The 57,671-nt window shown below is 41.5% G+C and carries 47 protein-coding genes and 1 tRNA gene (2 of these 48 only partly in view); 38 read left to right on the top strand and 10 right to left on the bottom strand.

Annotation, left to right across the window (positions count from 1 at the left end; translation table 11 throughout):
* A protein-coding gene (locus tag BDD43_RS01360; RefSeq protein ID WP_246001400.1) for a metallophosphoesterase crosses the window boundary here: on the top strand, positions 1-227 show its 3' end. It extends 868 nt beyond the left edge of the window; only the last 227 of its 1,095 coding nucleotides appear in the window; its start codon lies off the left edge, out of view; the stop codon is at positions 225-227.
* An 8-nt stretch (positions 228-235) separates the two neighbouring features.
* Here the strand turns inward: BDD43_RS01360 and BDD43_RS01355 are convergent, their stop codons facing one another.
* On the bottom strand, positions 236-2,695 hold the full coding sequence (locus tag BDD43_RS01355) for an outer membrane beta-barrel family protein (RefSeq protein ID WP_121195874.1): 2,460 nt from the start codon (positions 2,693-2,695) through the stop codon (positions 236-238).
* Positions 2,696-2,897: 202 nt separating this feature from the next.
* Here BDD43_RS01355 and BDD43_RS01350 point away from each other — a divergent pair, with 202 nt between their 5' ends.
* Entirely contained in the window at positions 2,898-4,118 is a 1,221-nt protein-coding gene (locus tag BDD43_RS01350) for a peroxiredoxin family protein (protein ID WP_121195873.1), read from the top strand.
* Here the strand turns inward: BDD43_RS01350 and BDD43_RS01345 are convergent, their stop codons facing one another.
* Positions 4,119-4,463, bottom strand: coding sequence for a phage holin family protein (locus tag BDD43_RS01345; RefSeq protein ID WP_394339620.1), 345 nt, complete (start codon positions 4,461-4,463; stop codon positions 4,119-4,121).
* A 41-nt stretch (positions 4,464-4,504) separates the two neighbouring features.
* On the opposite strand from BDD43_RS01345, the gene BDD43_RS01340 reads away from it, so the two are divergent.
* Positions 4,505-4,936 carry a hypothetical protein gene (locus BDD43_RS01340; RefSeq protein ID WP_121195870.1) on the top strand — a complete coding sequence of 144 codons (432 nt, stop codon included), beginning with the start codon at positions 4,505-4,507 and terminating at the stop codon, positions 4,934-4,936.
* Positions 4,937-4,965: 29 nt separating this feature from the next.
* On the opposite strand, the gene rsmA is transcribed toward BDD43_RS01340, so the two are convergent.
* Positions 4,966-5,745, bottom strand: coding sequence for a 16S rRNA (adenine(1518)-N(6)/adenine(1519)-N(6))-dimethyltransferase RsmA (gene rsmA / locus BDD43_RS01335; RefSeq protein ID WP_121201841.1), 780 nt, complete (start codon positions 5,743-5,745; stop codon positions 4,966-4,968).
* A gap of 173 nt (positions 5,746-5,918) precedes the next feature.
* On the opposite strand from rsmA, the gene pdxA reads away from it, so the two are divergent.
* The 13 genes from pdxA (at position 5,919) to BDD43_RS01270 (ending at position 20,246) form a co-directional block, all read left to right on the top strand.
* Positions 5,919-6,974 (top strand): 4-hydroxythreonine-4-phosphate dehydrogenase PdxA, encoded by a 1,056-nt coding sequence (gene pdxA, locus BDD43_RS01330; RefSeq protein ID WP_121195869.1) that lies wholly within the window; start codon positions 5,919-5,921, stop codon positions 6,972-6,974.
* Positions 6,975-7,244: 270 nt separating this feature from the next.
* Positions 7,245-8,438, top strand: a complete 1,194-nt coding sequence (locus BDD43_RS01325) for a DUF5009 domain-containing protein (protein ID WP_121195867.1) — start codon at positions 7,245-7,247, stop codon at positions 8,436-8,438.
* 459 nt (positions 8,439-8,897) lie between these two features.
* Entirely contained in the window at positions 8,898-9,425 is a 528-nt protein-coding gene (locus tag BDD43_RS01320; protein WP_121195866.1) for a YceD family protein, read from the top strand.
* 20 nt (positions 9,426-9,445) lie between these two features.
* Positions 9,446-9,637, top strand: coding sequence for a 50S ribosomal protein L32 (rpmF, locus tag BDD43_RS01315; protein WP_121195864.1), 192 nt, complete (start codon positions 9,446-9,448; stop codon positions 9,635-9,637).
* 14 nt (positions 9,638-9,651) lie between these two features.
* The gene (plsX, locus tag BDD43_RS01310; RefSeq protein ID WP_121195863.1) at positions 9,652-10,590 is read left to right on the top strand and encodes a phosphate acyltransferase PlsX; all 939 of its coding nucleotides are present in this window, start codon (positions 9,652-9,654) and stop codon (positions 10,588-10,590) included.
* An 11-nt stretch (positions 10,591-10,601) separates the two neighbouring features.
* The gene (locus tag BDD43_RS01305) at positions 10,602-11,591 is read left to right on the top strand and encodes a beta-ketoacyl-ACP synthase III (RefSeq protein WP_121195861.1); all 990 of its coding nucleotides are present in this window, start codon (positions 10,602-10,604) and stop codon (positions 11,589-11,591) included.
* A gap of 207 nt (positions 11,592-11,798) precedes the next feature.
* A complete protein-coding gene (accB, locus tag BDD43_RS01300; protein ID WP_121195860.1) occupies positions 11,799-12,263 on the top strand; it encodes an acetyl-CoA carboxylase biotin carboxyl carrier protein in 465 nt (154 codons plus the stop codon).
* Positions 12,264-12,394: 131 nt separating this feature from the next.
* Entirely contained in the window at positions 12,395-13,738 is a 1,344-nt protein-coding gene (accC, locus tag BDD43_RS01295; protein ID WP_121201840.1) for an acetyl-CoA carboxylase biotin carboxylase subunit, read from the top strand.
* 88 nt (positions 13,739-13,826) lie between these two features.
* Complete coding sequence (gene tatC / locus BDD43_RS01290; RefSeq protein WP_121195858.1) at positions 13,827-14,690, top strand: twin-arginine translocase subunit TatC; 864 nt, start codon at positions 13,827-13,829, stop codon at positions 14,688-14,690.
* Complete coding sequence (rpiB, locus tag BDD43_RS01285) at positions 14,690-15,121, top strand: ribose 5-phosphate isomerase B (RefSeq protein WP_121195857.1); 432 nt, start codon at positions 14,690-14,692, stop codon at positions 15,119-15,121. The genes tatC and rpiB overlap by 1 nt, the downstream gene beginning before the upstream one ends.
* Before the next feature lie 103 nt (positions 15,122-15,224).
* On the top strand, positions 15,225-16,751 hold the full coding sequence (locus BDD43_RS01280) for a M28 family peptidase (protein WP_121195855.1): 1,527 nt from the start codon (positions 15,225-15,227) through the stop codon (positions 16,749-16,751).
* Between the two features lie 129 nt (positions 16,752-16,880).
* Positions 16,881-18,266, top strand: a complete 1,386-nt coding sequence (locus tag BDD43_RS01275; protein ID WP_121201839.1) for a LutB/LldF family L-lactate oxidation iron-sulfur protein — start codon at positions 16,881-16,883, stop codon at positions 18,264-18,266.
* Positions 18,267-18,347: 81 nt separating this feature from the next.
* Positions 18,348-20,246 carry a PAS domain-containing sensor histidine kinase gene (locus BDD43_RS01270; protein ID WP_121195854.1) on the top strand — a complete coding sequence of 633 codons (1,899 nt, stop codon included), beginning with the start codon at positions 18,348-18,350 and terminating at the stop codon, positions 20,244-20,246.
* Positions 20,247-20,287: 41 nt separating this feature from the next.
* Here the strand turns inward: BDD43_RS01270 and uxuA are convergent, their stop codons facing one another.
* The 6 genes from uxuA to BDD43_RS01240 form a co-directional block, all read right to left on the bottom strand.
* Positions 20,288-21,484, bottom strand: a complete 1,197-nt coding sequence (gene uxuA, locus BDD43_RS01265; protein ID WP_246001399.1) for a mannonate dehydratase — start codon at positions 21,482-21,484, stop codon at positions 20,288-20,290.
* 232 nt (positions 21,485-21,716) lie between these two features.
* Entirely contained in the window at positions 21,717-22,721 is a 1,005-nt protein-coding gene (locus BDD43_RS01260; RefSeq protein ID WP_121195852.1) for an L-histidine N(alpha)-methyltransferase, read from the bottom strand.
* 19 nt (positions 22,722-22,740) lie between these two features.
* The gene (egtB, locus tag BDD43_RS01255) at positions 22,741-23,892 is read right to left on the bottom strand and encodes an ergothioneine biosynthesis protein EgtB (protein WP_121195851.1); all 1,152 of its coding nucleotides are present in this window, start codon (positions 23,890-23,892) and stop codon (positions 22,741-22,743) included.
* Between the two features lie 3 nt (positions 23,893-23,895).
* On the bottom strand, positions 23,896-25,467 hold the full coding sequence (locus tag BDD43_RS01250) for an ABC transporter permease/substrate-binding protein (protein WP_121195849.1): 1,572 nt from the start codon (positions 25,465-25,467) through the stop codon (positions 23,896-23,898).
* Entirely contained in the window at positions 25,467-26,423 is a 957-nt protein-coding gene (locus BDD43_RS01245; protein WP_121195848.1) for an ABC transporter ATP-binding protein, read from the bottom strand. The genes BDD43_RS01250 and BDD43_RS01245 overlap by 1 nt, the downstream gene beginning before the upstream one ends.
* 11 nt (positions 26,424-26,434) lie before the next feature.
* Positions 26,435-27,820, bottom strand: coding sequence for a mercuric reductase (locus tag BDD43_RS01240; protein ID WP_121195846.1), 1,386 nt, complete (start codon positions 27,818-27,820; stop codon positions 26,435-26,437).
* Between the two features lie 494 nt (positions 27,821-28,314).
* On the opposite strand from BDD43_RS01240, the gene BDD43_RS01225 reads away from it, so the two are divergent.
* The 12 genes from BDD43_RS01225 (at position 28,315) to BDD43_RS01175 (ending at position 36,556) form a co-directional block, all read left to right on the top strand.
* Positions 28,315-28,386: transfer RNA gene (locus BDD43_RS01225), tRNA-Glu, on the top strand.
* A 251-nt stretch (positions 28,387-28,637) separates the two neighbouring features.
* Positions 28,638-29,855: a site-specific integrase gene (locus tag BDD43_RS01220; protein WP_121195842.1), complete on the top strand. Its 1,218-nt coding sequence runs from the start codon at positions 28,638-28,640 to the stop codon at positions 29,853-29,855.
* Between the two features lie 108 nt (positions 29,856-29,963).
* Complete coding sequence (locus BDD43_RS01215; protein ID WP_121195840.1) at positions 29,964-30,215, top strand: hypothetical protein; 252 nt, start codon at positions 29,964-29,966, stop codon at positions 30,213-30,215.
* A 4-nt stretch (positions 30,216-30,219) separates the two neighbouring features.
* A complete protein-coding gene (locus tag BDD43_RS01210) occupies positions 30,220-30,873 on the top strand; it encodes a zeta toxin family protein (protein ID WP_121195839.1) in 654 nt (217 codons plus the stop codon).
* Positions 30,874-31,087: 214 nt separating this feature from the next.
* A complete protein-coding gene (locus BDD43_RS01205; RefSeq protein ID WP_121195838.1) occupies positions 31,088-32,560 on the top strand; it encodes a transposase in 1,473 nt (490 codons plus the stop codon).
* 29 nt (positions 32,561-32,589) lie between these two features.
* A complete protein-coding gene (locus tag BDD43_RS01200; RefSeq protein WP_121195836.1) occupies positions 32,590-32,766 on the top strand; it encodes a histone H1 in 177 nt (58 codons plus the stop codon).
* 119 nt (positions 32,767-32,885) lie between these two features.
* Positions 32,886-33,659: a hypothetical protein gene (locus tag BDD43_RS01195; RefSeq protein WP_121195834.1), complete on the top strand. Its 774-nt coding sequence runs from the start codon at positions 32,886-32,888 to the stop codon at positions 33,657-33,659.
* Between the two features lie 129 nt (positions 33,660-33,788).
* A complete protein-coding gene (locus tag BDD43_RS01190) occupies positions 33,789-34,058 on the top strand; it encodes a helix-turn-helix domain-containing protein (protein ID WP_121195832.1) in 270 nt (89 codons plus the stop codon).
* Positions 34,055-34,342, top strand: a complete 288-nt coding sequence (locus BDD43_RS29650; protein ID WP_147425540.1) for a hypothetical protein — start codon at positions 34,055-34,057, stop codon at positions 34,340-34,342. Before BDD43_RS01190 ends, BDD43_RS29650 begins: the two co-directional genes overlap by 4 nt.
* A gap of 255 nt (positions 34,343-34,597) precedes the next feature.
* Positions 34,598-35,014 (top strand): plasmid mobilization protein, encoded by a 417-nt coding sequence (locus BDD43_RS01185; RefSeq protein WP_121195831.1) that lies wholly within the window; start codon positions 34,598-34,600, stop codon positions 35,012-35,014.
* Between the two features lie 22 nt (positions 35,015-35,036).
* Positions 35,037-35,930, top strand: a complete 894-nt coding sequence (locus BDD43_RS01180) for a relaxase/mobilization nuclease domain-containing protein (RefSeq protein ID WP_246001398.1) — start codon at positions 35,037-35,039, stop codon at positions 35,928-35,930.
* Positions 35,931-35,947: 17 nt separating this feature from the next.
* Positions 35,948-36,556: a hypothetical protein gene (locus BDD43_RS01175; RefSeq protein WP_121195827.1), complete on the top strand. Its 609-nt coding sequence runs from the start codon at positions 35,948-35,950 to the stop codon at positions 36,554-36,556.
* 214 nt (positions 36,557-36,770) lie between these two features.
* On the opposite strand, the gene BDD43_RS01170 is transcribed toward BDD43_RS01175, so the two are convergent.
* Positions 36,771-39,548, bottom strand: a complete 2,778-nt coding sequence (locus BDD43_RS01170; protein WP_121195826.1) for a hybrid sensor histidine kinase/response regulator transcription factor — start codon at positions 39,546-39,548, stop codon at positions 36,771-36,773.
* Positions 39,549-39,887: 339 nt separating this feature from the next.
* Between BDD43_RS01170 and BDD43_RS01165 the strand changes: the two genes are divergently transcribed.
* The 10 genes from BDD43_RS01165 to BDD43_RS01125 form a co-directional block, all read left to right on the top strand.
* Positions 39,888-41,222 carry a sugar porter family MFS transporter gene (locus tag BDD43_RS01165; protein WP_121195824.1) on the top strand — a complete coding sequence of 445 codons (1,335 nt, stop codon included), beginning with the start codon at positions 39,888-39,890 and terminating at the stop codon, positions 41,220-41,222.
* A gap of 10 nt (positions 41,223-41,232) precedes the next feature.
* Entirely contained in the window at positions 41,233-42,138 is a 906-nt protein-coding gene (locus tag BDD43_RS01160; protein WP_121195822.1) for a PfkB family carbohydrate kinase, read from the top strand.
* 17 nt (positions 42,139-42,155) lie between these two features.
* Complete coding sequence (locus BDD43_RS01155) at positions 42,156-45,245, top strand: SusC/RagA family TonB-linked outer membrane protein (protein ID WP_121195821.1); 3,090 nt, start codon at positions 42,156-42,158, stop codon at positions 45,243-45,245.
* Between the two features lie 28 nt (positions 45,246-45,273).
* The gene (locus tag BDD43_RS01150; protein WP_121195819.1) at positions 45,274-46,977 is read left to right on the top strand and encodes a RagB/SusD family nutrient uptake outer membrane protein; all 1,704 of its coding nucleotides are present in this window, start codon (positions 45,274-45,276) and stop codon (positions 46,975-46,977) included.
* Between the two features lie 26 nt (positions 46,978-47,003).
* The gene (locus BDD43_RS01145) at positions 47,004-48,419 is read left to right on the top strand and encodes a DUF4945 domain-containing protein (RefSeq protein ID WP_121195817.1); all 1,416 of its coding nucleotides are present in this window, start codon (positions 47,004-47,006) and stop codon (positions 48,417-48,419) included.
* A gap of 55 nt (positions 48,420-48,474) precedes the next feature.
* Entirely contained in the window at positions 48,475-50,046 is a 1,572-nt protein-coding gene (locus BDD43_RS01140) for a glycoside hydrolase family 32 protein (RefSeq protein ID WP_121195816.1), read from the top strand.
* 3 nt (positions 50,047-50,049) lie between these two features.
* Entirely contained in the window at positions 50,050-51,561 is a 1,512-nt protein-coding gene (locus tag BDD43_RS01135; RefSeq protein ID WP_121195814.1) for a glycoside hydrolase family 32 protein, read from the top strand.
* A gap of 319 nt (positions 51,562-51,880) precedes the next feature.
* Positions 51,881-54,472: a glycoside hydrolase family 2 protein gene (locus BDD43_RS01130; protein WP_121195813.1), complete on the top strand. Its 2,592-nt coding sequence runs from the start codon at positions 51,881-51,883 to the stop codon at positions 54,470-54,472.
* A gap of 721 nt (positions 54,473-55,193) precedes the next feature.
* The gene (locus BDD43_RS29855) at positions 55,194-55,343 is read left to right on the top strand and encodes a hypothetical protein (protein ID WP_162846953.1); all 150 of its coding nucleotides are present in this window, start codon (positions 55,194-55,196) and stop codon (positions 55,341-55,343) included.
* 152 nt (positions 55,344-55,495) lie between these two features.
* A protein-coding gene (locus tag BDD43_RS01125; protein WP_162846952.1) for a polysaccharide lyase family 8 super-sandwich domain-containing protein crosses the window boundary here: on the top strand, positions 55,496-57,671 show its 5' portion. The gene runs 2,135 nt beyond the window's last position; only the first 2,176 of its 4,311 coding nucleotides appear in the window; it begins with the start codon at positions 55,496-55,498; its stop codon lies off the right edge, out of view.

Here is a 57,671-nt window from a genome sequence, read left to right as displayed (position 1 = left end):
AGCAAATTGATAAACACGTAGTTAAAGGCAGTGCCCTGCCAAGTTTTAAAGGCTACAAGCCCACCTACTTTAACAGCGGCTGCTGCTGTTTTAACGACGGCGATATTACCGGGATAGAAATAGAGCAAGGTTTTATACGGCTTGTTAAATGGAAGTATGATAGCCAACAATCGGTAAGGGTTGTATTGGAAGAAATAGCTTTGCGCGAATTGGTTGCTGCCATTTAAATTGCAAATTAATTTTCTTTAGTGCTTGTTCGTTGCTTTTCATCAACTGCACCGTTGCTGCTTGTTGTCTTTTTTATTTTGCCGCCAAACGAGTAACTTAAACTTAGCCTTACAGCGGTGGTTTCGTTAGCATTTGCCCAGTATTGATTTACAGATACCGAGTTTTGTACATAGGCTATTTTATAAGTATGCAGTATATCGGTAACGTTAAGGGCCAGCCATCCGCGGCTACCAAATAGGGCTTGCCGCAAGCCGGTTGTTGCTACAAAATATGGATCGTTAACAACGTTGCGATCTTGCGCCTTACCCCTGTATTTCAGCAGTAATAAAAACGAAAGCTTTTTGTTGAGTGCAAAGCTGTTATACGTATCAAAATTAGCGGTTAATAATTGCTTATTGTAAACGCCGACATCGTTATCTGTTGTTTTAAACCATTGTTCGTTTAAATTTACATTTGTGCTTGTAAACCACCAAGGTGTAATTTGCCTGTTGTAAGCCAGTATAAAACTGGCATATTGGGTGTAGCGGTTATTATCGGGCCGGGTGGTGGTAATGGTTTTATCGCCGTTGTAAGGAGAGGTGAAAAAGGTAAAGTCGTGCAGGCTGATGCTGTAATTAATTGTAGCAAAAAAGGCATTTTTAAATGCGTTTGTTACCGATGCATTGTATAAAATTGCGGGTTGTAATTGTGGGTTGCCTTGTAAATAGGTGGTGGAGTTTATAATTCGCAGTAGTGGGTTCAGGTTTTCGTAAGTAGGGCGGTCTATCCGTTTATTGAGGGTTAGGTTCAGGCTTTCGTTAGCGTTTAGTTTAAAGTCGAAGTATGCCGATGGGAATAACTGGATATATTTTTTATCGAAAGTTTGCCCGGTTTGTTGCTGTTGCCCGGTGCCCAAAGTACCTTCGCCGCGAAGGCCCAATTGGTACGAAAATCTCTTGTGTTCTTTATTGTAAGTGAAATATAGCGCATTGATGTTTTCGGAGTATTTAAAATAATCGTTTTGTGCTAAATTGGGGGTGTTTACATCGGCAACAATATTATAGAGCATGTTGCTGTTGTTTGAAACCACATAGCTCGATTTAAAACCGAACTCTAAGTGTGCATTATTTTTTAATGGGTACTGATAATCTGCCTTGGCAGAATATACATCAAATCTCCTATCCTGGTTGAAAAGTGTTTTTTGGGCATCGGTAAAAGTACCCAATGTATCGTAATTTGTGTTTTGGTTGTGTTGGTTGGAGTTATTGGTGTAAATAAAATAGTCCATATCAATAGTATACTCTTTACCCAGAGTATCTAACTGGTGCAGCAAATGCATGCCCGATGAAAAATTATTGGTATTGGTTTTTACCAGGTTTGAAAACGAATTACTGCCGTTGATGGCTTGGTTAGCAGTATATAAATTAGTACTCGAAAGCGCATTTCTATCGAACACTTGCAAGCCATTAGTTGCCGAAAATGACAATGTTGTTTTTTTAGACAGGTATAAATCTAAGCCTAATGTAGGAGTATAGGTTGCATTGCTGCGAATGCTGTTAATGGCCGACACATTTTGGTTGGTGAAAACGTGGTTACCATCAAAAAAATCAGACACTAAGTTGTTGTCAACATAGTATTTGTTGTGCGAGTAATCGGCATTGAAAAATAAATTGTAACCCGTGTTTTTATAGTTAAGGTTTAAACCTCCGTTTTGCTTTCCAAAGCGCCCCTGCCCGGCACCGCCGTAAACGTTTCCGTTTAAACCTTCCTTATGGTTTCGCTTTCGCACAATGTTAATAATGCCACCCGCCCCGGCAGCATCATACCTGGCCGAAGGATGGGCTATCAATTCTATTTTCTGAATATTTGTGGATGACATGCCCTTTAGTAAACTGGATAACGCACTTGAAGATAGGGGAGTGGCCTTACCATCAATATATATCTGCACGCCCTGGCCGTTCAGGCTAATTTGGTCGTCGGGGTTAACGGTAACACCCGGCAGTTTATCCATTACTTCCATTATTGATTGGCCTGCTGTTAAGCCATTGTCAAGGTTTACTACTATTTTGTCTGCACGCCTTTCAATAAACTGGGTTTGCGCCTTAATGGTAACGGCGTTTAACATTTTGGTGGCGGGTAGTAATTTTATCACACCCAAATCAATTTTCGTGTTGTTTTCAAAGGCAATGGCTGGTGTAGCATAGCTTTTAAAACCAAGCATTTTTATTTGCAGCACATAGCAGCCTTTGTTTATTGTACCAAAACTAAAAGTGCCATCATTGCCGCTAATTCCGGTTTTATAAAAAGTTGAATCCGAACAGTTTTTCAAAAACAGGGATACAAATGGTAATGGAAGGTTAGTTTCGTCAACCACTTTACCCGTTAGTGTACCTTTATTTAAGCTTTGGGCATTGCCGCTTAATACCAGTAGCAGCATACACACTGCCATTAAAATAAACTTGAGCGAAAACCTTTTTGGGATGAGCATAAAGTAAGTTTTAAATATGTTAAACTAAAAACATAGTTACAAAACTAATTAAATAGTTTATAAACTAAAAGTATAGTTTAAAATAATTATTGTCATGCCGCTGCTAACTTTTATCAATGGCTTTACACAAAGCCCATTTCGTTGTATCTTCATATTTATAAATTAATTACACGTTATTGTGTGATACCTTAATTTTACCGCAATGAGAAAACTGATGGCAGTAATTGCCTTTTTAATATTGAGTTCTAATATAGTTTTGGCTCAGGCTAAATTGGTTAATGGCATTTGGCATGCATCGGTTAAAACGGCATCCGGAAAACTAATTCCTTTTACTTTTGAGGTAAAGGGCGATGCCGGCAAAAAACAACTGGCCATTATAAACGGGAGTGAGCATTTTTTGGTGCCTGATGTTAAAGCCGAAGGCGATTCGGTGTTTATCCACATGCCTTTGTTTGATTCGGAATTTAGGGCCGCTTTTGTTGGTGATGATTTAAAGGGCCGTTGGATAAGACATTTACCAAAGCAAGATTTGCTGTTTGATTTTGCCGCCGAGCCTAATCAAAATTATCGCTTTTTTAAAACTACTGCTAAACCGGCCTTTAATGTTAACGGGCGGTGGGCTGCCATATTTGCCAGTGGCGATACCACAGTAGCCGAATTTAAACAGCAGGGTGCGCACCTAACCGGCACCTTTTTAACCACAACCGGCGATTACCGTTACCTTGAAGGCGTAGTTGCAGGCGATAGCCTTTATTTAAGTTGTTTTGATGGCGGCCATGCGTTTTTATTCACCGCTAAAATTAGGGATGCGCAAACGCTTACCGATGGTAAGTTTTTTGCAGGTTATACCAGTAAAGACCAATGGACAGCTATAAAAAACGCCAATGCCAAATTACCGGATGCCTACTCGTTAACGGCCCTAAAGCCTGGTTATAAAAAGGTGGCATTTACTTTTACCGATCTGGATGGCAAAAAGGTATCATTAACCGACGATCGCTTTAAAAACAAGGTCGTTATTTTGCAGATGATGGGCTCGTGGTGCCCAAATTGTATGGACGAAACGGCCTATATGGTTAACTTTTACAAAAAATATCATGCTAAAGGCGTTGAAGTTGTTGGCCTGGCTTACGAACGAAGCACAGATTTTAACCGATCGAAAAAAAGTATTGAACAGCTAAAAAATCGCTTTAACGTACCTTATCCGTTACTGATAACGGGCTATACTAACGACAAGGCCGAAACCGGTAAAAGCTTACCCATGATGGCTAATTTTTTAGCTTTCCCTACAACTATTATTATTGATAAAAAAGGAGATGTGCGTAAAATACACACAGGTTTTAGCGGCCCCGGAACCGGAGACCACTATGCCGAGTTTATTAACGAGTTTGAAAAACTTAACGACGATTTGTTAGCCGAAAAATAATTATCTGCTTTTTTCCAAACTATGGAAAAGCATTTTAATTAAAGCCAGCGCAATGGCAAAAAGTGCCGCCGAAAAAAAGCCGTGTACATAAAAGCCGTTTAATATATGGCTCACCAGTAAAACCATAAACACGCTTATAATAAACGATATCAGGCCCAGCGTTAAAATATTAAGCGGAAAGGTAAGTATGCGTAAAATTAAGCCGATAGTTGCATTTACCACGCCAAGCAAAATGCCTGCTATTAAAGCTGTTAAATAACCATTAACTACAACGCCCGGTATAATTTGGGCTACAATAAGGATAGCCAGTCCGGTTAAAAATATTTCGAGTATAAATTTCATCATTTTATATTTGAAGATACAATTGTACTAAAAAGCTTTATGATATGCCACGCCTGATACTTTGTTTTTTTTTGCTTGTATTTGTGGCCTGCCACGCGCCATCGGTTAAGCAAAACCAGGGTGTCAATATACGCCTCGCGGCCGATTCGCAATCGGTTTGTATTACGGGGCTCGATTATTCTGTTTTGCAGGAGATGAAAAAGGACTCGCTTACAACCGAAAACTGGCAGGGAATATTCCCGGTTTACCACATGCCTGCCGATACCGATATGAAGGACCTGCAAAACGAGCAACCTGGAAGTTACCGTGTAGCCGATAGCACCATCACCTTTACGCCCGATACCGCCTTTAAAAAACATCAGCAATATTTTGCGCGTTTTTACGGCAACACAACAAACTTTAGCACGTCAAATTTAATTCGTTCTAAAACCAATTTAAAGGGGCAAAACTATACCGAGGTAGTGTTTAAGTTTTAAGTTATGCTTTGGCGGCTGTAACCGGTAGTCTATCGCTCGGCAGTAACCTTATTGGTTAGCGTTACAAAATCGGCAACGCTTAAACGTTCGGCGCGCAAGTCAAGCAGTGGGTGGTCGGTTATTTTTTCCTTTGGTATTAGGGATGATATGGCATTGCGCAAAGTTTTACGGCGCTGGTTAAAGCCCGCTTTCACCAATTGCCAAAACAATTTTTCGTCGCAATCTAATTGCGGGGTTTCATTCCGCGATAAGCGTATCACTGCCGATAGCACTTTGGGTGGCGGGTTAAACACACCGGCCTTTACGGTAAATAAATAATCAACCTTATAATAAGCCTGCAAAAAAACGCTTAAAATGCCATACTCTTTACTGCCGGGTTTGGCTGCGCAACGCTCGGCAACCTCTTTTTGAAACATGCCTACAACTTCAACCACTTGCTGCCGGTTGTCTAATACCTTAAATAATATTTGCGATGATATGTTGTACGGAAAGTTGCCGATGATAGCAAACGGGCCGGTAAAAGTTTGGCTAAAATCCATCTCCAAAAAATCGGCATTAATAAGGCGGCTGCCTAAAGCCGGGTATTTTTTTTGCAGAAACTGAAAGCTTTCGGTGTCAATATCAATCAGGTACGTTTCATATTCGGTTTTTTTGAGCAAAAAATCCGACAGGATACCCATGCCGGGACCAACTTCAAGCACCTGTTTATAGCTATCGGTTAGTTTAAGGCTGTTCACTATCTTTTCGGCAATATTTTTATCCGTTAAAAAGTGTTGCCCCAGATGTTTTTTTGCCCGTACTATACTCATTATATTATACTTTACCGCAAATAACGTCATATTTGTGCTTTGTTAAGGTAATGAGGTTTAAAATCTTTTACTTTGCGTGTTAAGAAAGGCGATTGTAGTAGCCGGTAGGCTGACGACGAAATCGAAGAATAGAATCGGTGTAGTTAAAACTACATCGGTGAAATCATAAACATATGAGCGACAAATTAAAAATAGGAATAAGCATAGGCGACGTTAACGGTATTGGGCTTGAGGTAATTATTAAAACCCTTGCCGATACTAAAATACTGGATTACTGTACCCCCATAGTTTATGGGCACACCAAGGTGGCATCTTTCCACCGTAAAGCTTTAAAACTTAACGATTTTAGTTTCAATGTAATTAACACTCCGGCGGAGGCCAACCCAAAGCGCGCCAATATTATTAATTGCTGGGAAGAAGATGTTAAAATTGAACTTGGCCAATCAACACCAACAGGCGGTAAATACGCATTTTTGTCGTTAGAAAAAGCCACAACCGATTTAGTTGCCGGTGATATAGATGCCCTAGTTACGGCGCCCATTAACAAACACAATATACAAAACGAAAATTTTAAGTTTGCAGGCCATACCGAATACTTGCAGGAGCGTGCCGGCGGCCATGATTCGTTAATGTTTTTGGTTAGCGACGACCTTAAAGTTGGTGTAGTTACCGGCCACATCCCGGTTGGCGATATTGCAAAAAATATAACCATCGAGGGCATCGTATCAAAGCTTAAGATGATGAACGAAAGCCTGAAAAAAGATTTTTGGATACGCAAACCCAAAATTGCAATATTGGGCCTAAACCCCCATTCGGGCGACGACGGTTTGATAGGTAACGATGAGCAAACAACCATTAACCCGGCTATTAGCGAAGCTAAGGCACTCGGTATTTTAGCTATGGGCCCGTATGCGGCCGATGGCTTTTTTGCCAATGGTGCGTACCTTAAATTTGATGCCGTGCTTGCTATGTACCACGACCAGGGCTTGATACCCTTTAAACAAATAGCTTTTGAAAATGGCGTAAACTTTACCGCCGGTTTAAATATTGTACGTACCTCGCCCGATCATGGTACAGCTTATGATATTGCAGGTAAAAGTGTTGCTTCCGAAATCTCTTTCCGCGAAGCTTTGTTTTCGGCCATACACATTGTTAAACATCGCCGCGAGTCTGCCGAATTACTCGAAAATACATTAACCTTTACCAAACTCAGCAGGGATAGGGATTAAGTAAAAGTATAGCTGTATTGGTAGCAATTGCTCATGCACCTGTACTTTGCTATACTCCTGTTTTATTGTTTTTGGTATGCTTGGTAGCCCCCAAGGCTGTGCAAAAGCGTTTAATGTGGTTTAGATTTTAAACTAACTACTCCTTTATTGGCTTAAAAAAATGCTTTAAATTAACTGTAATTGCATAAAAAATACCTGTACGTCAAGGTATAACATGTTTTTTACACTATAGTTAAAACAATTAACCCCATAGTGTTTTTATGTTTGTTGATGAGTAGTAAGTTTAAAAGCCGAATCCAATCGATAGACATATTCAGGGCTGTAACCATGTTCCTGATGATTTTTGTGAACGACATTGACGGCGTACCTGGTGTGCCCGAATGGATAAAACACGCCGGCGAACGAACGGATGGCCTGGGTTTGGCCGATATTGTTTTCCCTGCGTTTTTATTTATAGTTGGCTTATCAATACCGCATGCCATACAAGGCAGGCTCAAAGCCGGAGAGAGCAAGCGTAACATAACGGGTTACATTATTAGCCGTTCGGCCATACTCATCTTTATCGGGTTTATGCACGCCAATATGGAAACCTACAGTGCCGATGCCGTAATACCCGAAACGTGGTGGGAAATACAAATTACACTAAGCTTTTTTTTAATTTGGATGGATTATCCTCCCAATACCTCAAAGGCGTTGCGCTATGGGCTACGCGGGGCGGGCATAGCGCTGTTAATTGTAATGTGCGCGCTTTATAAGGGTGGTACAGCAGCGGCACCCACGTGGCTGCATTTTAGCTGGTGGGGTATATTGGGCTTAATAGGCTGGGCCTATTTATTATGCGCACTCATTTACCTGTATTCCGAAGGTAATTTGCTGGTGCTGGTTACCGCCTGGGTGTTTTTCCTGCTCTTTAACCTCGATTTTCATTTTGGCTGGCTTGGCTTTTTAAATGGTACGCAAAATTACCTGGGCCTTGCCGGCAATGGGGCAATGCAAGCGTTTACGGCGTCGGGGCTGGTTATATCGTGCCTGTATGCCTGGTTTATGCGTAATAAACAGCCCCGGTTAATTTGGGTAGCATTGTTACTCATGTCGCTCATTTTATTTAACATGGGTTTTATGGTGCGCTTTTTTAGCGGCGGGATATCAAAGGCCGGCGATACCCCGGCATGGGTAATGATATGTACCGCAATTAATATTTTAGCCTACGGTGCTTTTATGTTTTTTATGGATATGCGGGGTAAACAAAACTGGTTTAGCATTATTAAACCTGCCGGTACAAGTACGCTAACCTGCTACCTATTGCCCTTTTTATTTTACCCCCTTTACCAAATGACCAACATAGGCTACCCCGATTTTGCCACCCACGGCATTGGCGGTTTAATAAAATGCCTGCTGTTTGCCTTTTTAATGGTTTGGCTGGCTGGCAGATTAGAAAAATGGCATATCAGGTTGAGGATATAGTGATTTGGGATTTTGGATGGCCGATTTCGGATTTGCCAGATTATGGTATATCAAAGATAAGAATGAGCATTATGCCGCGTTAGCGATCGTAGTGGAAAGCCCGGAGTGAGCTTCTATCGGCGAACGAGGACTTGGAACGAAGAGCGCGGGCCGTAAGGCAACGCCCTAACATATCACGTAATGCAATTGCTTGTAAACTTGTTTAGTTGGTGCCCCTATCTATTAAAATAATTCAGGTTTTTTACATCTAACCCTAGCACTGCGGCGCTCTGTGCGCTTTGTGGTTTAAAAACCAACTTTAAATCGGGATTGAAAATTAAAAAGAAAACAATCAAAAACCGTTCATACAGTGCTATTTACGCATTATTATAATAGCACTCGTCGCTATCTTCTCCATTTTTTAAAAAACTCTTTCCACTTGTGTTATTTTTCCTAAATTTGCGGGCTAATTATCGCTCGTTGAAATCGCTCAAACCATATTCGATTCCCTACACTGGGCTCAAACTCGGAAAGCATTCTTTCGATTTTGAGATAACTAAGGCCTTTTTTGATGAATTTGAATATTCATTAGTAAAAAGTGGCAAATTAAATTGCCGTGTTGAACTGGATAAGCAGGAAACAATGATTATCCTTGATTTTAAAATCAGCGGTACCATTGATATGGGGTGCGACCGTTGCCTTGCCGAATACCCGCAGGTAATTGAAACCGGCGAGCGGGCGATAGCCAAGTTTGGCGAAGTGGAGATAGGGGATGATGAAGTAGACATTATTACACTCAGCAAAAACGATCACGAGATCAACGTAGCTGGTTTAATATACGAATATATAAATGTAGCGGTGCCGTTTGTGGCGGTATGCGGCTATGAAGGTAAAACGCAGTATTGTGATATAGAAATGCTTGACCAGTTAGATAAGCTGGCAAGCGGTGAAGAACCACCAAGTGAAGATGCGGACCCACGGTGGGACGCGCTTAAAAAAATTAAATAAAATAGTAATACCAACAAGTTATGGCACACCCGAAACGGAAAATATCCAAATCAAGAAGAGACAAGCGTAGAACACACTACAAAGCCGAAGCTCCTACTTTAACTACCTGCAAAACTACAGGTGCTGTACATTTACCGCACAGAGCTTATACTGTTGATGGTAATGTTTACTTCAACGGAAAAATACTGATTGAGAATACTGCTGCAGTTTAAGTTAATTTTCTGAAATGAAGATTGGCTTAGATATAATGGGCGGCGATTACGCACCCCAGGCGACTGTTTTAGGTGCAATTGCGGCTCACGGGGCCTTATCGGCTAACGAACATCTTGTTCTGATAGGCGATAAGGAGGTGGCTGTAAATATTCTTCAGGAAAATAATTTTAATCCCGATCATTTCGAGTTTGTGCATACAACCGAGGTGATTGGTATGGGTGAGCATCCTACAAAAGCCGTAGTGCAAAAGCCAAACTCCAGCATAAGTGTTGGTTTTAGGTTATTGAAGGAAGGTAGCATTCAAACTTTTGCATCGGCGGGTAACACCGGTGCCATGCTGGTGGGCTCTATGTTTAGCGTAAAAGCTATACCAGGCGTTTTGCGCCCGGCCATGACGGCTATTGCCCCTAAATTAAAGGGCGGCCTAAACATATTGCTTGATGTAGGTGCTAATGCCGATTGCAAACCCGAAAATTTATTGCAGTTTGGCATATTAGGCAGCCTTTTTGCCGAATCTATTTACAATATACCAAACCCACGCGTGGCTTTGATGAATATTGGTGAGGAAGAGGAAAAAGGTAATTTGCTTTTACAGGCCACTTATCCGTTATTTAAGGAAACCAAACTTTTTAACTTTGCAGGTAATGTTGAAGGACGTGATTTATTTGGCGACCATAGCGATGTTATTGTTTGCGACGGTTTTACAGGTAACGTGGTACTTAAAATGGCCGAATCGTTTTACGTAGTTGCGCTTAAAAAGCAATTTAAGGATGACTTTTTTGATCGCCTCAATTACGAAGAGTATGGCGGTAGCCCAATATTAGGGGTTAACGCCGCGGTTGTGGTTGGTCATGGCATCTCAACTCCAAAGGCCATAAAAAACATGGTTCTTCTGTCACGAGACATGGTCGAGAGCGGCCTTGTTGATAAAATCAAAAAGGCTTTTCAATAAAAAGGAATTAGATGAATAAAATTCATGCTGCTATAACGGCAGTTGGTGGTTACGTACCAGATTACGTTTTAACAAACCATGAGCTGGAAACTATGGTTGATACCAACGACGAATGGATAACATCCCGTACCGGTATTAAAGAGCGCAGGATACTAAAAGGCGAAGGCCTGGCCACATCAGACATGGCTGTACCGGCCGTTGAAGAATTGCTTAAAAAAAGAGGCATCAGCGCCAGCGAAATAGAACTTATTATTTTTTGTACCTCAACGCCCGATATGCCTTTCCCGGCAACGGCAAATATATTGGCCGATAGGATAGGTGCTAAAAACTCCTGGGGATATGATTTAAATGCAGCCTGCTCGGGTTTTATATTTGGGCTTGCTACAGGTGCCGGTTTTATTGAGAGCGGTAAATATACTAAGGTTTTGGTTGTAGGTGGCGATAAAATGTCGTCGATAATTAATTATGAAGACAGGGCAACCTGTATTATTTTTGGTGATGGCGCAGGGGCTGCCCTGCTTGAGCCCAATACCGATGGTTACGGAATAATAGATTCTATTTGCAAAACCGACGGATCTGGCCGTGCCTACTTAAATCAAAAAGCTGGCGGGTCATTACACCCAGCCACGCGCCAAACTGTTGATAACAAAGAACACTTTGCATTTCAGGAAGGCCGCACTGTATTTAAGTTTGCGGTAACCAACATGGCCGAAGTTGCCGCCGATGTAATGGAACGCAACGGTCTAACCGCTGATGATGTTAACTGGTTGGTACCCCACCAGGCCAATAAACGTATTATTGATGCTACAGCCATACGTACCGGTGTACCTACCGAAAGGGTAATGATAAACATTGAAAAATATGGCAATACCACCAACGGTACCATCCCCCTTTGTTTGTGGGAATGGGAAAGCAAACTAAAAAAGGGCGATACCCTTATTTTAGCTGCTTTTGGCGGAGGCTTTACCTGGGGCTCCATTTATTTAAAATGGGCCTATTAATAAATGTACAAATGCGCTAACGTGTACACGTGCAAATGATATGAAACAATGTTGTACATTTAAACATTATAAACAGAGGTCTGTCAAAATAAATATCAGTAAATAAAAAGCATTTACGCATGGGCACATTTGCATTTTCGCACATCAAAATACGCATATTTGCACATTAAAATATAACTTTATCCAAAACACCCACATACCTAATCAATGGATATTAAACAAATTCAGGAACTTATCCGCTTCGTTGCCAAATCGGGCGTAAACGAAGTTGCAATTGAGCAAGAGGATTTCAAGATCACAATTAAAACCAACCAGGCACCAACAGTAGTACACGCAACTGTGCCACTTGCAGCAGCACCGGTTGCCGCTCCTGTAGCCTCTGCACCTGCCGAAACCGCACCCGTTGCCCCGGTTGGTCCCGATACTTCAAAATATATTACAGTAAGGTCGCCCATGATAGGTACATTTTACCGTTCGGCCGGCCCTGATAAACCGCTGTTTGTAAACGTTGGCGACGAGATAGCTGTAGGCAACGTGACCTGCATTATCGAAGCAATGAAACTGTTTAACGAAATCGAGTCGGAAGTTGCCGGCCGTATAGTTAAAATACTGGTTGATAATGCATCGCCGGTTGAATACGACCAACCTTTGTTTTTGGTTGAGCCGGTTTAGTATTTAGTTACTAAGTTATTGGTTATTAGGTTATTATTTTTTATGACCTGATAATCCTTTTAACTATTAACTCAATAACCCAATAACTCAATAACTAAATCATGACAACAAACACATTAGCTAATAATAATATGTTTAAAAAAATATTGATAGCTAACCGCGGTGAAATTGCCCTGCGAATTATTCGTACTTGTAAAGAGATGGGCATTAAAACTGTTGCTGTATACTCAACAGCAGATCGTGATAGCCTTCATGTTCGTTTTGCCGATGAGGCCGTGTGTATCGGTCCGCCGCCAAGCCGCGATTCGTATTTAAACATTCCCAATATCATTTCTGCCGCCGAGTTAACCAATGCCGATGCTATACATCCCGGTTATGGTTTCCTTTCGGAGAATGCAAAGTTTTCGGCTATTTGCGCCGAATACAATATCAAATTTATTGGTGCTACCGCCGATCAGATAAACGCCATGGGCGATAAAGCTTCGGCTAAAGCCACTATGGAAAAAGCCGGTGTGCCAACCATTCCCGGTTCAAAGGGCTTGGTTAACGATATTAAAGAAGGCATTGCAATAGCAAACAAAATTGGCTACCCTGTAATACTCAAAGCAACTGCCGGTGGCGGTGGCCGCGGTATGCGCGTAGTTTGGAAAGACAGCGAATTTGAACCAGCCTGGGATTCGGCCAAAGCCGAATCGGGAGCGGCCTTTGGCAACGATGGTTTGTACCTGGAAAAATATGTTGTTGATCCGCGCCACATTGAGATACAAATTGTAGGCGACCAGTATGGCAAAGTGTGCCATTTATCTGAGCGTGATTGCTCAATACAACGCCGCCATCAAAAGCTGGTAGAAGAAGCACCTTCGCCATTTATGACAGAAAAACTCCGTAAAAAAATGGGTGAGGCTGCTATAAAAGGTGCTAAAGCCGTAAAATACGAGGGTGCTGGCACGGTTGAATTTTTAGTTGATAAGGATAGGAATTTCTATTTTATGGAAATGAATACCCGTATACAGGTTGAACACCCTGTTACCGAAGAGGTAATTAACTTTGATTTGATAAAAGAGCAAATTAAAGTAGCATCGGGCGTGCCCATATCTGGCAGAAACTATGAGCCAACTATGCACGCCATTGAGTGCCGTATTAATGCCGAAGACCCGTTTAATAACTTTAGGCCTTCGCCGGGTAAAATAACCAATTTCCATTCGCCGGGCGGCCATGGTGTGCGTATTGACACCCATGTTTACACCGGTTATGTAATACCACCCAATTACGATTCGATGATAGCTAAGGTTATCTGCATGGCTCAAACCCGCGAAGAAGCGTTAAGCACAATGGAGCGCGCCCTTGGCGAATTTGTGATAGAAGGTGTTAAAACTACCATACCTTTTCACTTAAAACTTTTAAAAGATCCAAATTTTAGGGCCGGTAACTTTACCACCAAGTTTATGGAAACTTTTGAATTTTCGGAAGACTAATAAAACCATAACGATAACTTAAACCGTAAGTACCATTCTACGTTATAGAACTATAATTAAGAATGGTACTTTTGTTTTTAATACACATATGAGTAAAATATTAGATGCCATAAGGGGCAAAGCAAAAAGCATGGAAGGCGAAATGTCGTTTTTCGATCACCTTGAAGTGTTGAGATGGCACCTCATTAGGGCGGCGGTAGCAGTAATTGTTTTTGGAGGTTTGGCGTTCTACTTTTTTGATGATATATGGCAAAAGATCATTATGGGCCCCAAAACCCCGAGTTTTGCTACTTACCGTTTTATGTGTTATATGGGCCAATTGCTGCACAGCGATGGCATGTGTATTACCAGCATTCCCGGCAAGCTTCAAAGCAACGAAATGGCCGGGCAATTTTCCCTTCAAATTAACGCTGCCTTAATACTGGGCATTACCTGCGGGTTTCCCTATCTATTATGGGAAATATGGTCGTTTGTTAAACCCGCCCTTTTAGAGAAAGAACGCAAGGCAGCCAGCGGTTTTGTATTTTTCGCTTCGGCTTTATTTTTCTTAGGTATATTGTTTGGTTATTTTGTGGTTGCGCCATTGTCTATCCACTTTTTAACCAATTACCAGATCAGTCCCGATATAGAAAATATTTTCACTATCGATTCGTACGTAACCTCCGTTGCCACTCTTACCCTGGTTAGCGGCGTGGTTTTCCAGTTGCCCATAGTTATATTTGTACTGGCAACCATAGGCATTATAACCGACAAGTTTATGCGCGAAAAGCGCAGATATGCCATCATCATTATACTTATTGTTGCCATGCTGGTAACCCCAACGCCCGATGTAACCACCATGTTGGTCATCAGTATGCCATTGTTCGTTTTATACGAGATTAGCATTATTGTAGCTAAGCGCGTGGTGAACAAGAAAAAACAAACAGAATTAGAATTTTTTGGTAAAGCATAATGACCGATCTAAAAATAGCCATTGGCAGCGACCATGCAGGTTTTGCATACAAGCAGCAATTATTACAAACCTTAAAGGTTAAGCAAATAAAAGATTTTGGCACCTATGATGCCAGCTCGGTTGACTATCCGGACTTTGCGCACCCTGTTGCATTGGCCGTTGAAAGCGGTGAGTTTGACTTGGGCATATTGGTTTGCGGAAGTGCAAACGGTGTGGCCATTACCGCCAACAAGCACCAGGGAATACGCGCGGCTATTTGCTGGAACGAGGAATTGGCCAGCCTTGCACGCAAGCATAACAACGCCAACATCGTATGCATTCCCGAGCGTTTTATATCGTTTGAGCTTGCACAGCGTATTATCGAAACATTTTTTACAACAGAATTTGAAGGAGGCCGCCATGCCAACCGTGTAAATAAAATGTTGTGCTAAGGCAATAGCTTTTTATTAAAATCAATTGCTAAATTAGCTATCGCAATAATTTACTGCGCTGCACACCGGCGCAGTATTAACTGACCCATAAATATCATACCTAATGAAAAAAATAAACACCGCATTAGCGGCCTTGTTATTTTCGGCTTGTGCATATGCGCAAAACCCTACAGCAATAAAATACGCTAAGCTTATTACTGCCCAAGATGCTAAAAAACACCTTAGCATTATAGCATCCGATGCTTTTGAAGGGCGCGAAACGGGTAGGCCGGGCGCAACTATGGCGGCAAATTACATAGCGGCCGAGTTTAAAAAATTGGGTTTGCAGGCTCCGGTAAATGGATCGTATTTTCAGGATGTGCCGCTAATTGAAACTTCGTATAACGTAAAGTCGTTCTCGGTTAATGGTACAGCATACACTTATAAAAAAGATTTTTATACAGGCGCATACACTACCGGTACCACTACCGACAATAACTTTTCGGCTAAAGAAATAGTTTTTATAGGCCACAAAATAGGTGGTGATGTAGCCGCCGAGCTTGGTGCCACTAACGTTACCGGCAAGGCAGTTTTATTAATAAACGACGGCGAAACACCGCAAAATATTACCCGCCGGATAGCACTTATCCAAAGCCAAACGCCATCGTTTATTATAGCAACAGCAACAAACGTTGCCGCTATGCTAAAAAGTCCGCGCATGGCGGGGGCCAATGTACCGCGCATGGGGCTTAAGCCCGATAAGCCTGCCGCCATACTTGCGCCGGTATTTTACGTTACTCCCGAGGTTGCCAATCAGTTATTAATCAACCTGGGTAAAACAGTTGATGCATTAAAAGGCACCGCAGATGCTGCACAACCAAACCAAAACATTAAAGCCGATATAGCTGCCACTATAAGTACCACAAGTACCCCTGCAAAAGCGGTTGATGTACTGGGCTATTTACCGGGTACCGATTTAAAGAACGAGGTATTGGTGTTTTCTGCACATTACGATCATATCGGCTTAACCAAAACCGGCACCGATAAGGTAAATAACGGTGCTGATGATGATGGATCGGGCACAACTGCTATTTTAGAAATTGCCCGGGCTTTTGCCAAGGCAAAAAAAGACGGACATGGCCCGCGCCGCAGCATTTTGTTTTTAGGTAACGTGGGCGAAGAAAAAGGGTTATTAGGATCTGAGTACTATACAGATCATCCGGTTTTTCCGTTAGCTAATACCATAACCGATCTTAATATTGATATGATTGGCCGCGTGGGTTTTGATTATATTGGTAAGCCAGATTCGGCCAATTACGTGTACGCTATAGGCTCAGGCATGCTAAGTTCCGAGTTGCATAACATTAACGAGGCTGCCAATAAACTTTATACCAACCTGGTTTTGGATTATAAGTACGACGATCCCAACGATCCTAACAGGTTTTATTACCGCTCAGATCATTACAACTTCGCCAAGCATGGCGTACCTATTATTTTTTATTTCAATGGCGTACATGCCGACTATCACCAACCCGGCGACGAGGTGAGCAAAATTAACTTCGCGTTGCTGGCTAAACGTGCCCAGCTTGTATTTTATACCGGGTGGGAACTGGCCAACCGCGACAAGCGGCCCGTTGTTGATGTGAAGTAATTTTTTGATCTATAATATCCGAATTTTAAACCCGTAGTTATTGTGATGTCATCCTGTGCCAAACATGGGATGACATTTTTGTTGATCATTCAACAACCTTTTCTATACAAAAATGTTATTTTAGCTAATATGAAAACCATCGCGGAAGAATTTGTAGTTGCATCGGAAAATAAGGTATTTGATACAGATCACCGCCGCATTATTAACTTTAATATTGGCAAGTATGATACTGCTGTTGGCCGCGGTTTATCGCGTATCAGCAATCTGGAAAACGCCAAGCGCAAGGCCCATTTGGTGAAATGGAAAGTTATCGAAAACCTTGACAAGGTACTGCCTGAGTTTGAAGGTAACTTTCAGCGCCGGGGTGGTAAGGTAATTTGGGCAAATGATGCAGCCGAGGCACAGCGCGAAATATTGGCCATAATGAAACGTGCCCATGCTAAAACGGTTGTTAAATCCAAATCGATGGTTACAGAAGAGATTCATTTAAATGAGTTTCTGGAAAGTAATCATATTGAATCGTTAGAAACCGACCTGGGCGAATACATTGTACAGCTGCTTGGCCAAAAGCCCTACCATATTGTTACCCCGGCAATGCACCTCTCGAAAGACGATATTGCTAAATTATTTCATGAGCGTTTTGGCACTCCGGCAGATGCTACATCAGAACAGATAGTGTTGAAGGCGCGCGAATTGCTGCGCGAAAAGTATTTAAGGGCCGACGTGGGCATTACCGGCGCTAACTTTTTGATAGCCGATACCGGTAGCATAGCGATAAGCGAAAACGAAGGCAATGCCCGTTTAAGCACCACTTTCCCTAAAATACATATTGCTATTGTTGGTATCGAAAAGATAATCCCATCAATGGCCGACCTTGATTTGTTTTGGCCACTGCTGGCCACGCACGGTACCGGGCAAAATTTAACAGTTTACAATACAATTTTGAGCGGCCCGCGCCAACCCGGCGAAACAGACGGCCCCGAAGAAATGTATGTGATATTGCTGGATAACGGGCGCACTAATCTGCTCGCAAAAAAAGACCAGCGCCAGGGCTTGTACTGTATTCGTTGCGGTGCGTGTTTAAATGCCTGCCCTATTTATAAAAATGTTGGCGGGCACACTTATAATACGCCGTATAGTGGCCCTATAGGTTCGGTAATAACGCCGCACATGCGTGGCATGGAAGATTTTAAACACCTGAGCTATGCCTCAAGCCTATGCGGTGCTTGCTCTGAAGTTTGCCCCGTAAAGATTGATATACACAAAATGTTGCTGATTAACCGGCATGATGCAGTAAAAGAAGAATTGAACACCAAAAAGGAAGGCCGCGCCTGGGGCATGTGGAAAAAGGCCATGATGAGCCGCAAGCTAACCGACTTTTTTGGCGGATGGACAAAAAATGCTATCCTTAAAATGTTTTTTAAAAAAACCTGGGGAAGTTTTAGAACCATGCCTAAAGTTGCCGAAAAATCGTTTAGTAAGCAATGGATGGAGAAGGAGATAAACGGGAAGTAACAGCAATCCACAAAACAACGATATTTATTCACTATTGATGTGATTGATTATCATTGATTTGCATTAATAATTTACCTATTGATGAACGAAAAAAATGCAGCGGTAGAGCCTAATTTGCGTGGGCTTTTAGTTGCCGACTATGTTACAATTATGTTGGCTTACTGGGACAAAAACCTTGTTTGCCGCTTTGCTAATGCTGGCTATTATACCTGTTTTGGTAAAACCGGCGAGCAAATGGTTAATAAAATGACCCTTAGACAGCTTTTGGGGCCGGTTTACGAACAAAATTTACCTTACATTTTAGGTGCCCTTGCCGGCGAAAATCAAAGCTTTGAACGCGAACTAAAAACACCCGGCGGCAAAAACATGGTTTGTTTTGTAAACTATTTCCCTGATAAAGTTGATGGTGAAGTAGTTGGTTTTTTTGCCCACGTTAGCGATGTTAGCGAGCAAAAGGTGGTTGAAGAAAAACTGCGTGTGAGCGAACAGGCTTTTCGCGGTGCTTTTGAATACGCCGCTACAGGTATGGCACTTGTTGATATTACCGGAAAGTGGATAAAGGTAAACAATTGCCTAACCGAGATGATTGGTTATACAACCGACGAGTTATTGAACCTCACGTTTCAGGATATAACGCACCCCGATGACTTAAACAAAGATCTTTATTTATTGGACGAACTATTAGCCGGGCAAAGGGAACATTACCACATGGAAAAACGGTATTTCCATAAAAATGGGCATATTCTTTGGACAATTCTGGCTGTTTCGTTGGTGAAAGATAGAAAAGGCAACCCCCTGTACTGTATATCGCAAATTACAGATATAAGCCAGCGAAAAGCTGCCGAAGAGAAATTGCAAAACGTAGTTTCAAAGTTGCAAGCAATTTTAGAAGGTAGTTCCCAGGTTTCAATTTTAAGCACCAATTTAGATGGCATCATTACGTCAATAAACAAAGGTTCCGAAAACTTGCTTGGCTATACTGCTCAAGATCTTGTGGGTAAATTTACTCCGGCTGTACTGCATACAGCCGAAGAAATAGAGGAAAGATCAAATGAACTTACTCTGCTTTTTGGAAAAGATATTCGTGGTTTTGATGTTTTTGTTGAATTTGTAAAACAGGGCCGTTTTGAAACCCGCGAATGGACTTATGTACGAAAAGATGGCACGCACTTCCCGGTTCAGTTAATTGTTACTGGTATAAAAAACCAGCAAGGCCAAATAACCGGTTATTTAGGTGTGGGGACAGATATTAGCAAAATTAAAGCCGTTGAAAACGAAGTTAAGGCGGTGCTCGATTTAACTAACGATCAAAACAAACGCCTTCTCAATTTTGCTCACATTGTGTCGCACAATTTGCGGTCGCATTCAAGTAATTTGAAAATGTTGCTTGATTATATTAAAACCGAAGACAACGAAGAGTCTCGCAGGGAGATTTTCGGGATGTTGAACGATGCGGCATCAAACTTACAGGAAACCATTACACATTTAAATGAGGTAGTTGCCATAAATACCAATCTCGAAGAAAGCTTGAAAACGCTTAATCTGTGGTCGGCGGTAAATGGTGCCATTGGTAGCATTAATGCTTTGTTAAGCGGTGCAAACGGTATTTGTATTAATAATGTAGATCCGGATGAGGAAATTAAAGGTTTTCCTGCGTATATAGATAGTGTTTTATTGAATACCCTAACCAATGCCATCAAATACCGTTCGCCCGCTCGGCAGTTGGTTATTGAGGTATTTGCAAAGCGTATGGGTAATTTTGTTGTTTTATCAATACAGGATAACGGATTAGGCATTGACCTGGAAAGAAACGGCGATAAAATATTTGGTATGTATAAAACCTTTCACGGTAATAAAGATGCCCGCGGCATTGGGTTGTTTATAACCAAAAACCAGGTTGAAGCAATGGGCGGCAAAATGGAGGTAGAAAGCCAGGTTGATAAAGGCAGCACCTTCAAAATATTTTTAAATGTACATTGAGCTAATTTAAAATTAGCTCAATGTAATAGCTATAAACAGTTCTATAACGCTTTCAATATCCCAAACTCCAAACCGCGTAACTCTGCTAAACCACGCAGGCGGCCAATAGCCGAATAACCGGGATTGGTTTTCTTTTTCAAATCGTCAAGCATTTGGTGGCCGTGATCTGGCCGCATGGGGATGCTAAGTTTGCGGGTTTGCATTACGTGTACCAACTCTTTCACCACATCGTACATAGGTACATCGCCTTCCAGGTGGTTATCTTCGTAAAAGTCGCCGTGTTCGTTACGTTTGGTGCTGCGCAGGTGTACAAAGTTAATCCTATCGGCAAAGTGGCGCACCATGGCAGGCATATCATTATCGGGCCTAACACCAAACGAGCCGGTGCAAAAACATAAGCCATTGTTTAACGATGGCACGGCTTTAACAAGGGCATCAATATCGGCTTTGGTGCTTACCACGCGCGGTAATCCTAAAATTGGATACGGCGGATCGTCGGGGTGTATTACCATTTTTACTTCGTGCTCATCGGCAACAGGCATAATTTGCTGTAAAAAGTAAATGAGATTGCTGCGCAGTTTATCGGCATCAATGCCCTGGTAAGCATCCAGTGCCTGCTGAAATTGTTCGAGTGTGAAACTCTCTTCGCTGCCCGGTAATCCGGCTATAATGTTACGTTGCAATAGCAGTTTTTCATCATCGCTCATGGCATCAAAACGGCTTTTAGCGCGTTGCAGCTCATCGGCGGTATAAGCTTGTTCGGCACCTTTGCGTTTTAACATAAAAACCTCAAAGGCAATAAATGCAGCTTTTTCAAAGCGGAGTGCTTTAGAGCCATCTTCAACCGTATAAGCCAAATCGGTACGGGTCCAATCCAACACAGGCATAAAGTTATAAGTAACTATATTAATGCCGCAGTGCGCCAGGTTAATAAGCGATTGCTTGTAGTTTTCAATGTATTGCTCAAAGCCCTGGGTTTGCGTTTTAATGGCTTCGTGTACGGGTACGCTTTCAACAACGTTCCAAATCATTCCGGCAGCTTCTATTATTTGCTGGCGTATTTTTATTTCTTCAACAGGCCAAACCTGGCCATTAGGTATATGGTGCAGGGCAGATACTATGCCCGTGCAACCCGCCTGGCGTATGTCTGCCAGTGAAACAGGATCGTTAGGACCATACCAACGCATGGTTTGTATCATGCCGAGGGGTGCTTGTGTGTTGTTTGATGTAGTGCTCATATTATTGATTTGATTTCACCGATGATCTTTTGATTTCACCGATTAATTAAACGCTAAAATAGCTAATACAAGCACAATGTTTTACAATAATGTTGGCCTAAACTTCAATAATTATTGCACTTGCCAAATAGTTATCAATTGGTATTCATCATTTGCAATCTGCACATTTGCTCATGTGGCCATTAGCATTTGTACACCCTGCACATTTACTAAATCTGCACATTTAAAATAATTATTGCACGCGCCAAATAGCATCAGTAAACCAATTTTTAGCATCAAAAAGGTATTTTACCGTTTGGAAGCCGGTATTGGCCGCCATGCTTTTAATTTGTTCGGTGGTAAATTTTTGCGAGATCTCCATGTAAATGTATTCGTCCTTTTGGAAGTGGATAGACTCGTTGTAATCGGCTAGGTGAACTTTTTGATCGGCCAAACTAATGAGATAGCTTTTGCAGGCTCCGGTTTCAGGGTCGTAAGTAGGGTAGTGGTCAAATTGCTCTACCTTAAAATCGGCTCCGAGTTCTTTATTAATCCTGGATAGTAAATTGAGATTGAATTTTTTGGTGATGCCATCGCCATCGTTATAAGCGGCTAAAATGGTTTTTGGATTTTTTTTGAGATCGAACCCAATTAAAGCCATATCTCCCGGCGAAAGGCTATTGCGCAACTCATGGCAAAAAGCTTCAGCTTCGGCAACCGGCATGTTGCCAATATTCGAACCCAAAAACAGTACTACTTTACGCTTATTTGATAAGGTTGCCGCCTTTTGCAGCATTTCAAAATATTCGCCGTTAAGGCCCCGGAAATTTAGGCCCGGCAGTGTTTTAGCTAAGTTGGTATCCAGTTCTTCAATTACGTGAGCCGAAATATCAATAGGCAGGTAGGTGAACTTTATACCTTCATCTAAAAGATACTTTAACAGGTAGGACGATTTCATGGCATCTCCAGCGCCTAATTCTATCAAGTCGAAATCATCCTGATCGTTGCCGATGATGGATTTGGCTAAAGCGGCGGTTTGATTTTTAAATATATCCAGTTCGCAATTGGTAGGGTAGTATTCGGCACAATTCATCAAGTCCTGAAAAAGCTGATCGCCGATGGCATCATAAAAATATTTGGAATCCAAACGTTTTGGTGTTGATGTTAGGCCTCTCAACACATCTTCATGAAACTGATTAACCGCCGTGTGGTTATGGTTTGAACCGTTGAGCGATAAAGTTACTGTATTGGTATCCATATGGTTTGGTATGATGTTTTTATGATTTGGCCAACCGTATTCCGCAATACAGCCAGCGTAAATTGGGATGGAAAAAATTTCGGTATGTAATGCGCCCATGCCCCGGTGATGTAGCGTCAGACGCTCCGCGTAGCACCTTTTGGCTCACCATAAACTTGCCGTTGTACTCGCCAATGGCCCCTTCTGCCTTGCTGAAACCAGGGTAGGGCAGGTAAGCGCTTTCTGTCCACTCCCAGCTTTTGCCCCAGTTAAATAGAGTTGCAGCTACTTCCCACTCAAATTCGGTTGGCAGGCGCAGGCCTTTCCATGCGGCGTAAGCGTATGCTTCGTAATAACTGATGTGGCAAACCGGTTCGTCCATAGCTACGGGTTTTAATCCGGCCAGGGTATAATTATGCCAGCCGCCATCAATAAAGTGCCAGTACATGGGTGCCTCAATCGTGTTGGTTTTAACCCAGTCCCAACCCTCGGCATGCCAAAAGCGGAAATTGTGGTAACCATTGGCATTAATAAACTCCAGGTACTCGGCATTGCTTACCATAGCGGTGCTTATTTGGTAATTATTTAAATAAACCTTGTGGCGGCTTAGTTCGTTATCAAAACAGAAACCTTCACCTTCAAAGCCAACCTCGTAAACACCTTCGGCAATGTTTATCCATCCGGCAGGTTTTTGCTCAAACGCCGGTGCCTTATAATGCTTATCGTAAGCCGGGAACAAAGGGTTGTGACCCAAAATGTATTTAATATCGTAATATAGCAGTTCCTGGTGCTGCTCTTCGTGGTTAAAACCCAATTCAAGCAACTCTTTAATCTCGGGCGATGGTTCAACACATAAAAAACTTTCCATCGCTTTGTCTACATATTCGCGGTATTTGTAAATATCGGCAACCGTTGGCCGGCTTAAATTACCCCTGTCTGTACGGATAACGCGGTTGCCTACGGTTTCGTAATAGCTGTTAAAAACGTAGTTATAATCGGGATCAAACTCCTGGTAGCCCATCATGTTTGGCTTTAGTACAAAGGTTTCAAAAAACCAGGTTGTATGCCCAATATGCCATTTAGGCGGACTAACATCAACCACCGGCTGCACAACGTAATCTTCAATTTGCAGCGGATTGCAAATTTGTACACTTAGCTGGCGTACCTTGTTATAGCGGTCAATCAAGTTCATATATTACTTCTTATCCAAAAAGGATTTAAGGTTACTAATTGTTTTAATATTTAAAGCTTCGGCTTGTTTACGGCGCATCATTAGCGCGTAAGCATTATTAAACCCTACAGGTTTTAACCATTGAATATGGTATTTGGTTTTAAACTGCGTACTCACGTAATTGTAAACTTTTTGCTTATCGCCGTTTAGGCTGTCAATAGTTTTTGCTTTTGCCTGTAGCATTACCAATAAGCCCGTTCCGGTATATTCCGGGTAAAAATCAATCTGGTTATTGGTAAGGGCATCAAAGCATATTTTGGTACCGCCCAAGCCTGTTTTGGTGGATACATTATAATTGGTATTACCTTTTATAAGCATACTGTACATGCTGGCCAAAATGTATTGCTCGCCAAATATTTTAGAGCCAATAACCACGGTGCCGTTGTTGCCGTTTTGCGGTTGTTTATATAAACCTTTTGCGGTGAGAAAATCTTGCGCTACCTTTTCGGGGCTTTGGTGCAGGTAATCAACCCGGTAATTCAGTTCAGTCATGATCGAGTCTGTAATATGTCCCGAAAGGAGATTTAAAGTTTCGGCAAGTTTAGGGAACTTTTTGAGTGCCGTGCCCGATACGATGGGCGCACAATAGTAAGGTGGGAAAATGCCTTTATCGTCGGTAAGTACCACCAGGTTAAAAGCTTTTAAACGGCCATCTGTGGAGTAGCCGCTTATCACATCCAAATGGCTTTCATACGCCGCCTTGTACATTACGGCATCGCTTATAACTACAGTGTGGATTTTTAGTCCGTACTTTTGTTTCAGGCCCAAATCGCCGTCAATACGGCCCATAAATTCGGGCGTAAACCCAGCGGTTAATTTGCCGCCATAGGCAGAAGGTATTAAATAAAAGCAAGCCAGAAATAAAATTATTACCGGCGAGGCCCAAGTAACCGGGCGCATTTTTTTGAAATTGATATTCTGTATCCGCGAAAGCAGAAAATCGAAAATAATAGCCAGTAAAGCCGACGGTATGGCCCCGGCCAATATCATGTTGGTGTTGTTGAGCGATATGCCGCCAAATATAAACTCGCCCAGGCCACCCGCCGCAATTAACGATGCCAGTGTAGCCACGCCCACATTAATAACCGTAGCAGTACGTATTCCGGCTAAAATAACGGGCATGGCTAAAGGTAGTTCAACTTTTATTAGTATTTGCCGGTAACTCATGCCCATGCCTTTGGCGGCTTCTTTAATAGTAGCATCAACCTGTGTAATGCCCGTGTAGGTATTGCGAATGATAGGCAGCAAGGCATACAGAAACAAGGCAAATATGGCCGGCTTTGCGCCGATACCTAAAATGGGTATTAAAAACCCTAAAAGGGCAATACTTGGTATAGTTTGCATAACCCCGGCAAAACCCAGCACAGCACCGCTAAATTGCCTGCGCCTTGCAATAAATATACCTAAAGGTAAACCAATTAAAATAGCAATAAACAACGATGTAAAGGTTAAGCCTATATGTGTTAAGGTTTGCCCGATAATTTTATCAGACTCCTGACGCATAAAATCCCACAAGCTTTGTTGTCCTTCTTTCATCAGGCTTCGGCAGTTTCGTATTGATAAAAGGCAGCCATTAAACCATTAAAAGTTAAGGTTTTGGTCTGTCCGTTTGCCGGATTTGCAGCCGTTAAGGGTTGTTTGGCATTTGCTGTAAGGGTTTCTAATACCTCCCAAACGGTGAGGTTTTTATTGATAGCGGTGTGGGTTTCGGCCAAATCATCCGGCAGGGAATCCCAAACATCAAATAAAGTAACCGCTTTAAACTCCAATTGCAACCGCTGTTTGGCTAAAAACTCTTTAACAAAATTGTTGGCTGGTTTAAATAGTAGTTCGGCGGGTGTTCCGGTTTGCACAATGCGGCCCTTATCCATCAAACAAATACGATCCCCCAGTTCAAAGGCTTCCTGTACATCGTGGGTAACCATAATAATGGTTTTGCGCTTCAGTTCGTCCAACTCTTTAAATTCGCGGCGTATTTTAAAACGGGTAACCGGGTCCAACGCGCCAAAGGGTTCGTCCATTAACAGTACTGGCGGGTCGGCCATTAAGGCCCGGGCCAAGCCAACTCGTTGCTGTTGCCCACCGCTTAGCTGATCGGGATAGGCATTGAGCTGTTCTTTTTGCAGATGGATCTTTTCAATAAGTTCATCAGCTCTGTTGTTTATTCGTTTTTTGTCCCAACCCAAAAGCTGCGGCACAATGGCCATATTTTGCGCAACGGTATAATGCGGAAAAAGGCCATTATTTTGCAGTACGTAGCCGATACCGCGTCGCAATAGTTCCGGGCTTTGCTGATAAATGCTTTTACCGTTAACCGAGATGTCGCCCTTGGTGGGTTCTATCAAACGGTTTATCATTTTAAGCGTGGTGGTTTTACCACAACCGCTGGTGCCCAATAAAATAAGGTTTTCGCCCTCTTTTACATCAAATGAAATATCATCAACCGCCTTAACCTTTCCGAAATGTTTGCATAAGTTTTTAACAGCGATCATATTATAGCTGACTATGATTCTAACTTCATGAACAGATTATTAAGCGATTCGGAATAGATAGGATGTGCAAACATCATAAACCGTATCTCATCATAAGTAATGCCGCCCATCATAGCCATTTGCATTACCGACATAATCTCGCCACCTTCCTGGCCCAAAATGGCTACGCCTAATATTTTTTTAGTATCGGCGTTTACTATTGCTTTCATAAAGCCGCGTGTTTCGCCAACTTCTATGGCGCGGGCAACATGCTCCATAGGTAATTTTGCTACTTTGTAATTTATGTTGAGCTTTTGGGCTTCGGCCTCGGTAATGCCAACGCGGCCAAGTGGCGGGTCGGTAAACATGCAATAAGGTATCAGCCGGTCTTTTATGCTCAGGTTTGCGCCTGCAACAATATTCCGGTGGACTATGGTATAATCGTTATAGGCAACGTGGGTAAACGCTGGGCCGGGTTTAACATCGCCTAAAGCATAAATGCCCTTAATGTTGGTTTCGAGCTTTTGGTTAACCTTGACATATCCCTTTTCGTCTAAGGTAACACCGGCTTTTTGCAATTGTAAAGCTTCGGTTTGCGGTTTGCGCCCTGTAGCTATCAATATATGCGAGCAGGTTATATGCTTCTTTTTCCCTGCAATTAATAATTCGGCTTCAATTTCGCCATTTGTTTTTTTGCCGAGTAGCGAAGCTTTTGCATCGGCATAAAAGGTGATACCTTCGCCTTGCAATATGTTAACTATTTCTTCGGATACATCCTCATCTTCTTTAGGTAATGCGCGTGGTGAGGCCTCAAGCATCGTTACCTCGCTGCCAAACCTGCGAAACATTTGGCCAAACTCCATACCGATATAGCTTGCGCCGATGATGAGTAAATGCTGCGGTACGGTTTCCAACTCCAATATAGAGGTTGACGTAAGGTAATCGATATTGTTTAAACCCAGAATATTAGGAATAATGGTTTTTGCTCCTGTATTTATAAAAATCAAATCGGCCGTATATTCTTCCGTTCCGCCATCGGTTAGCTTTACGCTGATGGTTTTTGCTCCGGTAAATACAGCTTCGCCAAAAATGAGATCGAGCCCTTTGGTACCTTCCAGGCCTTTTTGTGCACCATTATGAAAGGTTTTAACAATACCGTCTTTACGTTTTTTTATCAGAGGTAAATCAACCGTGAAGCCTTTAATGTGTATGCCCATATCGTCGCACTTGGCAGCGTTGTAGGCCAGCTTGGCCGATGCAATCATGGCCTTTGTAGGCGTGCAGCCGTTGTTAATGCAGGTGCCGCCCACAAGCCCTTTTTCAAAAATAGCAGTTTTTTTACCCGCCATAGCCAATCGCTTAGCTAAAGGGGTGCCCGCCTGCCCAGAGCCTATAACAATAGCATCGTAAGTTTTCATTTGCTTACCTGCATTCCTCTCCAAAAAGTTGCGTAACTTTTAATGCCAGTAATGTGTTTAGTAGAAAGCTCAAAACAGTTTTTGGTAATGCTATTGCATGAAAAATAGCACTTTTTTTCGATAGTAATAATATTGTGCCCGATGGCTATAATCAAGTTGTTCCAAACGGTTTCCATTAAGGCAAAGGGTTTTGATGATATGAATATACGCAGTTATATTTGTGTTACCATTAATGTTTAAGCTGCGCCAGCGTTAAAATTTGATAACTACAGTAAAAGGAAAATTTGTATTTTTTGTTTTATAAATAATGGCTGTAACAGCCAGTTTATAGTTTAGCTGCCAGGTGTTTTTTACGGCCAATAAAAATTTCACATAAAATTTTAAAATTGTTATTAAACCCATATCTTTGCAATCCCAAAATAAGGGTGCGCTTTTTTTATTTGCAATTGTAAAACACAATCTAAAAATAATTTAAGCAACAAAATGCCAGCAATGGCCCGTTCGTCTAGGGGTTAGGACGCCAGATTTTCATTCTGGAAACAGGGGTTCGATTCCCCTACGGGCTACAAAAAACAATATCAAAAGATGCTAAAAGCCTGCAAATCAAAAGTTTGCAGGCTTTTTTGTTGGTATCAAAACACCAAAATATGCATAGAATCGCAACAAAAAGGTGCGTAATTCGGTGCGTAGATGAATGGTAAAATAGTACGCACCGAATTGCTTATAATGAATTGATTCACAAGATGTTCAGCGAGTGAACATCTTGTGAAAGGCAGATTGCAAACTTACTTTTGTTTCACTTTTAAGTCTGTTAATCATGAAAAGTAACTTCAGTCTGTTGTTTTACATCAGAAAACAAAAAAACTACAAAGGTGGCGCTATGCCCATCTACATCCGCATTACAGTTAATGGCAGACGTGCCGATTTGTCTACAGGGCGGGAACGCGAACCAGCCAAATGGAATAGTAAAGCCGGACGTGCCATCGGCACCAGGCAAGAAACCAAATCCTTGAACAATTACCTGGATAGCCTGCAAAGTAAAGTCAGAGAAGCGCATCAAACATTAATTGATACACATCAACCAATTACCACAGAAAATTTAACCAACCAATTCACCGGTAAAACTCAGCAGAGCCGCTACCTCATGCAATTATTTTTAGAACACAATGCTAAGGTCAAAGCATTGATTGGTAATGGTTTTGAAGCTAACACGCTCAAAGGATACAACACATCTGAAAAGCATCTTACCTCTTATTTGAAAGAAAACTATGGAAAAAGCGATATTGAAATCAATCAATTAGATTACGCCTTTATCGCGGGCTTTGAGTTTTATTTAAAAACAACCTGTAAAATTAGTGGGGTATCGGCAGCCAAATACATCAAACACCTGAAGAAGATAGTTAACTATTGCCTTGCCAATGGCTGGTTAAAACAAAACCCTTTTATCAATTATAAGTCAACCGTTAAAGCCAAAGAACGCACTTATTTGACCCAGGAAGAACTGGATATGATAGCGAATAAAAAATTCAGTATTGAACGGTTATCCCAGGTCAGAGATATTTTTGTTTTCAGTTGCTATACCGGGCTATCGTATGCAGATGTCAAAAAGCTGAAAAGATTTGAGATCAGCAATGGCATAGATGGAGAGAGCTGGATATTTACATCTAGGCAAAAAACAGACACATCCTCGAGAATTCCATTGCTACCTGCCGCTTCGGCAATATTACACCGTTATGAAGATCATCCGGAATGCCAGGTGAAAGATATAGTGCTACCTGTGTTGAGTAACCAGAAAATGAATAGCTATTTGAAAGAGATAGCAGATCTGAGTGTAATCCATAAACATTTGACCTTTCATTTAGCCCGGCACACTTTTGCCACAACGGTAACCCTTTCAAACGGTGTACCTATTGAAAGTGTCAGTAAAATGCTCGGTCATACGAATATTAAGACTACACAGCATTACGCTAAGATCCTTGACCTTAAGGTGAGTAAGGACATGGCACAGCTTAAGCAGAAATATGCTGTCATTTGATATTTATCCGCTCTTAAGGTTGCAGATTGTGACCTTAAGATTTACCAACAACATTAAAAATTTTCACACCATAATCTTTATATTTGTATGAGAGGATTCCATCAAACTATGAGCAGCACAACCGAAATTGATTTACGTTTAAAACCGGTCTTTCAATTATCGGACGAAGAACTACAGGAAAGACTGAAGCCAACTTATGAGGCCATGAAACAAGACGCATTTAGCAAGGGTAGTTATATTACCTATTATGATGCATCAGTTTGTCCAACTAAATCCCATGCGGTGCACGAATACAGCGATCGGAAAGAATTGATGTGGATGGATAACAATTATCAGGAGCACTTCATAAAAACACTTTGATCCTATGTCCAATAACCCGCAGCTATTATTTGTCGCGGGGCCAAATGGTGCGGGAAAGTCGACTTTCTCCAAAGAATTGTCGGAACCTGGTGCCATTATTTTTGACGTAGATAAAGTTATCGCACGTATTGAGGCCCAATCTCCTCATATGCCTAAAAAGCAGGTATATCAGGAAGCGACAGAAGTTTTTTTTAAGCAGGCCACCGCCGCTATTAACGATAAACAGCATTTTACTTTAGAAACCAATTTTAGAGATGAAAATTTGGTTGACATCGTAGCTGAATTCAAGCGCTATGGCTATGCCACAAACATGATCTACCTGACTTTGGAGAGTATCAATCTATCTATTTATCGTGTAAATCAAAGAGTAAAGAATGGCGGACATGATGTAGATTACAAAAATATTGAACTGAATTATGATCTAGGGTTAGAATACCTTGAAAAATTTGCCGACCGTTTTGATAATTTGGAAATTATTGATGCCTCTGGACCGGGCTTTCAGCTACGTTCTTTGCTTCGAATTCAAGATCAAAAGCTGAAGCACGTTTCTAAAGACTTACAGGAAAGAGTTGTAAAAACTGTAAACACAATAGTTGAGAAGTTTACATCATCAACACCGAAACAAACGGTAAGGCGGTACAAAGGGCCTAAGCATTGATACTCCAAAATGCCACTACTGATCAAAAGCCGCTTAAGAGGGAGGCCTAAATTTCCAAGCCATGTGCGTATTTCGCGATAACAGAGGAAAAGATTAATTTCGTCCTTTAACCCCTAACTCCGCATAATTACCCCGTCTATTTTGAAAAATATAGTGGAACAACGCTTGATTGTTCCTTTTTTTGTTTATTTTGGGCTACCTAATTAGGTTGTCTATGTCGTTACCTTCCTGGATTCAAAAATTTAAAGAGCCAAAAACAGAGATCAGGCTTATCAAGGGTACATTTTACAAGTACGCTGTTGAGTATCGTTATAATTCTGAAAAAAAGCGGACGGATAAAATAACCCTGGAACTTCTTGGTAAAATCACCGAGAAGGAGGGCTTTGTCCCGTCGGATAAAAAACTAATAAAAGATAAAGGCAACAGCCTGCCGGTAGTAGATATCAAAACATACGGATTGTATAATCTCTTTACGTCTTTGCTTGCTGAGGATCTTCCCAGTTTACTTACACTCTTCCCAGAGCCTGTTAGTCAAACATTATTGACAGTAGCAATGATGCGTTTTGCTTATCAGCACCCAATAAAGCGTATGCCGTTTCAACATGCACATGACTACTGTTCTCTGAACTGGGTCACAAAAGGTCTTGATGACAAAGCAATTACAGCTGCATTGAAATATGTAGGAGAAAACAGAGAACTATTGCTGGGCTGGATGAAAGGCAGATTAGGGGTAAGGGAAGCTATGCAGGATAAATTTGTAATGATTGATTCTACGCACATACCATCCCTTTCAGAACATCTTTCAGTCAACGCAATGGGTTATAATCCACAGCATAGCTATGATCCACAAATACGCCTGATGTACATTTTTTCTGCACAAATGCAACAACCGGTGTATTATAGACTTATCAATGGGAATATTACTGACGTTACATCGATGAAGATATGTGTAGACGAACTAAATATCAAAGATGTGGTTTTCATTGCCGACAAGGGATTTTACAGCAAGAAAAACGTCGCTGACCTCAAAACTGCCTCCATTCATTTCATTATCCCACTATACAGAAATAATAATCTCATAGATTATGAACCGCTACAGCAAGCCAATTTTAAAAAAGGTATAAAGAATTATTTCACCTATCAGAAGAGGGTGGTCTGGTATTATGAATATGAAAAAGAAGGACTGATGCTAACTACTTACCTTGACGAGCGCCTTAGAGTAGAAGAAGAAGCTGATTTCCTTACCCGTACTCAAACACATCCTGATAAGTATAAAGAAGTTGATTTCTTTGAACGGGTTGACCGTTTTGGAACACTTACACTCACGAATCACCTGCCTGAAGCGGTGTCCGCACAAATGTTATATGAAACCTACAAACAGCGCAATGAAATAGAAGTCATGTTTGACGCCTACAAGCACTTCCTGCTTGCAGACAAAACCTACATGCAGAACCGATATGTGCTGGAAGGATGGTTAATGGCAAATTTTATAGCCATGATCGCATACTACAGGTTGTATACACGACTAAAAACAGCAAACAAACTTTCAAAATATGCACCAAAGGACATAGTAGAAATATCAAAAAGCATCTACCAAACTAAAATCCGAAACACCTGGGTAAGATCCGAAATAACAAAAAAGACAAAAGACCTCTTTAAATCTATTGACATAGACTACCTAAATTAGCGGAGTTAGGGTTTAAAAAAACAATAACTATGGAAAAATTCAATGCATTAAAGGAATTAATAGCTTCTGCTGAAAAAGAAGCAGCTGCATTTTATGACAAGGGTAACAAAGCCGCTGGAACACGTTTAAGAAATGCGATGCAGGAACTTAAAGTGGCAGCTTCTGATATTCGTAAAGAAGTAACAGAGAAAAAAAACGAAGCATAAACAAATCCTGTTTTGGGTAAAGGGCCTGGCTGAAAATGCCGGGTTTTTTATTTTTAACGGTAATAGCTTACTGGTGAATATATTGGAATAACAATTGTGGCTTTTTTTAAAAGCGCGATATGAGTCAGTATAACTTTAAGCACCAGAATTTCCTTGATTTTAGACCACATCCATTCGATATCGGCCACCCATTTGGAAAATGGCAAGGCCACGAAGACAATCATTTTGTCAATAAGTTATACAAACTTGACAAAGCCCAATACGAAGCGTACTATCTCCACCATGCGGATGATTATGTTAAAGAAGGTAAGGGTACAGCGGACCAGTTCTTTAAAATCGTGTGGGCTCTTGTTCAGGACCGGATAGATAATTTGAAAAGAAAGAATCCTTTCAGCAGCGACCACCCCAAAGACGTCATCAACATCAACAAGTTGAATGCCTTCCACGAATTTATGGCAAGAATAGATGAATGGAATGCCCGGCCTCCCAGTGTGATCAATGCTGAGATGGAAAAAACCATTGCTGCTCAAAGAGAACAAATCAAAAAGTTGGAGGATCGATTAGCATTGCTAAACGAATATGAAACTGTGCAGCAAATCAGAATAGACGAAGGACACCTGCCGACCGTGATTGACTTATTCCTAAAGTTTAAAAATTTAAAAGTAAACGGTACCCGCGACTTGGTAAAGTGCGACCATAAAAGTCCCTACTATAAAATGATCAGTAAGTACTTTACCGATGGTGGCGACCCTATCAAAATTGAAACAGTAAAGAATTATTTTACGCCCATATCTGGTACAGATACGATGAAGACCGAAGTGCCGGAAGACAAGCAGTTATTCATTATTGTTCCAAATCCTAATCTCGTAAAAAAAGACGACAAAAAAATTTAGTAGATTCCAATCTGCCGCAACACCTTCCTATTCGCCTCTCAAACATGACCATCGTGAACTGATGGGCATTGGTTTCCGCTTTTACCACCCTACTTTCGCCAACGTTAATCACAAAAAGCGGAGGGAAAAGTGCAGATAGATTTTATTACCAAAGAAGACCTCAAACAGTTCAAGGCAGAGCTGGTACAGGAACTCAAAGAAGCCTTGATCGGTAAGGTTAAACCCACAGGAAAAGAATGGTTAAAGAGCCAGGAAGTACGAGTCTTGCTCGGTATTTCGCCAGGCACATTACAGAACCTGCGCATCAACGGAACGCTACCTTTCACCAAGATCGGTGGCATGCTTTATTACCGACAGGAGGACATCACCAAGCTATTGGAGAAAGGGGTTAACGGGTGAAAAATAAACCTAGTGTCGAAGCTTTCTTAAAGCAAGTTCAACAAGCCGGGGGGCTAAATCCATACCACATTAGCCTGTATACCGCCATGCTTTCATGTTGGCAGGAACAGGGCAACACATTACCATTCAGGGTAACACGAAAACGGTTAATGGCATTATCCGGTATCCGGTCAATCGCTACTTATCACGATTGCATAAAGCTACTAATGAACCGGAGGTTTATTCTTTACGAACCGTCGTACAGCAAGCGAACGGGAAGCCAGGTAACCTTGCTTGACTTGTAAAGGGTAATTATCCATGGTCAAATAAAAACAAACGTCTGCCTAAAAAACACCCAAGCGAATGCTTAGCAACGGAACAGCTAAACAGCGGGACAACTATATCGTAGGATAAGAAGCAAGTTTGTGTTTTGCGTACCCGCAAAACTCCCCCAAGCCTTCGGCAAGGGGCAAACTTGCCTTATGCTCCCGTTGGTCTCATAAGGTGAAAATAAGAATTGAATATCGAAAAGTTCCGGTGAGGGGAAAAAACAAAACAAGATGGAAACTTTGGGAAAGGGCGAAGAAGCAGACACAGGTATCAAGCCGAAGCATAAAGGAGGAAGGCCGAAGAAAAGAATACGGCGTGACCGGGAAGTTAAGATCAGGTTGACGAATACAGAGTTATTCTTCGTGAAGTCAAAAGCTAAGGAGGCACGGATGCGGATGGCTGACTGGTTCCGCAGAGTTGCGATCACTTCTAAGATTGTTCCATTGTTGAGCCGGGAGGACCGGGAACTGTTGCACATTATTACAGGTATGGCTAACAACCTAAATCAACTAACCAAGCTGGCGCACACCGGGGGGATATTAATAGTGGCGAGACGGTGCGACGAGTTACTGATTCAGATAGACGAAGCTATCCAATATTTTAACAGGCATGATCGGGAAAATACCAAAACCGGGGAAAAGCTTTAAGGGATTATTACAGTATAACCTGATGAAAAAAGAGGCAACGATTTTGGATGCCGATGGCATCCGCATCGACAATATTGCGCACACGATTAACGACTTCAATATGCAGCGTAAAATGAATCCAAATTTGGGTCAGGCTGTCGGTCATATAGCTTTGAGTTGGAGCGAAAATGACATACCAAAATTGAATGATGAGGTGATGACAGACATCGCAAAAGAATACCTGCAAAAAATGAAAATTCAGGAAACGCAGGTACTGATTGTCCGGCACCAGGATAAGTGTCATCCACACCTTCATATCATCTATAACCGGGTTGATAACAATGGCAAAACCATACGCGATAATTTCCAGCACATCAAAAATATCAAGGTCGCCAAAGAGTTGACTTTGAAGTATGGATTCTTTATGGCTGAAAATAAAATGCAGGTCAATCGCCAGCAGTTGAAGGGCGCCGATAAAGTGAAGTACGAACTGTTCGACACGATCAAACAATTAAGTAAGCAAGTTAGAAGTTTGGATGAGTTAAAGCAAATACTTTCGACCAGAGGCGTTGAAATGATTTACAAATTCAAGAGTGGTACAAAAGAAGTGCAAGGTATCAGTTTCAGCAAGGGCGAATATAAGTTCAAAGGTTCGGAAATAGACCGCAGTTTGAGTTTCGGCAGATTAACCCAGGCCATTGAGCAGAATAAATGGCAAAATGAATCAGAGCAAGCAAAGCAACAGCAGCCAACACACGAGCCTAAACAAATACAAATTCCGATTTACACTCAACCACTTAACACCGGATGCAAGTCCTTACTTGAAGTTTTACTGGAACCGGATTATGTAGATCCGATGCCAAACATCTACGATACTGACGAAAGAAAAAGGAAGAGAAAAAAGAAACCGCATGAGAGCCATAAAATCAGCAGGTAACAGTAGCAAATTAAACAATGGAAAATTCAGATAGAAACATAAACGACGAAATCCTTGACCGTATCGTGATCCAGGTTGAAGGATTAAGTAAACAGTTAGCCAATCTATCTGATTATACTAAGCAATTTGAAACCCTATCTAAAAATTTTGATCGATTTCTACAGCAATATCAAAATGATCATCACGAACTAAAAAACAACATCAGTCAATTTAAAAGTGGTAACAACCATGATAAACAAATTCAGACCGCTTTGGTAGAAACGAAAAGCATACTAGAGGATATAAGAAAAATGCTGCCGCTTAAGCTTATCAATACCTTTGACCACAAAACCAAAGGCTTTATCATTTCCGGGATCATTTTGTTAATAGTGGTAGCACTATCTACAGGTTTGAGCTGTCATTTATGGAAAGAAAATAACAAACTTGAGGCTGTAGATATCAAGTACCGTTTGGCAAAACATGTGGGTACCACGATTACCAATTGGGTTGATAGTATTTATTTACACAATCCGGAGGAAGCAAAAAGAATATTGGCGAAAATGGAAGCGAATTGGTTAACCAAGGATGAGCACCCAAAAACAAAGTTAAATCACGGTAATAACCAACGTAAGAAAAGAAATATTTAGTTATAAGGATGCGTTGCTGCGTTCAGTATATTCAAATCTCGTTGAGGAAAAAATAGTATTTATCTCAACAATGTGGAAGGGAAATTCTCTAGTACCTTACAAAGAATTAAGGAATTTTTCGTGTCATTCGTCGGTATTTACATATTATAGAATTATTATTCATCACAATTCTTCGTCTACAGTACTACCTCGCAGGAGCGATATCAACTTTAATTTATCCGGACGAGACCTTGTTTTTTCTAAATTCGCTGGGTGTGCAGTTGTATTTGGCTTTAAATACAGTTGCGAAGTAATTCGGATTTGAAAAACCAACCATATAGGTTATTTCGGCAATAGTATAGCCCTCATTGCCGAGTAAATACTTAGCTTTTTTAAGCCTTCGGTTTAAAATATAATCAGTTATGCTGCAGCCTAAAAGGGCTTTTACCTTTCGGTAAAGCTGTACCCGCGAAATGCCGATAACTTTACAAATATCATCCACATTAAATTTTTCGTTCGAAAGGTTTTGCTCCACTATACCAGAAAAATCACTCAAAAACTTTTTATCCAGGTTATTGGGTGTTTGTGATTTTTCGGAACTGCTGATGTCACTCGTAAAATGTTCTTTTAAAATTACCCGGTTGCGTATCAGGTTCTGTATGTTGGCTAATAAGTAATCGAAATTAAAAGGCTTAGTGATATAAAGATCGGCCATGGATTGTATACCCTCAATTTGCTGCTCAACACTTACCTGGGCCGTGAGCAAAATGATAGGAATATGAGAAGTTCGCAAATCGGATTTTAATTTTTCGGCCAAAACCTTACCCGAAAACCCGGGCATAACTACATCGGCAATAATCAGGTCCGGAACTTTTTCATAAGCTTCCGTTAAAGCGTTGTTACCGTTATTGGCTACAAAAATCTCATAATATTTAGCAAGTTGTTCGCTCAGGTAAAGCAACAGTTCAGGGTTATCCTCTACGATAAGTATAGAATATTCTTTTGGTTGACTAAATACATCCGCTGAATTAGTTTGGTCCGATTTGATGACCTCGACCTGGTAAACTTTTGATTTGGCAACTATGTCCGATTGGTTTAATAACTGTTCGATTTTTTGCTCTTTTTGTAGGTGCGCGTCCCCTAACGGTAGCGAAACAGTGAAGGTGGTGCCTTTCCATTTTTGGCTCTCTACAGCAATAGCGCCACCGTGGAGCTGGACAATCTCTTTAGATAACGAAAGCCCGATTCCCGATCCTTTGCCATCATGGTGGTCAACCTGGTAAAATTGGTCAAATATCCTTAAAGCTTCATCAGGTGCCAATCCAATGCCGTTATCGCTTATGGCTATTTGCACTTTCCCATCATTTTGTTGGATTTTGATTTGAATATGGCCTTTCTCGCGGCTAAACTTAATGGCGTTGGATATCAGGTTAAAAAAAACTTTGTCCAGCATATTGACATCAAACCAAATCTTAATTTCCTTATCACGTGGTATAAATTGAATATCTACATTTAGCTTTTGGGCATATTGTCTAAAACTGTCAACAATATCCTTCAAAAATACCACCAGGTTATTTTCTGATGCTTGTAACTGCTGTTTATCGTATTCAATTTTACGATAATCTATCAGTTGGTTAACCAGGTGTAGCAGCCTGTACGTGTTTTGATGGATCAGTTGCAACTGTCTTCCCGCTAAGGCTTGTAGCTTGTCGTTCTTGATCAAGTCCTCAATAGGTGAGATGATCAATGTGAGCGGCGTACGAAACTCGTGCGATATATTGGTGAAGAAATTGAGCTTAGCTTCAGTTGCCGCCTCCGCTTTTATGGATAACTCTATGAGTTGGTTTCGTTGTGAAAGTATTTCGGTATTCTTAGCTTCAAGGCTTTTATTAACCTTGCGGTTTTCTACCAGAAAGTAAAAAGCCAGTCCCCCGAAAATAACAGCTAAAACCAAGGTGATAACAATGATGTTTAAAATCACCTGCTGGCTGTTATAAACTGCTTCTTGCTCTTCGAGTAAGCTTTTTTGTTTTTCAATATCCTTTTGCTGGCTGTTTATCTTGTTCCATTGCACCTTCATCAATTGCACATTGGTAGAGTCAATTACGAGCGATTGTAGGATGTTATCCCTTGAAAAGGCTTCTTTATTAAGGATATGAAAGGCTGTCACGATAGCTTCCTTACCGCCGGTTGGATAAAGTAAACTGGCATCCAAAACTTTGTCCGAAACCAATTCAAGACCGCCGCCTGTTCCCGGTAAGGCATCAATGCCAATCACCTTAATATTCCGCGGCAGTTTCAGGCTGTTCAATACCTCGCGCGCGCCCGCCGCCATAACATCATTGTGTGCAAAAACAGCACCAGTACCAGGCAATTTGTTTTTAATGTTTAGCAATTGTTCTTTTGCGTTTTTCTTCAGCCAGTCCCCATATATTTTATCGCGGATGTTAATATTGCTAAATTTTTTAATACCATCAATAAACCCTCGGTCGCGCTCAATTGCCGGCGACGATCCGGGTAGCCCCATAATTTCAATCAGGTTAACCTGCCCTTTCAAAATCGTGCCCGCGTATTCTCCGGCCATTTTGCCTAACTGATAATTATCGGCGCCTACGTAAGCGGTATATAGCGATGATGCCGTTTTACGGTCGATAACTATTACAGGGATACCTTTATTATAGGTTTGTTCCACAATTTCGGTAAGGGGCTGGGCTTCATTTGGGGAGATGATGAGCAGGTCGATACCATGTTCAAGCATGTTTTTTACCTGTATAATCTGTTTTTTGCTGTTGCCTTCCGCATCGGCATATACAAAATCGGCACCGGGATGGAGGGAAAGCTCCATTTTCATTTCGTCGAGCATGGTTTTCCTCCACAGATCAGAACCAACACACTGAGAAAAGCCGATTACATACTGTGTTTTTTTGTTTACAGGCCTGCAAGCGGATATTGCGATGATCAGGCATATCCAAAATCCAAACTGTCGCGTAAAGAAAGATACCTGATTATACATTTATAGTTGCGTTAAACATTAAAAAGCCCGGCCATGTGAGCCGCATTATAACTGGTTAGCAAACAATTGCCGCCCTAAAATTAAATATAAAGTACCCGGATAACAAATTGCCTTACTAACAACACGCCCCGTGTATAAGCCCTGATGTAACATAAGCAAACATTGATGTAACATAGGCAGAGATTAATTTAAATTTGAGGTACCTGTGTCTAAATAAGTAATTGATATACAGTAAGTTATTTAAAGTTAAAATTTTAGAGATTTTTGTTATAAAATCAATCACTTCTGTGGGTTTGTTCGGCCTACTTTCGAACTGTTAACCAATAACACCCATATATTATGAGAAATAATTCCGTCCTGGCATGGTCCATGGTCGTAGCCCTTGGCGGCTTTTTATTTGGCTTTGATACGGCAGTAATATCCGGCGCCGAAAAATCCATCCAGCAATTTTGGCACCTTTCGGTATTGGAGCATGGTTTAACCATTTCTATTGCGCTTATCGGTACTGTTATCGGTTCGCTGCTGGGTTCTAAGCCTTCAGATAGATTTGGGCGGAAAAATACTTTATACTTTGTAGCGGCTGCTTATCTGCTTTCGTCACTTGGTACGGCCCTTGCCGACAACTGGTATATCTTCTTAGCTTTCCGTTTTTTGGGCGGTTTAGGCGTCGGTGCTTCGTCGGTAACGGCACCTATTTATATATCCGAGGTTTCACCTGCCGACCGCCGTGGCCGCTTGGTGGGCTTGTTCCAGTTTAATGTAGTACTGGGTATCCTGGTGTCTTATTTATCTAACTATCTCATTAGTCAAGGCGGCGAAGCTTCATGGCGCTGGATGCTGGGTGTACAAGCTTTTCCGGCTCTTATTTTCCTGGTATTGATCCGTTTTATTCCGGAAAGTCCTCGCTGGCTGATCCTCAAAAAAGGGGATATGGATAAGGCGCTGCGTATTTTAAGAGTGATCAACCCGTTAAACTGCGAAGATGAACTGATCGCTATCCAAAATTCAAAATTGGAGAGCGACCAGTCTGCAAATAGCAACAATTTATTTTCAGGGCAATTTAAAACCCCGGTTATGCTGGCTGTTCTGTTCGCGTTTTTTAACCAGGTATCAGGTATTAACGCTATTATTTACTATGCGCCTCGTATCTTCGAAATGGCCGGCCTCGGTGCTCACTCTTCCTTATTATCTACCGTAGGTATCGGAATTATCAATTTCATTTTCACGCTATTGGCAATCAATATCATCGATAAAGTTGGAAGGAAGCTACTGATGGTGATTGGCTCATTTGGCCTTATCGCAGCACTATTTATGGTGAGCTTTACCTTTTATCAAGGCAACTTTAATGGTTTTGCCATCCCTATTTATATGATGATTTTCATCGCCTTTTTTGCTTTCTCGCAGGGGGCAGTTATTTGGGTGTTTATTTCAGAGATATTTCCTAATCAGGTACGGGCAAAAGGCCAAACGCTGGGTAGTTCCACGCATTGGATCATGGCAGCTATAATCGCTTTCAGCTTTCCTTATTTCGCAGAAAAGCTTGGGGGTACCATTACCTTTTCTTTCTTCGGCACCATGATGGTTTTGCAGTTAATATTTGTTTGGAGGTTGATGCCGGAAACCAAAGGAAAATCTTTGGAGCAAATAGAAGATAATATTGTATTGATGCACTAAAAAACAGATAATGATATCAGAAAATCACAGTTCACCCGCTATTTGCTATGGCGAAATACTATGGGACATGTTACCCGATGGCCCGCAGCCTGGCGGGGCACCACTAAATGTAGCCTATCATTTAAATAAACTTGGTGTAGACACCAGCATAGTTAGCCGTATAGGTAATGACGCCAACGGCGATAAACTTGAAGCCTTGCTTGATAATTGGCAAATTAAAAAGCATATGCTGCAGCGGGATGTTACATACCCCACCAGTGAGGTAATTGCCCGGATGAATAATGGGAACGAAGTATCGTATGAGATAGTGTTCCCGGTTGCCTGGGACTTTATAAACAATGTTGATGAAATAAAAAACCAGATTAAGCCCTCTACTTATTTAATTTATGGAAGCTTGTCGTCTCGTCATAACACGTCAAGGGAAACCCTATTGAAAATATTGGAATGCAACGCTATTAAGGTATTTGATATCAATTTACGTCCGCCATTTGTTAATCGCGATCTTTTGGAAACCCTTTTACATAAGGCTGATATCGTAAAATTTAATCAGGCAGAGTTAGAGATGGCACAATCCCTTTTCAGGGGGGCACTCGGTAATGAAGCGTCGCAGGTTAAATTTATACAACATTACTTTAACGTTCAGGAGGTCATCGTCACCAAGGGCGAATTTGGTGCATCCTATTATAAAAACCATGAAGTTTATAACGCATGGGGTAGCGAGGTTAAGGTAAAGGATACTATTGGGAGCGGCGATGCTTTCCTGGCCGCTTTTATAGCCAACCATTATTTAAACAACGAACCAAAAACAACCATAAAAAATGCGGTGGCTATGGGGGCCTTTATCGCTACCAAGAAAGGAGGTTGTCCGGAGTACCGATTATCTGAATATGTAAACTTTAAGAGCAAGACTTTTTAGACCAATTATAAACCATTATGAGAAAACTATTACTAACAATCTCTTTGATGCTTTCAGTAGCATTATGGAGCTACGGTCAGTCCAGAACGGTTACGGGTACCGTTACTGACGATAAAAATGAATTATTACCCGGTGCAACTATTATGGTTAAAGGTACAAGTACTGTAACCTCAACCAACATTAAAGGTGCGTATAGCATTAACGTTTCCGATGAAAATGCCATTTTGGTTGTTTCATTTGTCGGGTTCGACAATTTAGAAGTTAAAGTTGGAAAGCAAAGTGTCCATAACATTCAACTACTTCAGCAAAGTAAAACGCTGAGTGATGTGGTAGTTACAGGCTACCAAACACAAAAGAAAGCCGATTTAACAGGTGCTGTATCTGTGGTCGACGTAAAAGAGTTGAAAAAAATGCCTAACAACAACCCAATACAGGCACTGCAGGGAAGAGTACCGGGTATGCTTATTTACACAGATGGATCGCCAAGTGGCAGCAATGTCAATATACTTATCCGCGGTATCAGTTCTATCAATGGCACAAACCCGCTGTATGTGATAGACGGTGTGGCTACAACAGCAGGTATGCACGAGTTAAACCCTAATGATATCGAAAGCATTCAGGTTTTAAAAGATGCATCATCAGCCTCTATTTACGGTTCGCGGGCGGCCAGTGGCGTAATTATTATTACGACTAAAAAAGCTAAAAAAGGCGAATTACAGGTTAATGCTAACGCACGCCGGAGTTACTCTTTCTATGAAAGTAAACTTAATGTATTAGATGCCGAAGGATATGGAAAAGCTGCATGGCAAGCCAGCGCGAACGACGCTATTGCTTATGGAGGCAGTCCGTTAAGTAGTTATCTGATTTATCAGTTTGACTGGAAGCAGAATGCAAATGGAACGTACAGCCTCAATAAGATCAATATTCCCGAATACATTGACCCTGCAAAGACGATGAAAACGGCTAATACCGATTGGTTTAAGGAAATTTCGCAAACAGGTATCTCGCAAAACTACGATTTGTCTGTGGCGCATGGTACTGATAAAGGAAGTAGTGTTTTTTCGATGGACTATACCGATAACCAGGGCATAGTTAAAACTACCGATTTTAAGCGTATATCAGCCAGAATGAATACCGATTACAAGCTAATTAACGATAAGCTACTGATTGGCGAGAATTTTACGGCCAGCACCACACAAGAGGTGCAGGGCAACACGCTGAATGCTGCGTTACAGGCATTACCCGTTATACCGGTACATACTGTTGACGGGATAGGTTGGGGCGGACCATATGGCGGTATGAACGACCGACAAAACCCGGTAAGGCTGCTGGAAGATAACAAGCAGAACCACTATAATTATTTACGCTTGTTTGGTAACGCTTTTGCCGATCTGGAAGTTATTAACGGTTTGCACCTGAGATCAAGCTTAGGTATTGATTATGGAAACTACACTATGCGTAATATGCAATTAGCGTATGTTTCGGGTTATCTCAATAATCCGATTAATCAGGTAACTATGACGAATTCGAACACAACAAAGTTAACGTGGACCAATACGCTGGATTACAAAAGGATAATTGGCAAACACAGTATTGATGTGTTAGGCGGTTTTGAGGCTTACAAAGAAAACAATCTTGATTTTTCGGCAAGCCGGCAGGGCTTTGCCAGCGAAGACCCTAATTACATGTATCTTAATGCAGGTACAGGGCTAAAAGATAATGGCGGCGGGGCTTCAGAATATCGTTTGCTGTCTTACTTCGGTAAAGTAAATTACGTTTACAACGAAAAATATCTGGCATCAGCAACGGTAAGGTATGACGGATCATCAAGATTCGGTACCAATAACCAATTCGGTTTGTTCCCTGCCTTTAGCGTAGGCTGGCGTATCAATAACGAAGACTTTATCAAAAATAATGTTCGTTTTATTTCTGACCTGAAATTGCGTTATGGTTACGGTAAAAACGGTAATCAGGATAATATCCCGGCTACAGCAAGCAAAACTTTATATGCAACAAATTATAACGGTACCTCCTACAATTTTTCGGGAAGCGGCTCGGGTAATTTGCCATCGGGCTACCAAATCATTCAGCGTAGCAACGATGATGTGAAGTGGGAAACAACTACCCAATCTAATTTGGGTTTGGACTTTGGCTTCCTGGAGCAAAAGGTATTTGGTTCTGTTGATGTATTTGTAAAGAAAACGTCGGATATGCTTATCACACCAGCTTACATAGCTGTAATTGGTGAGGGCGGTAACCGCACGGTGAACGGTGCCAGTTTAGAAAATAGAGGTTTTGAGTTTCTAATAGGCTACAGGGGAAGGATAGCTTCCAAAGTTGACTTCGAGGTAACCGGAAATATTGCAACTTATCGCAACAAATTTACTTCGTTACCTGCCGAGGTTGTTAATAGTTACGGTGGAAACGGAACCGGTGATAACATTCTTGGTCATGCAGTGGGTTCGGGTTATGGCTACGTTGCCGATGGCTTGTTTACCACAACCGATCAGGTACTTACTTCGGCCGATCAGTTGGGTAAAGGCCTTGGCCGTATCCGTTACAAGGATTTGAATGGCGACGGCGTGATAAACGAAAAAGACCAGGCCTGGATATTTAACCCTACTCCCGATTATACCTATGGTGTTAATTTCAATTTTTCGTACAAAGGTTTCGATCTGACGATGTTTTTCCAAGGAGTTGGCAACCAGCAAATTAATGTACAGGACATCAAATCGGCTACTGATTTTTGGAGTGTGAGCGAAACCGGTTCCAACAAAGGAACGCGCCTTTTAAATGCCTGGTCGGTTTCAAACCCCAATTCAACTATTCCGGCACTAACGCTTACCGACCGCAATAACGAAAGCAGGTTTTCTACCTATTATATTGAAAACGGGAGGTATTTAAAACTACGAAATTTACAGATAGGTTACAGTCTGCCTAAAAATCTGTTAAGTAAAATTAAAGCCAGCAACTTTAATGTTTATGTAAGTGGGCAAAACCTGTTTACTATAAAATCAAAAAGTTTCAGCGGAGTCGATCCCGAAATACCATCATACGGTTATCCTATTCCTACTATGATTACGACCGGGATAAAAGTAGCCTTTTAGTTTTAAACAAGTCTATTAAAATATTATCATGAAAAAGATAAATAACATCTTAAAATGGACATTTTCAATGATCTTCATTACGGCACTGGTATCGTGCAAAAAAGATTTTTTGAATGTTTCGCCCAAAGCGGTGCTCAGCGCCGACCAAGTAAGCTCGGGTACCGAACAATTTGTAACCGCAGCTTATGCATCGTTAGAAAATGATGGTTACACTACCCCGGTAAGCCTTTGGCCATACGGTAATGTACGATCGGGTGACGCCTACAAAGGCGGTAGGGACGAAAGTGACATCCAGGAATTTTACTTTGTGGAAATCTTCTCAAGTGTTAGAAGTGACCTCGGGCCGTTTGACGGAATATGGTTTCAATATTATGTAGCCATTTCGAGGGTCAACGCTGCTATTACCAGCCTTAATGCACTTCCGGATAGCGATCCTCTAAAGAAAACGAGACTTGGCGAAATGCACTTTTTGCGCGGTTTCTGGTATTTTCAGCTGAAGATACTGTTCAAGTTTATTCCTTATATTGATGAAACCGTTAATACCAACGATTATGCTAACATATCAAACCGGCAATTAACCAATGATCAGTTGTGGGACAAGATTGCTGCAGATTTTCAAAATGGAGTTGATAACCTTCCTTCCTCACAAACAGATGTTGGTAGGGCTAATAAATACGCCGCTCTTGCTTACCTGGCTAAAACAAGATTATACCAAGCTTATACTCAAGACGATCAGAACAACGTAACCGGTATAAACACCGATAAATTAAACCAGGTTGTGTCGCTTACTACACAAGTATTAAGTTCTAATTACGGTTTGGAATCCGATTTCGCCAACAATTTTTCACTTGCTACAGAAAACGGAACAGAGTCTATTTTCGCTATTCAATACTCACGCAATGATGGAACACCTTTTGGCCGTTTGGATTTTGGCGATGAGCTATCTACCCCACAGGGCGTAGGATGTTGCGATTTCCATAAACCAAGTCAAAATTTAGCCAATGCTTATAAAACCGGCACAGATGGTTTGCCGATGACAAGTACCTACAACAACAGCGATCTGGATCTTTCGGTTAACACGGTAGACCCCCGTTTGGACCATACCATAGCGATACCAAACCATAATTATAAATATGATCCTAATACCTTGTATTTGGCCAGTTGGAACCGAACCCCTACTATTTATGGTTATTTCGCATCGTTGAAAGAGAATGTGCAAAAAAACCAATATATCCAGAACGGTCCTTTTTATGCAAGCGATAAAAATAAGATACTTATTCGTTACGCCGATGTGATGCTTTGGAAAGCAGAAGCATTAATAGAGTTGGGCAGGCAGGATGAAGCACTACCTTTAATTAACCAAATACGTACCAGGGCAAAAAATAGCACCGGGCAGCTAAAACTTGCTAATGGTAACTTTGAATCTAATTATAACATAAATACTTACAAACCAGGCATTAATTGCACCTGGACCCAAGTTTACGCCCGTGAGGCACTGAGAATGGAGCGCCGGCTTGAATTTGCCATGGAAGGCTATAGGTTTTTTGACCTTGTTCGCTGGGGCATAGCCGATACTTATTTGAATACTTATTTCACTACCGAAAAAACCAAAAGGGCTTATTTGAAAGACGGACTTTTCAAAAAGAACCGCGACGAGTATTTACCGATACCGCTTAACCAGATCACCTTTAGCCATGGGCTTTACAAGCAAAATAACGGGTATGTACAATAGTAATTAAAACCAAAATGTAAGTCAAAATGAAAAACTATAAAATTATTTACATCATACTGTTAGGCATAAGCCTATGGTGCTCATCTTGCCAAAAAAATACCATTGCGGTTAAAGAGGCAAATTTAAACCCGGTATCAAATTTAAAATATACCTTGCTTGGCGATTCGGTACTATTGTCGTGGAACCTGCCTCAAGGCAACGGCCCTTTAACTGTAACAGTTAACGATAGCACAAACACAACAACTCTTGCTGCAAATGCTGTATCTTTTAAATATGGTATTGTACAAACCAATAAAAAATACGTATTTATTGTAAAAGTTAGCGACAATAACGGCAACAGTTCCTTAGGGCAAATAGTTCGGTTTACAAGGGATGGAGCTGCACCCGTAAAAAACGCAAGTGGTTTACAAACCGATAACAATGTTACAGTTAGCTGGACAGCGCCTGATTTGCCGGTTACTAAGATCACTATAAAAATGGGTAATCAATCCGTTGATGTTGGGCCTACTGTTACATCGTACCAGTTTAAGAACGTCCCTATAGGGGCCTACAACATCACTTTTGTAACCACTAATAGCAGTAATCAGTTATCCAACACCGTTATACTGCCATTTAAAGTTGGTGCAACAAGCGTAGCCTATATTGGTATGTATACCGATTCGCTTACGTTGTTAAATACCGGTGATGATGATGAGGTGGCGGGTGCCAAATGGTTATTTAAAAACTACACACGGTCAAAGTACGTTTCGTTTAGCCAGGTCAAAAACGGGACGGTTGATTTGAGCCAGTTCAGGGTGATTTGGTGGAACTATGATTTAGTGAGTACAACAAGCCTACCCGCTATAGCTACCGATGCTGCCGTGGTTGCAAAAATGACCCAGTTTTATAAAAACGGTGGCAGTTTGTTACTAAACCAATATGCCGTACAATACCTGTGGACAGTTGGTAGAATGACAGTAGGCTACCCTATGGGTGTCGACTCCGGACCTGGTGGCAATAATCCGGATATATGGGGTGTAGGTGTCAATATCAATGAAAAACACGACCAAAGCGGGCATCCTTTGTATAAAGGAATTACAATGACCAAGCAGGGCGATAGCAGGATTACTTTCCCGACCATCGGGCCGGGCTGGAAAGAAAATCATAACGATGTTATTGTTACCATTCCTGATTTTCTGAAACTCGGGCCTAACAATAACGAAGCAGCATATACCAAATTCGTTACTGATAACAACGTGGAATGGTTAGGCCAGTGGGATGGTATAGGCGATTACTATATGGCCGGAATACTGGAATTCAAACCCATGAACGATTATCAGGGTTCCGCGATATTTATTGGCATAGGTGCTGTTGAATGGAACCAAAACTCAGGTACTAATCCCTACCAGTCAAACATCGAGCTTTTGTATAAAAATGCCATAGATTATTTAAAAACAAAATAAGAAATGATTAACCTTCCGGTTAAACGCCGGAAGGTTAACGTTAACAAACATCATTATGAATAAGCTAAGTTTGTTTTGTATCGCAATGGCCATGAGTTGTTGTTTTGCGTGTAAAAAGAGTGGTACTGATGGCGGGACATCAATTATCAATACCATAAAAGATTCTACGGCATCTTTGGTAACAATGAAAGAGGCCGATTACCGCCCCTTATATCATTTTACCCCATCGCTTCATTGGATGAACGATCCAAATGGCTTAGTATATTATAAAGGTACTTATCATTTGTTTTATCAATACAACCCTAATGCCAGCGTTTGGGGTACAATGAACTGGGGGCATGCCACAAGTACCGATCTTTTTAATTGGAAAGATCAACCTGTCGCGCTTGCACCCGACAATTCGGGAACAATATTTTCGGGAAGTGCTGTTGCCGATGCTGCAAACACAGCCGGTTTTAAAACTGGAACTGAGGACCCATTAATAGCTGTTTATACGCTTAATGGCTCACAGCAACAACAAAGCATAGCCTACAGTAACGATGGCGGAACAAGCTGGACCAAGTATGCCAACAACCCCGTTTTGCCTAATGCAGGAGTGCCGGATTTTAGGGACCCGAAAGTATTTTGGTACGCCGCAGGGCAAAAATGGATAATGATATTGGCTGTGGGCAACAAAGTGCAAATCTATTCGTCGGTCAATCTTAAATCGTGGAGTTTGTTGAGTGAGTTTGGTGCAAATTTAGGTGCGCACGGCGGTGTTTGGGAGTGCCCGGATTTGTTTCAACTACCTGTAGATGGTACTGCAACAACCAAATGGGTAATGCTGGTGAGCGTTAATCCTGGTGGACCCAACGGCGGTTCGGCTACGCAATATTTTACAGGTAATTTTGATGGGACTACTTTTACAAGCGATAGTAATACAGTTAACTGGATGGACTACGGGACTGATAATTATGCCACGGTAACTTATAACAATATACCCGCTGCCGACGGAAGAAGACTGGCAATTGGGTGGATGAGCAACTGGAACTACGCGCAGCAAGTACCCACAACAACATGGCGTAGCACCATGACTGTACCAAGGGCCCTTTCGCTTGTTAGTACTACTGCTGGTGCTGTGTTAAGGTCGCAACCGGTATTGGAGTTGTCTAATTATAAAAATAGTACCCCCGATACAACCGCGCAGGGGGCAAACACAGCTATTAAAATGTTAAATAGTAAACTAATAGGTAGTGGCAGCTATGAAATTGATTTTACCGCCGACCTGAATTCAACAAACACTTTAACTTTAAGCATAGGGAATATTGTTGAAAAGATTGCATTAACGTACAATAAAGCCAGCGGGTTATTAAGTGTTGACAGGAGCAAATCGGGTCACATTGATTTTAATACGCAGTTTCAACAGCAAATTACCTGCCCTTATATCCCAAAAACAGGTCTCCCGACAGACTTTCAGGTTTTAGTGGATAAAACATCGATAGAGATATTTGTTGACCACGGCGAAAAAGTTATCACGACTATTTATTTCCCTAATTACCAATACACCGACTTGAAATTGCAAGGAGATGGTAATGCGTCGGTAATAAGTAACTTTAAAGTAAAAGGTATCAATAAAAGTTTAAGATAGGTTATGAAAAAGTTAATTCTTTTATCGATAATAGTTATAATGATGTTCAAGGTTTTTGGTCAGGAAACTGAAAAATATCAAGAGCTATATCGCCCGCAAGTACATTTTTCTCCAAAGGAACATTGGCTAAATGATCCCAACGGGATGGTTTACTACAATGGTACCTATCATTTGTTTTATCAATATTATCCTGGTGGTATTAATTGGGGCCCGATGCACTGGGGGCACGCCACCAGTAAAGACCTTATGCACTGGAAAGAACTACCGATAGCCTTGTATCCCGACAGCCTTGGCTATATTTTCTCGGGCAGCGCGGTAGTTGATGTGGATAATACCTCCGGATTTGGCAGCAAGGGAAAACCACCGATCGTGGCTATATTTACCCACCATGATCCGAAAGCTGAAAGGGCCGGAAGGAACGACTTTCAAAACCAAAGTATTGCTTACAGTTTAGATGAAGGTAACACATGGGTGAAATACAGAGGTAACCCCGTATTGAAAAACCCTGGAATTAGAGATTTTCGCGATCCTAAAGTAATGTGGTATGCCAGGCAAAAGAAATGGATCATGACACTGGCTACGTTAGATCATATTACCTTTTACTCTTCCCCAAACCTAAAGGACTGGAAAAAAGAAAGTGAATTTGGGAAGCATTTAGGTGCGCATGGAGGTGTGTGGGAATGCCCCGATTTGTTCCCGCTTACGTTTGAAGGTAAAACTTATTGGGTACTTGTTGTTAATTTAAATCCTGGAGGCCCCAACGGCGGCTCGGCAACACAATATTTTGTGGGCGATTTTGATGGAAGCACGTTTATGCCCCTAAATAAAGATAGCAAATGGGCGGATTATGGCCCGGATGAATACGCTGGAATTACCTGGAGCAATACCGGTAAACGAAAAATATTTTTAGGTTGGATGAGTAATTGGGAGTACGCAGGCCAGTTACCTACCGAAAAATGGCGTAATGCAATGACTTTGCCGCGCGAGTTATCATTAACTAAAATAAATGGAGAACTTATTTTGGTGTCGAACATTGTAAGAGAGCTTGATGCAATTGCCTTGAAACCAGTGGTGAGCAAAGCAGCATTATCTATTAACCAGCCGGAATTTAAATTTGAACAAAAGCTGCCGGGCCAATTCAAAATGAAATTTAGCCTGGATAAATTAACCACTCATACGCTAAAATTCCAGAACGATGCCGGTGAACAGATATTGATCGGTTATGACGATGAAAAAAAGCATTATTTTATTGATCGAACAAAATCGGGTGTTGTAAATTTCAATCCAAATTTTGCCAAAATAGTTTATGCGCCGCGTTTAGCAATAACTTCTAATTCGGATATCGAACTGGTATTCGATTATTCGTCTGTAGAGTTATTTGCTGATAATGGCTTAAGTGTAATGAGCTGCTTATTTTTCCCCCATCAACCATTTACACACCTTACATTGGTTAACAACAAAGGCATTATCCTAAAAAATCTTGAAATAGTTCCTTTGAAATCTATTTGGAAATAATGAAGTAGCTCTAAAGCGTATTGATATTAAGAGCAAAGCAATTTTTATTTAAGTAGTGTTTACCTGCCATCAGCAACATGATAAATATTGCTGATTTTTTTTGATGTTCTGCTTGATTAAAGGTGGAATAAAACGGGAATATTAAATTTGGATTTTTTTAATGCGAAAATCATTAAATTGCTACAAACCTTGCTGTATGTTTAAATACGATTTGTAAAATAGTTCAGCACAGCGCATGATGGACATGCCACGCTGAATAATTAATTTTCGTCCGTTGGATAACCTTCAGCAAACCAACCATACCTAAAATAGTACTTTTATGAATTTTCTTACCCGGCCCATCAGAAGTATTTTTTTATCTTTTTCTCTGGTTTTCAATATTGTGATTTTATCGTTCGCGCAAATCAAAATTCCACCCCGTGAAAAGATAAACATCAATCGGGAATGGAAATTTATACTTGGTGATCAGCAAAACGCTGCACAACCTGGTTACGTGGATACGGCCTGGAAAAACATTAACCTGCCGCATAGCTTTAGCACACCCTATTTTGGAACCGGACAATGGTATACCGGTTACGGGTGGTACCGTAAATATTTTGATGTGGGCTATGCATGGAAAGATAAACGGATATTTATTGAGTTTGAAGGCGCATTTCGGGATGCGGAGCTATTTGTGAATGGCAAACCTGTGGGTCATCATCAAAGTGGGTACACCGGCTTTAGCTATGATGTTACTGATGCTGTAAGGCAGGGAAAAAACGTATTGGCCGTTCGGCTGAACAATTTGTGGAACCCACAGCTTGCGCCGCGAGATGGTGATCATAATTTTTGCGGTGGCATTTACCGTGACGCGTATTTGGTGGTGACTAATACCGCCCACGTTACATGGTACGGCACTTTTGTAACAACACCAGTATTATCGAGAGCATCGGGTACGGTAAACGTTCAAACAGAGGTAGCCAATCAAAGTAATTCAACAAAGATATACGTACTTAAAACTTCTGTTATTGACCCAGGGGGCAAAATTGTCGATAGCTTTTCATCGTCGATGAAGATAGGCGCAGGCACTACAGCCAACTTCAACCAAACAGGCCAGCCTATCCCCAACCCAAAACTTTGGCATCCTCAACATCCCTATCTATACAAAACTGTAAGCCAGTTGTACGCTGGCGAATTGTTGGTCGATACCTACGAAACACCATTTGGTTTCCGCTCGGTGGAGTGGACAGCCGATAAAGGTTTTTTCCTCAACGGCGAACACTATTACTTTCACGGTGCTAACGTGCACCAGGACCATGCCGGGTGGGCAAGCGCCGTAACCAATACCGGGTTTATGCGAGATGTTAATTTGGTGAGAGGTGCCGGATTCGATTTTATTCGAGGCTCGCATTACCCGCACGACCCGGCTTTTTACGACGCCTGTGATAGCCTGGGTGTGATGATGTGGTCGGAGAATGATTTTTGGGCAGCTGGTAATTTTACAAAGGAAGGAAGCTGGTACGATCGGTCAGGCGCATACCCGATCCATACGGAAGACCAAAAGCCGTTTGAAGAAAGTGTAAGAACCAGCTTGCGCGAAATGATCCGGGTAAACCGCAATCACCCTTCGGTAGTGATATGGAGTATGTGCAACGAGGTCTTTTTTTCGGAAACTTCGACAAAGCCGCGCGTCAAAGAATTTTTAAAAGAACTCGCGGATTATTCGCACCAACTTGACCCGACACGTAAAGTAGCTATTGGAGGTTCACAACGCGGAGGTATAGATAAACAAGGTGATGTTGCTGGCTACAACGGTGACGGCGCAAGGATATATATTAACCCCGGCATACCAAATGTAGTTAGCGAATACGGTTCGACATTGGCGGACCGGCCAGGTAGGTATATCCCCGGTTTTGGCGATGTGCAGGGCACACCACTTGACTGGCGCAGCGGGCAGGTACTTTGGTGCGCTTTTGACTACGGAACTCATTTTGGTGACGGCAAGTTTGGGCACATGGGTATGATAGATTACTTTCGCCTGCCAAAGCGTATGTGGTATTGGTACCGTAATGAATATTTGCACATACCACCACCGGAATGGCCTGTTGAAGGTATCCCGGCAGCATTGTCGTTAACTGCCGACAAAAAAACCATCAGTAATACCGATGGTACCGATGATGTACAACTGATAGTTACGGTTTTGGATAAGAGTGGCAAAGCGGTCAGCAATTCGCCCGATGTTACGCTAACGCTTGAATCTGGACCGGGCGAATTTCCAACTGGAAATATCATCAACTTTTCGGCAACATCGGATATTGCGATCCGCGCCGGGCAGGCAGCAATTGAGTTCCGTTCGTACTATGGTGGCACGAGTAGGGTAAGGGCAAGTTCGCCGGGCTTAAAGGATGCTTTCATTACCATCGAAACCAAAGGACTACCCGCTTTTATACCCGGCAAAACACAGGTTAACGCATATGTACCTTACATTAAATATGGCGACTATAAAAACTTTTCGCCTACTGTGAGCAAAAGCAATATCATTTTCCAAAAACCAACAAGAGCCAGCAGCGAAGCGAAAGGACACACGGCGGGCATGGCCGATGATGAAGACGTAGCAACTTATTGGGCTGCCATGCCTAACGCTATCGAAAATTGGTGGCAGGTAGATATGGAAAGCTTGACCAGTATAACCAGAGTGAACCTATATTTTGCTAATGACACCGATTTTGGGTACAAAATGCAGGTCTCATTCGATGGGCTGCAATGGACGGATATTTATACCGCTCCTGCTAGCCACCAAACAGATAGAAAGCGGGCCATCACCATCAGTAAAGCACCCGAGGCCAGGTTTTTAAGGATCATTTTTATCGATGTGCCTTTAGATAAACAAGCAGTTTTAAATGAGGTTGAAGTATTTGGAAAAAGCCAATGATAACAGATTTATTAATTAAAAACAAAAAAGTTAAGTTTTACCTAAACTAGATTATTTATCCTGTTAATGATTTTATGAAACAAATTCTTTTTTATCTGCACAGGGTTAATTAAAATCAGTTATTAATTTTTATGATATATGTTGGAAAACCGTTTAATGAAGCTTGGTATAGTAGTACCAGTTCCATACTTTTATAAGTAAAGATTTGTATCAATCTGCATCAAAAAAAAGGTTAGTAATTCGGTGCGTATCAAATTATAGACCAGGTAAAATATTGTAAGTCAATAGGTTAAGAATCCCGTTCGATTCCCCTACGGGCTACCAGAGGGGAAAGGTTATCAAAAAGATAACTTTTCCCCTTTTTTTTTGATGGGCCGTATCTCATGCATCTCTGTATAACTACTTTATATTTTATAACCTCCTCCTTTCTAAATACCCCCTACTCATACCATAGGTTTTTTTGATGTTTCCATGTGTGGATTATCTGGTTGCTTATAATGATATTTAAAATAACGAATTTATCACCCTCATTTAACCGATGGTAGCCCCCTGGGGAAATAATAATGCGCATAAATTTGAATGCGTAATCACCTGGGCTCTTTCTAAGCAACCTGATTTCAGAATCCAGTGAACCGAGCCGGGGGTGGTTGAACGCCTCTAATTAAGGCAGGCCCGTTTATTTAAAGGAACCCGAACGTATTTTACTTAACTAATTGAAATTATGATAAAAAAAATCGTTTACGCATTATCAGTCACACTTGATGCAAACGCAGTATGCGCACAATGGTTATCACCCGGTAATTTGATAATATTTATTGAAGGAGCTACAGAGAAGCAAGCAACACTAAAGCTAACCCAACGTGAAATTTAAGCCAGTGGTAAAAATTATCGATTTTACTTTTAACTATTTAGGCGTTTTCTTATATCATCCCTTAATTGTAAATACACACCAATCAACAAATCCGGATGCGTTATTTAAATCCATTCGGGGTTTGCATAAATCCACCCATTAGTTATCAAACTATGAAAAGAATTTTACTTTTTTTGTTTTTATTGCTGAATACGGATTTGGCAAGGGCTCAGTGGGTTAATGTAGCCCAATGGTCTTACGATTTTGGTACAATAACAAACTCGTATACCAATACTCCCGGTACCAATAAGTCATCTACAAGCACAGCATCAACCGCCGGATTTTTACCGGTTACATCTGGAGGAAATACCGGTGTGTATATTAGTGGTAGTGCTGCTAATGGGGCTTTTACGCTAAACAATAATCACACCATAACTGAGCAGCTTCCTACCAGTAATATGGTGAGGTATTCTGCAAATGATATACCGTCTGCAACAGATGTTGTATTGAACTCCTTTACTATAAAGTTTAGCAGTTCCATCAGTACTGCAGATGCTGGATCTTATATGTACGCCATCGGCCATAATAATGGTAATCTGTTTAATCCTGTAAGTAACAATAGTGTAAATAGGGCAAGTAATGAGCTGTTTACGGTGTTAAGATGGGCTCCTGTAACAACGGCGGGCTCAACGGGTATTACTTTCGCATATCGCCTGGGTGCCGATTCTTTAACAATTACTACGTATACTACAATTGATGCTACCACTTTTGCTAAAGGGGGGACTTATAATGTGGAAGTTTATTGCAATAATTCAACTTCGGCAACAGCAAAAACTTATACACGTGGTGGTGTTTCGTATAATTTACCTCAAAATACATTTCATATCTGGGTTAATGGTACAAAAATAGGCAGCGATTACCCACGCTCTATCGAAGTAAACGGCAACTCAGGTTTATCGGGAGGAACATCTAAGGCAATGCCCAATGGTACAACGCTGAATTCTTTCTTGTTTTCGGCTACTGGCGGAGCTGGTGCAACGGGCAATATTACACTTTCTTATCCGGTATTATCTTATTTAACAACCGACACATTTGATAGCGCGGCACCATCAAAATGGTCGGTTAGCGGTGCATCTTCACTTGTTTTAAGTAATGAACATGTTAAAGGGGGGAGAAATGCATGGAAGTGGACAACTAATGCAGGGGGTAAGTTATCGGCTTCCGCACTGGGTATTTCTGCGGCCGATATCTGGTATTATTCGGCAAATTCGGCTAAGATACATATCTATAGTAAAGCCATCTCCGCAGATACCCTGGTATTTCAGTTTTTAGATGCAGCAGGGAATGTACAACGGGAAGGGCATATGCTGCTCAATTATAAAGGCTGGCGGGATTATCATCGCAGTTATCGTTACGACTACAATTATGGCCTGCAATCTGCATCAAGTTTTGCCCTCGATAAAGTAAACATTATTTACAGGCCTGCCGGCGGAACCGGGCAGGCGGTGATTTACGTAGATGAAGTGCAGTTTTCTCTAAACGCTGAAACACGCACGCCTGGCCCGCATATGCGATTGGATTATCAGCATTTTCAAAGAACTGCGGATGTCTCGGGCGCACTTGAAAGTTGGCTGAACACTCCCGATATGGCGGCAACCACGCCATCTTCGCAAGAACTTGCTGGTATAACTCAGGTTAAAACTTTTTATAACCGAACTTTAAGCACAGTTACCGCGGCAGCTTTACTGGCAGCCAAAACATACGTTGCCAATTGCGGGATAACCAGAAATGCCGACAATTCTATTAAAGGACGTGGGATAAGCGCAACCAGTAATGTTGATACGTTGGTGCTGTTGTCAACCCATTGCGGTGCTTTGGCAAGTGCCTATGGCCTTAATGGTGATACAGATGCCTTAAGCAAGCTTCGTTTGTTGGTAGAACATCTTATCGATCAGGGTGTATCAGAAGGGGGAGACAATATTATAGCTTACAGCGATTATACTTCTGCACGTGCATTTCCGGTTGGTTTTTTACAGGCATTGCCTTATCTGGATAGCACAACAAAATCAGATGTGATGAAAATGCTGAAATGGTCTAACGAATACAATCGTATTTATCAAACCACATTTACCCCAGGTTTAAGTACCGACTATACTCATGTTAAATCAAACTTTGTAACCGAATTAGCTTTATTGGGCAATTCAAACGCGGAAATTACCCGCGACCTTAAATCTGTGAGCCGTTACCTCGAACAATTTACCTATCCGGGGCAGGGAGCGAGAGATGGCATTAAGCCCGACGGTTCGGGATTTCATCATAACTCTCAGCATATAAGTTATATGTATGCTT

Origin of the sequence: Mucilaginibacter gracilis, from assembly GCF_003633615.1 — a bacterium.
GTDB lineage: Bacteria > Bacteroidota > Bacteroidia > Sphingobacteriales > Sphingobacteriaceae > Mucilaginibacter > Mucilaginibacter gracilis.
Note: the sequence above shows the minus strand (reverse complement) of the source record. Positions and strands in the feature narration are given on the sequence as shown.

Excerpts from the sequence above, each read along its gene's own strand:
- BDD43_RS01355 (WP_121195874.1), bottom strand. The coding sequence starts at position 2,695 with ATGCTCATCCCAAAAAGGTTTTCGCTCAAGTTTATTTTAATGGCAGTG.
- BDD43_RS01350 (WP_121195873.1), top strand. The coding sequence starts at position 2,898 with ATGAGAAAACTGATGGCAGTAATTGCCTTTTTAATATTGAGTTCTAAT.
- BDD43_RS01345 (WP_394339620.1), bottom strand. The coding sequence starts at position 4,463 with ATGATGAAATTTATACTCGAAATATTTTTAACCGGACTGGCTATCCTT.
- BDD43_RS01340 (WP_121195870.1), top strand. The coding sequence starts at position 4,505 with ATGCCACGCCTGATACTTTGTTTTTTTTTGCTTGTATTTGTGGCCTGC.
- rsmA (WP_121201841.1), bottom strand. The coding sequence starts at position 5,745 with ATGAGTATAGTACGGGCAAAAAAACATCTGGGGCAACACTTTTTAACG.
- pdxA (WP_121195869.1), top strand. The coding sequence starts at position 5,919 with ATGAGCGACAAATTAAAAATAGGAATAAGCATAGGCGACGTTAACGGT.
- BDD43_RS01325 (WP_121195867.1), top strand. The coding sequence starts at position 7,245 with ATGAGTAGTAAGTTTAAAAGCCGAATCCAATCGATAGACATATTCAGG.
- rpmF (WP_121195864.1), top strand. The coding sequence starts at position 9,446 with ATGGCACACCCGAAACGGAAAATATCCAAATCAAGAAGAGACAAGCGT.
- plsX (WP_121195863.1), top strand. The coding sequence starts at position 9,652 with ATGAAGATTGGCTTAGATATAATGGGCGGCGATTACGCACCCCAGGCG.
- BDD43_RS01305 (WP_121195861.1), top strand. The coding sequence starts at position 10,602 with ATGAATAAAATTCATGCTGCTATAACGGCAGTTGGTGGTTACGTACCA.
- accB (WP_121195860.1), top strand. The coding sequence starts at position 11,799 with ATGGATATTAAACAAATTCAGGAACTTATCCGCTTCGTTGCCAAATCG.
- accC (WP_121201840.1), top strand. The coding sequence starts at position 12,395 with ATGTTTAAAAAAATATTGATAGCTAACCGCGGTGAAATTGCCCTGCGA.
- tatC (WP_121195858.1), top strand. The coding sequence starts at position 13,827 with ATGAGTAAAATATTAGATGCCATAAGGGGCAAAGCAAAAAGCATGGAA.
- rpiB (WP_121195857.1), top strand. The coding sequence starts at position 14,690 with ATGACCGATCTAAAAATAGCCATTGGCAGCGACCATGCAGGTTTTGCA.
- BDD43_RS01280 (WP_121195855.1), top strand. The coding sequence starts at position 15,225 with ATGAAAAAAATAAACACCGCATTAGCGGCCTTGTTATTTTCGGCTTGT.
- BDD43_RS01275 (WP_121201839.1), top strand. The coding sequence starts at position 16,881 with ATGAAAACCATCGCGGAAGAATTTGTAGTTGCATCGGAAAATAAGGTA.
- BDD43_RS01270 (WP_121195854.1), top strand. The coding sequence starts at position 18,348 with ATGAACGAAAAAAATGCAGCGGTAGAGCCTAATTTGCGTGGGCTTTTA.
- uxuA (WP_246001399.1), bottom strand. The coding sequence starts at position 21,484 with ATGAGCACTACATCAAACAACACACAAGCACCCCTCGGCATGATACAA.
- BDD43_RS01260 (WP_121195852.1), bottom strand. The coding sequence starts at position 22,721 with ATGGATACCAATACAGTAACTTTATCGCTCAACGGTTCAAACCATAAC.
- egtB (WP_121195851.1), bottom strand. The coding sequence starts at position 23,892 with ATGAACTTGATTGACCGCTATAACAAGGTACGCCAGCTAAGTGTACAA.
- BDD43_RS01250 (WP_121195849.1), bottom strand. The coding sequence starts at position 25,467 with ATGAAAGAAGGACAACAAAGCTTGTGGGATTTTATGCGTCAGGAGTCT.
- BDD43_RS01245 (WP_121195848.1), bottom strand. The coding sequence starts at position 26,423 with ATGATCGCTGTTAAAAACTTATGCAAACATTTCGGAAAGGTTAAGGCG.
- BDD43_RS01240 (WP_121195846.1), bottom strand. The coding sequence starts at position 27,820 with ATGAAAACTTACGATGCTATTGTTATAGGCTCTGGGCAGGCGGGCACC.
- BDD43_RS01220 (WP_121195842.1), top strand. The coding sequence starts at position 28,638 with ATGAAAAGTAACTTCAGTCTGTTGTTTTACATCAGAAAACAAAAAAAC.
- BDD43_RS01215 (WP_121195840.1), top strand. The coding sequence starts at position 29,964 with ATGAGCAGCACAACCGAAATTGATTTACGTTTAAAACCGGTCTTTCAA.
- BDD43_RS01210 (WP_121195839.1), top strand. The coding sequence starts at position 30,220 with ATGTCCAATAACCCGCAGCTATTATTTGTCGCGGGGCCAAATGGTGCG.
- BDD43_RS01205 (WP_121195838.1), top strand. The coding sequence starts at position 31,088 with ATGTCGTTACCTTCCTGGATTCAAAAATTTAAAGAGCCAAAAACAGAG.
- BDD43_RS01200 (WP_121195836.1), top strand. The coding sequence starts at position 32,590 with ATGGAAAAATTCAATGCATTAAAGGAATTAATAGCTTCTGCTGAAAAA.
- BDD43_RS01195 (WP_121195834.1), top strand. The coding sequence starts at position 32,886 with ATGAGTCAGTATAACTTTAAGCACCAGAATTTCCTTGATTTTAGACCA.
- BDD43_RS01185 (WP_121195831.1), top strand. The coding sequence starts at position 34,598 with ATGGAAACTTTGGGAAAGGGCGAAGAAGCAGACACAGGTATCAAGCCG.
- BDD43_RS01180 (WP_246001398.1), top strand. The coding sequence starts at position 35,037 with ATGAAAAAAGAGGCAACGATTTTGGATGCCGATGGCATCCGCATCGAC.
- BDD43_RS01175 (WP_121195827.1), top strand. The coding sequence starts at position 35,948 with ATGGAAAATTCAGATAGAAACATAAACGACGAAATCCTTGACCGTATC.
- BDD43_RS01170 (WP_121195826.1), bottom strand. The coding sequence starts at position 39,548 with ATGTATAATCAGGTATCTTTCTTTACGCGACAGTTTGGATTTTGGATA.
- BDD43_RS01165 (WP_121195824.1), top strand. The coding sequence starts at position 39,888 with ATGAGAAATAATTCCGTCCTGGCATGGTCCATGGTCGTAGCCCTTGGC.
- BDD43_RS01160 (WP_121195822.1), top strand. The coding sequence starts at position 41,233 with ATGATATCAGAAAATCACAGTTCACCCGCTATTTGCTATGGCGAAATA.
- BDD43_RS01155 (WP_121195821.1), top strand. The coding sequence starts at position 42,156 with ATGAGAAAACTATTACTAACAATCTCTTTGATGCTTTCAGTAGCATTA.
- BDD43_RS01150 (WP_121195819.1), top strand. The coding sequence starts at position 45,274 with ATGAAAAAGATAAATAACATCTTAAAATGGACATTTTCAATGATCTTC.
- BDD43_RS01145 (WP_121195817.1), top strand. The coding sequence starts at position 47,004 with ATGAAAAACTATAAAATTATTTACATCATACTGTTAGGCATAAGCCTA.
- BDD43_RS01140 (WP_121195816.1), top strand. The coding sequence starts at position 48,475 with ATGAATAAGCTAAGTTTGTTTTGTATCGCAATGGCCATGAGTTGTTGT.
- BDD43_RS01135 (WP_121195814.1), top strand. The coding sequence starts at position 50,050 with ATGAAAAAGTTAATTCTTTTATCGATAATAGTTATAATGATGTTCAAG.
- BDD43_RS01130 (WP_121195813.1), top strand. The coding sequence starts at position 51,881 with ATGAATTTTCTTACCCGGCCCATCAGAAGTATTTTTTTATCTTTTTCT.
- BDD43_RS29855 (WP_162846953.1), top strand. The coding sequence starts at position 55,194 with ATGATAAAAAAAATCGTTTACGCATTATCAGTCACACTTGATGCAAAC.